The 48530-nt window shown below is 43.6% G+C and carries 38 protein-coding genes and 1 tRNA gene; 4 read left to right on the top strand and 35 right to left on the bottom strand.

Annotated features, from left to right (window positions below; genetic code table 11):
* Nucleotides 1-103: 103 nt before the first annotated feature.
* The 9 genes from MSA64_RS08885 to MSA64_RS08845 form a co-directional block, all read right to left on the bottom strand.
* Nucleotides 104-1498 carry a glycine--tRNA ligase gene (locus MSA64_RS08885; protein ID WP_287891371.1) on the bottom strand — a complete coding sequence of 465 codons (1395 nt, stop codon included), beginning with the start codon at nucleotides 1496-1498 and terminating at the stop codon, nucleotides 104-106.
* A gap of 102 nt (nucleotides 1499-1600) precedes the next feature.
* Nucleotides 1601-2224 carry a hypothetical protein gene (locus MSA64_RS08880; RefSeq protein WP_154431663.1) on the bottom strand — a complete coding sequence of 208 codons (624 nt, stop codon included), beginning with the start codon at nucleotides 2222-2224 and terminating at the stop codon, nucleotides 1601-1603.
* Between the two features lie 103 nt (nucleotides 2225-2327).
* Nucleotides 2328-3074, bottom strand: a complete 747-nt coding sequence (recO, locus tag MSA64_RS08875; RefSeq protein ID WP_287891370.1) for a DNA repair protein RecO — start codon at nucleotides 3072-3074, stop codon at nucleotides 2328-2330.
* 5 nt (nucleotides 3075-3079) lie between these two features.
* Nucleotides 3080-3985: a GTPase Era gene (gene era, locus MSA64_RS08870; RefSeq protein WP_022172570.1), complete on the bottom strand. Its 906-nt coding sequence runs from the start codon at nucleotides 3983-3985 to the stop codon at nucleotides 3080-3082.
* A gap of 10 nt (nucleotides 3986-3995) precedes the next feature.
* Nucleotides 3996-6917, bottom strand: coding sequence for an insulinase family protein (locus tag MSA64_RS08865; protein ID WP_154431666.1), 2922 nt, complete (start codon nucleotides 6915-6917; stop codon nucleotides 3996-3998).
* 26 nt (nucleotides 6918-6943) lie between these two features.
* The gene (locus MSA64_RS08860) at nucleotides 6944-7762 is read right to left on the bottom strand and encodes an SseB family protein (RefSeq protein ID WP_022172572.1); all 819 of its coding nucleotides are present in this window, start codon (nucleotides 7760-7762) and stop codon (nucleotides 6944-6946) included.
* A gap of 278 nt (nucleotides 7763-8040) precedes the next feature.
* Nucleotides 8041-11571, bottom strand: a complete 3531-nt coding sequence (gene nifJ / locus MSA64_RS08855) for a pyruvate:ferredoxin (flavodoxin) oxidoreductase (protein ID WP_154431667.1) — start codon at nucleotides 11569-11571, stop codon at nucleotides 8041-8043.
* 183 nt (nucleotides 11572-11754) lie between these two features.
* Nucleotides 11755-12867, bottom strand: a complete 1113-nt coding sequence (locus MSA64_RS08850) for a phosphotransferase enzyme family protein (RefSeq protein ID WP_118316150.1) — start codon at nucleotides 12865-12867, stop codon at nucleotides 11755-11757.
* A gap of 1 nt (nucleotide 12868) precedes the next feature.
* Nucleotides 12869-13795, bottom strand: coding sequence for a nucleotidyltransferase family protein (locus MSA64_RS08845; RefSeq protein WP_118617901.1), 927 nt, complete (start codon nucleotides 13793-13795; stop codon nucleotides 12869-12871).
* 228 nt (nucleotides 13796-14023) lie between these two features.
* Here MSA64_RS08845 and MSA64_RS08840 point away from each other — a divergent pair, with 228 nt between their 5' ends.
* The 3 genes from MSA64_RS08840 to MSA64_RS08830 all read left to right on the top strand — a co-directional run bounded on the left by MSA64_RS08840 (nucleotide 14024) and on the right by MSA64_RS08830 (nucleotide 16552).
* Complete coding sequence (locus MSA64_RS08840) at nucleotides 14024-14935, top strand: AraC family transcriptional regulator (RefSeq protein ID WP_154431668.1); 912 nt, start codon at nucleotides 14024-14026, stop codon at nucleotides 14933-14935.
* A gap of 158 nt (nucleotides 14936-15093) precedes the next feature.
* Complete coding sequence (gene nagB / locus MSA64_RS08835; protein ID WP_106493397.1) at nucleotides 15094-15819, top strand: glucosamine-6-phosphate deaminase; 726 nt, start codon at nucleotides 15094-15096, stop codon at nucleotides 15817-15819.
* An 85-nt stretch (nucleotides 15820-15904) separates the two neighbouring features.
* Nucleotides 15905-16552 carry a CatA-like O-acetyltransferase gene (locus tag MSA64_RS08830; RefSeq protein ID WP_154431670.1) on the top strand — a complete coding sequence of 216 codons (648 nt, stop codon included), beginning with the start codon at nucleotides 15905-15907 and terminating at the stop codon, nucleotides 16550-16552.
* A gap of 507 nt (nucleotides 16553-17059) precedes the next feature.
* Here MSA64_RS08830 and MSA64_RS08825 read toward each other — a convergent pair.
* From MSA64_RS08825 to MSA64_RS08730, 20 genes are all read right to left on the bottom strand, one after another.
* Nucleotides 17060-17884, bottom strand: coding sequence for a cytochrome c biogenesis CcdA family protein (locus MSA64_RS08825; protein WP_154431671.1), 825 nt, complete (start codon nucleotides 17882-17884; stop codon nucleotides 17060-17062).
* A gap of 203 nt (nucleotides 17885-18087) precedes the next feature.
* The gene (locus MSA64_RS08820; protein WP_117524315.1) at nucleotides 18088-19719 is read right to left on the bottom strand and encodes an ABC-F family ATP-binding cassette domain-containing protein; all 1632 of its coding nucleotides are present in this window, start codon (nucleotides 19717-19719) and stop codon (nucleotides 18088-18090) included.
* Between the two features lie 133 nt (nucleotides 19720-19852).
* Nucleotides 19853-20164 (bottom strand): hypothetical protein, encoded by a 312-nt coding sequence (locus MSA64_RS08815; protein WP_227338198.1) that lies wholly within the window; start codon nucleotides 20162-20164, stop codon nucleotides 19853-19855.
* A gap of 197 nt (nucleotides 20165-20361) precedes the next feature.
* Nucleotides 20362-21282 (bottom strand): homoserine O-acetyltransferase MetA, encoded by a 921-nt coding sequence (gene metA, locus MSA64_RS08810; RefSeq protein ID WP_022172582.1) that lies wholly within the window; start codon nucleotides 21280-21282, stop codon nucleotides 20362-20364.
* Nucleotides 21283-21311: 29 nt separating this feature from the next.
* Entirely contained in the window at nucleotides 21312-22904 is a 1593-nt protein-coding gene (gene cls / locus MSA64_RS08805; protein ID WP_442945320.1) for a cardiolipin synthase, read from the bottom strand.
* Between the two features lie 128 nt (nucleotides 22905-23032).
* Entirely contained in the window at nucleotides 23033-25012 is a 1980-nt protein-coding gene (gene ligA, locus MSA64_RS08800) for an NAD-dependent DNA ligase LigA (RefSeq protein ID WP_235904393.1), read from the bottom strand.
* Entirely contained in the window at nucleotides 25009-25770 is a 762-nt protein-coding gene (rluF, locus tag MSA64_RS08795; RefSeq protein ID WP_154431673.1) for a 23S rRNA pseudouridine(2604) synthase RluF, read from the bottom strand. Before rluF ends, ligA begins: the two co-directional genes overlap by 4 nt.
* Nucleotides 25771-25885: 115 nt before the next feature.
* On the bottom strand, nucleotides 25886-26803 hold the full coding sequence (locus MSA64_RS08790) for an SH3 domain-containing protein (RefSeq protein ID WP_118316146.1): 918 nt from the start codon (nucleotides 26801-26803) through the stop codon (nucleotides 25886-25888).
* 72 nt (nucleotides 26804-26875) lie between these two features.
* Nucleotides 26876-26948 (bottom strand) — tRNA-Arg (locus MSA64_RS08785).
* Nucleotides 26949-27087: 139 nt separating this feature from the next.
* Nucleotides 27088-27948 (bottom strand): DUF5688 family protein, encoded by an 861-nt coding sequence (locus MSA64_RS08780; RefSeq protein WP_154431675.1) that lies wholly within the window; start codon nucleotides 27946-27948, stop codon nucleotides 27088-27090.
* A 350-nt stretch (nucleotides 27949-28298) separates the two neighbouring features.
* On the bottom strand, nucleotides 28299-28856 hold the full coding sequence (efp, locus tag MSA64_RS08775) for an elongation factor P (protein ID WP_022172588.1): 558 nt from the start codon (nucleotides 28854-28856) through the stop codon (nucleotides 28299-28301).
* Between the two features lie 120 nt (nucleotides 28857-28976).
* Nucleotides 28977-29486, bottom strand: coding sequence for a YqeG family HAD IIIA-type phosphatase (locus MSA64_RS08770; protein WP_117524378.1), 510 nt, complete (start codon nucleotides 29484-29486; stop codon nucleotides 28977-28979).
* A gap of 21 nt (nucleotides 29487-29507) precedes the next feature.
* Nucleotides 29508-30362, bottom strand: coding sequence for a patatin-like phospholipase family protein (locus MSA64_RS08765; RefSeq protein ID WP_215637245.1), 855 nt, complete (start codon nucleotides 30360-30362; stop codon nucleotides 29508-29510).
* A gap of 27 nt (nucleotides 30363-30389) precedes the next feature.
* A complete protein-coding gene (locus MSA64_RS08760; protein ID WP_287891361.1) occupies nucleotides 30390-31751 on the bottom strand; it encodes a citrate/2-methylcitrate synthase in 1362 nt (453 codons plus the stop codon).
* Between the two features lie 275 nt (nucleotides 31752-32026).
* On the bottom strand, nucleotides 32027-32758 hold the full coding sequence (locus MSA64_RS08755) for a glycerophosphodiester phosphodiesterase (protein ID WP_154431678.1): 732 nt from the start codon (nucleotides 32756-32758) through the stop codon (nucleotides 32027-32029).
* A gap of 245 nt (nucleotides 32759-33003) precedes the next feature.
* On the bottom strand, nucleotides 33004-34536 hold the full coding sequence (locus MSA64_RS08750) for an LCP family protein (RefSeq protein ID WP_287891358.1): 1533 nt from the start codon (nucleotides 34534-34536) through the stop codon (nucleotides 33004-33006).
* 98 nt (nucleotides 34537-34634) lie between these two features.
* Nucleotides 34635-35324 (bottom strand): L-ribulose-5-phosphate 4-epimerase, encoded by a 690-nt coding sequence (locus MSA64_RS08745; protein WP_022172594.1) that lies wholly within the window; start codon nucleotides 35322-35324, stop codon nucleotides 34635-34637.
* A gap of 13 nt (nucleotides 35325-35337) precedes the next feature.
* Nucleotides 35338-36942 carry a xylulokinase gene (locus MSA64_RS08740; protein ID WP_287891356.1) on the bottom strand — a complete coding sequence of 535 codons (1605 nt, stop codon included), beginning with the start codon at nucleotides 36940-36942 and terminating at the stop codon, nucleotides 35338-35340.
* 28 nt (nucleotides 36943-36970) lie between these two features.
* Nucleotides 36971-38476: an L-arabinose isomerase gene (gene araA / locus MSA64_RS08735; protein ID WP_287891354.1), complete on the bottom strand. Its 1506-nt coding sequence runs from the start codon at nucleotides 38474-38476 to the stop codon at nucleotides 36971-36973.
* A gap of 146 nt (nucleotides 38477-38622) precedes the next feature.
* A complete protein-coding gene (locus MSA64_RS08730; protein WP_154431681.1) occupies nucleotides 38623-39690 on the bottom strand; it encodes a GntR family transcriptional regulator in 1068 nt (355 codons plus the stop codon).
* Nucleotides 39691-40045: 355 nt separating this feature from the next.
* On the opposite strand from MSA64_RS08730, the gene MSA64_RS08725 reads away from it, so the two are divergent.
* Nucleotides 40046-40540 (top strand): QueT transporter family protein, encoded by a 495-nt coding sequence (locus tag MSA64_RS08725; protein ID WP_022172598.1) that lies wholly within the window; start codon nucleotides 40046-40048, stop codon nucleotides 40538-40540.
* A gap of 174 nt (nucleotides 40541-40714) precedes the next feature.
* Here the strand turns inward: MSA64_RS08725 and MSA64_RS08720 are convergent, their stop codons facing one another.
* The 6 genes from MSA64_RS08720 to MSA64_RS08695 all read right to left on the bottom strand — a co-directional run bounded on the left by MSA64_RS08720 (nucleotide 40715) and on the right by MSA64_RS08695 (nucleotide 48290).
* Complete coding sequence (locus tag MSA64_RS08720; protein ID WP_287891352.1) at nucleotides 40715-41776, bottom strand: M24 family metallopeptidase; 1062 nt, start codon at nucleotides 41774-41776, stop codon at nucleotides 40715-40717.
* Between the two features lie 62 nt (nucleotides 41777-41838).
* Nucleotides 41839-43116, bottom strand: coding sequence for an O-acetylhomoserine aminocarboxypropyltransferase/cysteine synthase family protein (locus MSA64_RS08715; RefSeq protein ID WP_287891350.1), 1278 nt, complete (start codon nucleotides 43114-43116; stop codon nucleotides 41839-41841).
* Nucleotides 43117-43263: 147 nt separating this feature from the next.
* A complete protein-coding gene (locus MSA64_RS08710; protein ID WP_022172601.1) occupies nucleotides 43264-44028 on the bottom strand; it encodes a type III pantothenate kinase in 765 nt (254 codons plus the stop codon).
* A gap of 11 nt (nucleotides 44029-44039) precedes the next feature.
* Nucleotides 44040-45242: a bifunctional phosphopantothenoylcysteine decarboxylase/phosphopantothenate--cysteine ligase CoaBC gene (gene coaBC, locus MSA64_RS08705; protein ID WP_117524380.1), complete on the bottom strand. Its 1203-nt coding sequence runs from the start codon at nucleotides 45240-45242 to the stop codon at nucleotides 44040-44042.
* 79 nt (nucleotides 45243-45321) lie between these two features.
* Nucleotides 45322-47562 (bottom strand): DUF2298 domain-containing protein, encoded by a 2241-nt coding sequence (locus MSA64_RS08700; protein ID WP_277664172.1) that lies wholly within the window; start codon nucleotides 47560-47562, stop codon nucleotides 45322-45324.
* Nucleotides 47559-48290 (bottom strand): glycosyltransferase family 2 protein, encoded by a 732-nt coding sequence (locus MSA64_RS08695; RefSeq protein ID WP_277664171.1) that lies wholly within the window; start codon nucleotides 48288-48290, stop codon nucleotides 47559-47561. The genes MSA64_RS08700 and MSA64_RS08695 overlap by 4 nt, the downstream gene beginning before the upstream one ends.
* Between the last annotated feature and the right edge of the window lie 240 nt (nucleotides 48291-48530).

The raw sequence follows: 48530 nt of genomic DNA, 5'->3' as shown, positions 1-48530 counted from the left end.
AAAAGAGGAAGTAAGGCAAACTTTCCACAGTATTGTCTTACTTCCTCTTTTTATCACTACTCTATTTTTTTCTTTCTTTTTCCAAAATCAATCTTCTTTGACTTTAAAACTCCATCTTCTTGGCAAGATAAGCTCTCAGATCATCGATCTTCACTCTTTCCTGCTCCATAGTGTCACGATCTCTGACTGTTACCGCTCCATCTGTTTCAGAATCGAAGTCATAAGTTACACAGAACGGAGTACCGATCTCATCCTGACGACGGTATCTCTTACCGATATTTCCTCTGTCATCAAACTCACAGTTCCATTCTTTTGCCAGCATTGCATAAACTTTCTCAGCGCCCTCATTCAACTTCTTGGACAACGGCAGCACACCGACTTTTACCGGTGCCAGTGCCGGATGGAAATGCAGTACCGTACGCACATCATTTTTCTCAGCATCCAGAACTTCTTCATCGTATGCGCTGCACAGAAATGCCAGTACCATACGATCCGCACCCAGAGACGGCTCGATAACATACGGGATATATTTTTTACCCTCTTCATCATCGAAGTAAGTCAGATCCTGCCCTGATACATTCTGATGCTGTGTCAGGTCGTAATCCGTACGGTCTGCAATACCCCACAGTTCACCCCAGCCAAACGGGAACAGGAATTCCACGTCAGTTGTTGCTTTGCTGTAGAAACTCAGTTCTTCTTTTTCATGATCGCGATACCGTACTTCTTCATCTTTCAGTCCCAGTTCATGTAACCAGTTCAGGCAGAAAGATTTCCAGTAATTGAACCATTCCAGATCCGTATCCGGTTTGCAGAAGAATTCCAGTTCCATCTGTTCGAACTCTCTGGTACGGAAAGTAAAATTACCCGGTGTAATCTCATTACGGAAGGATTTACCGATCTGTCCGATACCAAACGGCAGTTTCTTTCTGGAAGTTCTCTGTACGTTTTTAAAGTTTACAAAGATACCCTGTGCTGTTTCCGGTCTCAGATATACGGTATTCTTTGCATCTTCCGTAACACCCTGGAAAGTCTTAAACATCAGGTTAAACTGACGGATATCAGTAAAGTTATGTTTTCCACAGGTCGGGCACGGTACCTGATGTTCTTCAATGAAAGCAGTCATCTTTTCCTGGCTCCATGCATCTACGCTTTCTTCCAGTGCGATTCCTTTTTCTGCACAGAAATCTTCGATGATCTTATCTGCACGGAAACGCTCGTGGCATTCTTTACAGTCCATCAACGGATCAGAGAATCCACCCAGATGACCGGAAGCTACCCATGTCTGCGGATTCATCAGGATTGCACAGTCCACACCTACATTGTAAGGATTTTCCTGGATGAACTTTTTCCACCATGCTCTTTTTACATTGTTCTTCAGTTCCACACCAAGATTACCATAATCCCAGGTGTTTGCCAGGCCGCCGTATATTTCGGAACCCGGATATACGAATCCTCTGGATTTGGCAAGTGCAACGATTTTTTCCATTGTTTTTTCCATAATTGATCTCCTTTATATTCCCTGAGACATAAATATATGTCTGGTATTAACGTATTAATTCCCACGGCAGTCGACAAGATAGCATCCTGCCGGCACAAATTTTTAATTATTATCCGTGTATATCACATAACCATATGCCTGTGTAGTCACGTGGCTTTCATCGTCTGTACCTTCATCGGCCGAAAGCCTTGCCTGACTTTTATTTACTACTTTCATATTCTTGCTGACATACTGAATCGTTCCCGGCACCAGAACCTGCATCGGCTCACGGATAATGATCACCTGCTGCTTTTCACATCCGTCAGGCATTCCTGCCCTGGAAACATCTTTTCCCTCTGCATCTGTAAAATCAGAAGCAAAAGTATATCCTTCTTTCTGTGCTTCTTTTACAGTGCCCGCAAAAAAATCTATCTGATTGAAGCCCCGATAATCGGCCACAGACTGATATTCCAGCTGTACTTTCGCTTTCTTATCTTTTACCTGCATACTTTTTACCGATACAGCCTCACTCCCTGCTTCCTTGTTATATGCTTCCACCAGTTCGTTAATCTGCGCTGCCAGCTCCTTTTCTTTATAAGTCTCGTCAGAAAAATCCTCCAATAACAATTCCTCTACCGTTCCGCTGTCATCCACCGTCACTGTAGTTTCTGTCATTTTTTCTATTCCACCACAACCGGTCAGTAGCAATACTGCTGCCAGTGCCAGTCCCAGCTTTTGTTTTTTCATGATTTTTTCCTCCGAATCACTCCTCTGACTTTCCATTACCGGATAGTCAGACCTATTATACCGTCTGGATAGTTAATTTTCAAGGTTTTTATAGTTGCGTTTTTCAGGAATCCATCACTTCAAGAATCTCCAGACTTTTAAATCGTTTATCGGTATAACGGTCTATGTAACGTTTTACCCAGCGGGTAACCTCCCGTTCCACCTCCGGTTTCAGGGTAAATGTATAGATTTTTTCCATTGGTGTTGCCACCATATATTGCAATGCATACAATGCCGATGTCGAAACCGAAATTCCGTCTTTTACCTGTTTGCGACAGTTACTGCAGATACAGCCGGAAGCCTCCAGCGACAAGAAAGTAAGGTCCTCCGTCCTTCCACAGATTCCACACTCAAAAAGCCGCGGATACTCTCCGTTGATCATCATCGCACGCATCTCGAAAATTGCACGGATCAGTCGATTGGAAATCCGCCCCCGGATCAGTGCTTTCATCGTGATATACAGAAGATTAAGCATATCCGTCTCCCGGTTTCCCTCTCTTCCGTAATAATCCGCAATCTCCAGAAAATAAAAGCCATAATATACTCCCGGCTGCTTTGCTGCCAGTTCTGTAAAATACTCCCGGATATTTGCCTGTGAAAGTGTATAAGCCGTTCTTCCCTCAAAAAGCTGAAAACTTCCAAACACAAACGGGTTCGCTATAGCAAGATAGGGGCTTGTGCTTTTTCTCGCCCCTCTGGCAAACGCAGTGATTTTCCCACGCTCACGGGTCAGGATCACCATGCGCTTATCATAATCCCCTACCGGCGTGGCAGCTAATACCATGCCGGTGACGGTAATGGACTCACTCATACAGATCAGATCTCTTTCTTATTATATCCGAAGTTTTTCATCAGAGTATCACTGTCTCTCCAGTCTTTTTTCACTTTCACCCAGATCTTCAGATTCACTCTTTCTTCGAGCATTTTTTCGATTTCAAACCGGGCATTACTTCCGATTTTTTTTAACATGGAACCCTGTTTTCCTATGATGATTCCTTTATGAGAATCTCTTTCACAGATAATTGTTGCCTCGATATCTACAATATGCTGACCCTTTCTCTCCCGCATCTTCTCGATGGTTACAGCAATACCATGAGGGATCTCCTCATCCAGCGCATGCAGTGCTTTCTCACGGATGATCTCCGCAACAATCTGTCTCTGTGGCTGATCGGTTACCGTATCTTCGTCGTAAAACATCGGACCATACGGCATATATTTAAACAGGCTGTTCACGATGTCTTTCGTATTCTGCCCACGCAGGGCAGATGCCGGAATAATTTCCGCAAAATCATACAATTTCCGGTAATTATCGATTACCTGTAAAATATCTTCTTTTTTCACTGTATCTACTTTGTTGATCACCAGAATGACCGGCAGACTTGTCTTCTGTAACTGCTCGGCAATATGCTTTTCACCGGCACCAATATAAGTAGTCGGTTCTACCAGCCACAGGATCACATCCACATCTTTCAGTGTCTGTTCTGCCACATTTACCATATATTCGCCCAGTTTGTTCTTGGCTTTGTGGATCCCCGGTGTATCCAGAAAGATGATCTGTCCGTCTTCACAGGTATACACGGTCTGGATTTTATTTCTGGTGGTCTGTGGTTTTTTGGATGTGATAGCAATCTTTTGTCCGATCAGATGGTTCATCAGAGTGGATTTTCCCACGTTCGGTCTTCCGATGATTGCCACGAATCCGGATTTAAAATTTTCCTTCATATGTTCTCCTTTATTGTACCAGAGGTTCGATCTGTTTTAAGATTTCACGGTTTTTCTCCAGTGCAGATTCACTTCCAACGACACAGATGTTCCTCTGTTTCAACACTGCTTCTACCAGATCACCCAGTGCCTGAATATCTTCCGGCTGTGCGGTAAGGATCTGATTTCTCTCCTCCTGCAGTTCTTCCTCAGTGATTCCTGCAAACCATGCCCCAAGCGACAGTTCTCCTTTGGCATATGGGTTTAACGGCACATCCAGGTCGCTGATCGTACCGATGATATATTTTGTCATTTCTCTCTCATCTGCCGTGAATGTATGCAGATATTCCGGTGTATTTTCAAATATTTTCAGTGTATTTTTCAGATGCGGGTCACGGTAAGACACCAGGAAACTGTCTCCGGATTTTCTGAAGTTGCTCATACATCCATAAGCTCCACCTTTGACACGGATATTCATCCACAGATAATCATAACTTAAAATCACTTTCAGGATACGAAGTGCTCCGGTATACTCATATCCGGCTTCTTTGAAGTTTCCACTGACTGCTACATACTGTACCTGACCTGCGGTAGAAAATCCTTCGTTTCTTTGCTGCAGATCGTAATTGATCTTTCCTGTCTGTATCGGAGTCTGATACAGCAGATGACGCAGGGTGGAAACTCTTCCTTCCACACCCTGATAACCTTTTTCATCCGTCGTCACACTGACAAACAGATTCTCCGGGCGGAAGATCAAAAGCATCAGTTTCTTCAGATTTTCTTTCAGTATCTCTTTTTTCTCTTCAAAATGTTTTTCCAGTTCTTCAACCAAACGGAAATATCCGATTCCCGCGATCCGATCCTGAAAATTGGATACCGGAGAATAATAGGACGCTGCACGCATCACCGCGGTGGAGTGTCCTGCCGCTGCCAGGGAGGATTGCAGTCGTGCTTTCTGCTGAGAAAGAATCTCATACAGACGTTTGTCATCATCCAGTCTGGAAGTAAACAGAATCTCGCGGATCATGGAAAATACAAATTCTTCTTTTTGTACCAAATATTTTGTCTTTACACCAAACATCCGTATACAGTCATCTTTCTGGTCTTTTCCCTGGAATACCTGCAGCCCGCAGCTAATTCCACCACTCTGTGCATTGATCTCATGGAAAAGTTCACCATAAGTAAAGTGGGCTGTATCCACGTATCCGAGAACAGATTTTAGGATTCCCATATAAGAAATCAGTTCATCCGGCACTTGTTTGGTATCAAATAACAGCGTCAGATACGTAATACCGTTAGTATCCAGATTATGATGCAAAACGGTATTCCCCGTTACATGGTGTGGTGTATTATGGATTTTCAGCGCTTCTTTTCCGATATCACTACGTTTCAGCATCGGAATTTTGGCTTTTGCCTCTGCGCTGTCCTCGCTGTCCTGAAATTCTTTCAGTTTTCTGGTTTTCTCCACCAGTTTTTCCAGCTGTTCCCGAGACAGAGAGGCTTTATAGGCAGCCAGCTTCTCTTCTGTCTTCTTCTCCTCCTCTGTTGTAAGTCCTTTTTTCGGCATTCCCAATACCACAGCACTGTGCGGGTTATCCAGCATGGTTTCCTGAATCAGCTGTTCAAAAAGTCCTTCACCTGCTTCCTTCTTTAATTCATCAAAGGCTTTCAGTTTTTCCAGATGAACAAATGGTTTATTATCATCGTACAGCCAGCTTTCACATACATCAATGCTATACATCAGTCCACGCGGATAGGAACCATAATCTGACTCACGGAAACGGAATTCCAAATAGTTGATACCGGCAGCAATCGCCTTCTGATCAATTCCTTCTTTTACCAGCTTTTCCAGTGTTTCCCGGATCACCTGCAGGAATTTTTCTTTATCCTTTTCTTCTGCGCTCTTAACTTCCACAGTGAAAAACGGCTGATAAATACCGTCGTTATAACCCCCATCAACATCTTTACCGATTCCGGCATCTAAAAGTGCCTGACGAAGCGGTGCTCCCGGAGCCGAAAGCAGAACATAATCCAGGACTTCAAAAGCGGTACAGCGTTTTACATCCAGTCCGTCCCCTACTACCATACTGTATGTCAGATACGTATTTTCTTTTTCGGAATCATTTTCTCCTACCGGATAAAAGATCTTATGCTCCACCGGTTTTTCAAACGGTTTCTGTTTTGCGATCTGGGAATCTACAGTAATTTTATCAAATTTGCTCAGATACTCTTTGTCCATCCATTCCAGGCGTTCTGCCATATCCATATTTCCATACAGAAAAATATAACTGTTGGATGGATGATAATATTTTCCATGGAATGCCAGGAAATTTTCATACGTAAGATCCGGGATACATTTCGGATCTCCGCCAGATTCCACGCCATATGGCGTATCCGGAAAGAGTACATTAAAAATCTCACGTTCAAGCACCTCTTCGGAAGAAGAAAATGCCCCCTTCATCTCGTTGTATACAACACCGTTGTATTTTAACGGATCGTCCACCTGCTCCAGCTGGTAGTGCCAGCCTTCCTGACGGAAAATCTCTTCCTTTTCATAAATATTCGGATAAAATACTGCATCCATATACACGTGCATCAGATTTTTGAAATCCTGGTCGTTGCAGCTTGCTACCGGATACATTGTTTTATCCGGGTACGTCATTGCATTCAGAAAAGTATTCAAAGATCCTTTCACCAGTTCTACAAAGGGGTCTTTCAATGGAAATTCCCGGGATCCGCACAAAACACTGTGTTCCAGAATATGTGCAACACCGGTACTGTCAGCCGGTGGCGTCCGGAAAATAATGTTAAATACTTTATTCTCGTCCTGATTTGCCAGAAGCATCACTCTTGCTCCGCTTTTTTTATGACGCAGCAGATATCCGTCGGCATGGACGTCTTCGATTCTTTCTTTCTGTAAAATTTCATAAGCACTGCAATCTGTAATCTGCATTCCTGCCTCCCATCTCACACATCCGGCTAGTTTTCTTCCGGTTTCTGTGTCTCTTTCTTTCCATTGTAATAACTATTCAGCAGTTCAATCTGCTGCGTTCTCAAAATCAGATTGATTCCTTCCGGATTCAGAACATAACCCTGCACATCTTTGATCATATAACGCGACAGCTGATCGAAACGCACCTGGATCAGACGGTTCTGTACTTCTTTTCCACGATAATGTTTCACCAGTTCTCCGGTATCTGAAAAGATTGGCTGATAACGTTCTCCCTTTTTATTCTGTACATAGAGCAGGCGGACATTTTCTTTGCCTTCTTCATCTTTTTCCACATCTACCGGCATCAGATAAGTGGATCTTGCAAGATTCGCTGACATCTCCTCTTCCAGATCTTTTAATGCTTCTCTGTCAGGCTCCACTCCCGGTTTTCGTAATTCCTGCAGAAAATAAGCCGCAGACAGCTGTAACTGCGGGTTCAGGATCGGTTTCCGATTTTCCGGCAAAGCATCCACATCCGGCATTCTGACAATTTTTGTCAGTTCAATCTTGTTTTCCTGATCGCCATCGCAAAATACTACTTCATTGATTCCCATGGCAAATAGATTCATGTAGAACATCGATGCATCCTTTTTCTGCACTTTTACCGGAAGAATAAGTTTCTTTTCTTCTTTATATTTTTCCGCAAATGTTTTCAATTTATCCTGATCGGTAAAAATCCATACCTGATCGTTAAAACTCTCATCATCGCAGATGGCAAAGGGCATTCGTGTCACTGCGGAATATGCTACCAGCATCTCGTCCAGATTCTGCAATTTTTTAATAATAAACACCTGATCTACTGTCATTTTTCTATCTATCCTTTCGTCTTCCTTCGACTGCTTTCATTCACGTCGTTTATCATTAAGTATAACATAAAACACTCTTAAGAACAACGAGTGAAACATGCAAAACTTGTTTCACTCGTTACGGCACCGGACAAAGTTTCATGCAGACAAGGACTTTGGTTCATAACCTGCAAAAAGGACTGCCGCATGCGCGACAGCCCTTTCATTTCATTGCATATCAAAATTGATCCGGTGAACCAATTTTGATTCATTCTCACAGAAAAATCTTAATTCAGGAATTAATCTTCTTTTCCGTACAGAGTGACCAGTTTGTTCAGATATGTGTATCTTTCTTTTGCTTCATTTTCATTCTTAGCAAACAGTCTTGCTGCTTTTTCCGGGTTAGAACGTTTCAGAGAGTTGTAACGAACTTCGCCGTCCAGGAATGCCTGATAATCTTCAGAAGCCGGTGCTTTGGAATCCAGTGTGAACTTGTTCTCTGCAGCCGGGTTGAAGCGGAAGTTATGCCAGTATCCACATTTAACTGCCAGTTCTTCTTCAGTCTGAGCTTTGCTCATACCTTTCTTGATACCATGGTTGATACATGGAGCATAAGCGATGATCAGAGATGGTCCCGGATATGCTTCTGCTTCTGCAATAGCTTTTACAGTCTGGTTGAAGTCTGCACCCATGGAGATCTGTGCTACATATACATAGCCATAGGACATAGCGATAGATGCCATATCTTTCTTCTTAGTCTCTTTACCACCTGCTGCGAACTGTGCGATTGCACCTGTAGGTGTGGATTTGGAAGACTGTCCACCTGTGTTGGAGTAAACTTCTGTATCGAATACCATGATGTTGATGTCTTTACCACTTGCCAGTACGTGGTCTACGCCACCGAAACCGATATCGTAAGCCCATCCGTCACCACCGAAGATCCACTGGGATTTTTTAGCCAGGAAGTCTTTGTTCTTAACGATTTCTTTGCATGTATCGCATTCGCATCCTTCCAGAGCAGCAACCAGTTTATCTGTTGCAGCACCGTTGGTAGCACCTACACTGAAGGTATCGATCCATTCTTTACAAGCTGCTTTTACTTCATCAGAAGCTTTTTCACTTTCCATAACAGCTTCTACTTTTGTTTTCAGACCATCACGGATTGCTTTCTGAGCTAACAGCATACCATAACCAAACTCTGCGTTATCTTCGAACAGAGAGTTGGACCATGCAGGACCCTGGCCTTTTGCATTTACTGTATATGGTGTGGATGGTGAGGAGTTACCCCAGATAGAAGAACATCCTGTTGCGTTAGCGATGTACATTCTGTCACCAAACAGCTGGGTGATCAGTTTTGCGTAAGGTGTCTCTCCACAACCTGCACAAGCTCCGGAGAACTCAAGCAGTGGCTGTTTGAACTGAGATCCTTTTACTGTATTTTCTTTGAATTTTGCGATAACATCTTCTTTCTCCGGCAGAGTTACTGCATAATCGAAGAATTTCTGAGATGCAACATTTGCTTCCATGTTTTCCATAGCCAGTGCTTTTGCACCTTTCTTGCCTGGGCAAACGTTAGCACAGGAACCACATCCGGTACAATCCAGAGCGGAAACTGCGATAGCAAATTTGTATTCTTTCATACCTGTCATATCCAAAACAGCTGGTGCCTCAGCAGCTTCAGCTTCTGTCATGGCAACCGGACGGATTGCTGCATGTGGACATACATATGCACAGCGGTTACACTGGATACAGTTTTCCGGATTCCATACAGGTACATTAACAGCGATACCACGTTTTTCATATGCAGATGTTCCGGATGGAGTTGTTCCGTCTACATACTCTGTAAATGCAGATACAGGCAGGCTGTTTCCTTCCTGAGCGGATACTTTTGCCTGAATGTTGTTAACGAAATCAATAGCATCCTGTCTTCCGCTTGTTGCATGAGTCATAGTCAATCCTTCGTCAGCTGCATCTTTCCAGCTTTCCGGAACAGTTACTTCTACAACCTGTTTTGCACCTTCATCGATAGCTGCCCAGTTTTTAGCAACTACGTCATCACCCTTACGTCCGTAAGTAGCTTTTGCTGCTGCTTTCATCAGTTCGATTGCCTGAGCTTCCGGAATGATGTCAGCCAGTTTGAAGAATGCAGACTGCAGAATTGTGTTGATACGGGTTGGTCCCATACCTGTCTCGATACCGATCTTAACACCATCAATGATGTAGAATTTGATGTTGTGGTTAGCGATAAATGCTTTTACCTGTCCCGGCAGATGTTTTTCCAGACCTTCCATATCCCATGGGCAGTTCAGCAGGAATGTACCACCGTCTACCAGTTCCTGTACCATGTTGTATTTTCTTACATAGGACGGATTGTGGCAGGCAACAAAGTTAGCTTTGTGGATCAGGTATGTAGATTTGATCGGTTTTTTACCAAAACGCAGGTGAGACATTGTAACACCACCGGATTTTTTGGAATCATAATCAAAGTATGCCTGAGCGTACATATCAGTATTGTCACCAATGATCTTGATGGAGTTCTTGTTAGCACCTACAGTACCGTCTGCACCCAGACCCCAGAACTTACAGTTGATAGTTCCTTCCGGTGTGGTAACCAGAGGAGCGCCTGTTTCCAGAGACAGATTGGTAACATCATCTACGATACCGATTGTGAATTTCTGTTTTGTTGTATTTTCATATACAGCAACGATCTGTGCCGGTGTTGTATCTTTGGAACCTAATCCGTAACGTCCGGTAAAGATAGGTGTATCATTGAATTTTGTTCCTTTCAGTGCTGCAACAACGTCCAGGTACAGAGGCTCGCCCAGTGCTCCCGGCTCTTTTGTTCTGTCCAGAACAGAGATCTGTTTTACAGTTTCCGGAATAGCATCAACCAGAGCCTGTGCGCAGAATGGTCTGTACAGACGAACTTTTACAACACCAACTTTGTGTCCTGCTGCCAGCAGATAATCGATAGTTTCTTCGATGGTATCATTTACAGATCCCATAGCGATGATAACATGTTCTGCATCAGCTGCACCATAGTAGTTGAACAGTTTGTAGTCTGTTCCGATCTTTTCGTTTACTTTGTCCATGTATTCCTGTACGATAGCCGGCAGAGCATCGTAGTACGGGTTACATGCTTCTCTTGCCTGGAAGAAGATATCCGGGTTCTGTGCAGAACCTCTCTGACATGGATGATTTGGATTCAGTGCATGTTTACGGAATGCATCGATAGCATCCATATCTGCCATATCCTTCAGATCTTCATAATCCCATGTTTCGATTTTCTGGATCTCGTGAGATGTACGGAATCCATCGAAGAAGTTGATGAACGGAACTTTTCCTTTAATTGCTGCCAGATGAGCAACCGGAGTCAGATCCATAACTTCCTGTACGGAAGATTCACACAACATTGCAACACCAGTCTGACGACAGGCGTAAACATCGGAATGATCACCAAAGATAGATAATGCATGGCTAGCCAGAGCACGTGCGGATACGTTGAATACACCTGGCAACTGCTCACCGGCAATTTTGTACAGATTCGGGATCATCAGCAGAAGACCCTGAGAAGCAGTATAGGTTGTTGTCAGAGCACCTGCTGCCAGAGAACCGTGAACTGCACCGGCTGCACCAGCTTCAGACTGCATCTCTGTAACCTGAACTTCCTGTCCGAACATATTTTTTCTTCCCTGAGTTGCCCATTCATCAGTAGCTTCTGCCATAACAGATGAAGGTGTAATCGGGTAAATGGCTGCCACATCGGAAAATGCGTAGGAAGCATGTGCTGCAGCATGATTACCATCCATGGTTTTCATTTTTCTTGCCATTTCAAATTCCTCCTTATTTGAATAAAAAATAAAGTTGTTTTTACATAATTTCAACCTTATTTTTATTATATCACTCTTTGTTGAGCCTGTCCATTTTTTACAAAAAAATCATGAAATGTTCTTATAAAAAAACATTTCATGATTTTTCTCTTCTTTTTTATTCGGCAAAATGTATAAAATCGTTTAGTTTCTTACGATCCGTGCCATGATATCCCATTTTTCTTCCATATCTTTAACCAGTTTTAACTGGGTTCTGGTACGATCCAGGTTCTGTTCCGGATAATGGATTTTGAAATAGGTATCTCCCTGCAGATAATCCGTCAGGAAACGCATCCCGCACTCAAAGGTCATGATTTTTGCGCCCATCGGAAGTGCTTCCACTTCTTTGTCAGTCAGGCTGCCACGACATCCTTCCATAAAGCCATTAAAGTACGCTTCGAAAAGAGTCATATCACAGGATACTTTGTTCAGATCTTTTTCATCCTCCGCTGCTGTACTTGCACCAAAGCGAATCGCATCACCAAAATCATGGGCTGCAAATCCAGGCATTACAGTATCAAGGTCGATGACGCAGATGGCATTGCCGCTTGCTTTATCAAACAGCACGTTGTTTAATTTGGTATCATTATGGGTAACCCGCAGCGGAATCTCCCCTGCTGCCAACAGATCTCCGAAGTAGTGACAGTCTTTTTCTCTTTCTTTGATAAAGCTGATCTCTGCTTCCACTTCTTTTACTCTTCCCATTACATCTTTCTGTACCGCCTGTTCGAATTTTGCATAACGATCAACTGTGTTATGAAAATCCGGTATCGTCTCATGAAGCTTTTCCGCCGGGAAATCGGATAAGAGGTACTGGAAATTACCGAAGGCATAACCACTCTTTTTCATTGCTTCCGGTGTATCTGCCTTATCAAAGCTCAGGGAATCTGTAATAAACGGATACACTCTCCATCCATCACCATTTTCCTCTGTCAGATAGGCTTTTCCCTCTTTGGTAGGGATAACCTGCAATGTTTCCCGGTTCGGATCGCCACCCTGCTCTTTGATCTTTTCTGTCAGAAAACTGGTAACCTGTAAAATATTGTCCATCAGCTCTTTCTGATTTTTAAAAATATCTTTATTCATTCTCTGCAGAATATACAGTTTCTCCTTACCGTCTTCCTTTACTTCAAGGCGGAACGTATCGTTGATATGTCCGCTTCCATAGGGTTCCACGCTGACTACTTCTATATGATTTCCCAGTTCGAATTTTCCGGTCACATCCAGAAGTTCTTCTTTTGTTATCTGCTCCACGATCTTATTCCTCCCACAGTTTTTCCGGATATTTTCCTTCTGCTTTCAGTTTGCAGATAGCATTTACAACAACCGGCTTATCTTCTTTGTATGTTACGCCATACCATTTGTCCAGAGATTTCAGGACTTTTACATCAGCCTTGTCTTCTGCAAGCAGCTCGCTTACAACAGACGGAAGAAAATACTCTCCCTTTAACGGGTTTGTTTTCATTGCTTCATCCAGAAATGCCGGGAAGCGTTCTTTCAGTTCTTTTAAAAGGCTTGCACTGAATCCCCACATATTCATGGAAACGGTGCTTCCTTCCGGAATCACGGTCCAAGTCGCGCCATCGTCTTCGGTATACGCAGTTGTACCATCAGGTCTTTTTTCGATATGGGTTCGTTCCTGAATACCCATCAGATAACCGTCTGCATCCGTCTCGCATACACCACGGGCTACATGACCATTCTCGGTCAGTGTATTTTCCAGAATATATCCTACCATCAGATAGTGATATTTTTCATCGTCCTCATGGGTGGTCAGGAAATCATATATCATCTGAAATGCATGACTTCCGTAGTAATCATCCGCATTGATAACTGCAAACGGTGCATCCAGAGTTCCCAGACAGCTCAGCACTGCATGACCGGTTCCCCATGGTTTTACTCTGCCTTCCGGTACACGGTAGCCTTCCGGAAGATTGGTCAGTTCCTGGAATACATAAGAAACTTTCATGATTTTACTGATTCGATTTCCTATGGTTTCTTTAAAATCTTTTTCATTTTCTTTTTTAATAATGAAAATAACTTCTTCAAATCCTGCTTTCTTTGCATCATACAGAGAGAAATCCATAATGATATGGCCTTCCGGATCGACCGGATCGATCTGTTTTAATCCTCCATAACGACTTCCCATACCTGCTGCCATAATTACCAATACCGGTTTTTTCATGTTATCTTCCTCTTTTCTTTCATTATGATTTTTAGTAACTTTTCAGTAGCCACTGTTTCATTTCTTTCATGTTATCTGTTTCCTATAGATTACCATGTTTTCTCTTTTATTGATTTGCACAAAATTTGCTTTTATTTGCACAAAACTTGCTTTTATACAGTTTTTATTTTATACTTCTTTTCATAAAATACATATCTGATACTTTTTTCCCGAAAGGAGTGCTTGACTATGACCTACCAGCCGTTTCTCTTAACCGAAGAACTGCACATTACACAGATTATCACCATTCACTATTTTGAATATACCAACACGTATCACTTTCACGGAGAATCCCATGATTTCTGGGAGTTATTATGCGTAGACAAGGGGGAAGTTACTGTTACTGCCGGCGAAAAAAAACTGACCTTACAACAGGGACAGATCATCTTTCATGAACCCAATGAATTCCATAATGTACAGGCAAACGGGAAAATTGCTCCAAACCTCGTAGTCATTTCTTTTTCCTGTGATTCTTCCTGTATGAAGCAGTTTCGTAATCTCATCACCACCATCAGTGAAACCGAAAAGACCTTTCTTGCCCAGATTATCCGCGAAGCTCGACACTGTATCGCAACACCACTGGATAATCCGTTTACCAAGAAAATGGAACGGCGAACCGATTCTCCTTTTGCATCAGAGCAGATGATCCAGCTTTACCTTGAACTGCTTCTTCTATCGATGCTTCGTCGCTTAAATCGAAAAGAGAAACCGGATCCTTCCGAAAAATCCACCAAAAAAGAAAACGATACCATTCTCTATCAGCGAATCCTGCTATATATGAAGGATCATCTACACAGCCAGCTGACCCTGGATCAGATCTGTCAGGCGAATCTGGTTGGAAAGTCTCAGTTGCAAAAACTTTTCCAGAAAGAACAGCACTGCGGCGTGATCCATTATTTTTCTTATCTGAAAATCGAGGAAGCCAAACAGATGATCCGCCAGGAACAGTCAAATTTTACAGAGATCTCGGATGCTCTCGGCTATACTTCCATCCATTATTTTTCCAGGCAGTTTAAAACCTTTACCGGAATGTCTCCATCAGAATATGCACTTTCTATCAAAGCATTATCGGAGGAAGACGCCGCGAACGCCCTGCACTGATTTGTGGCGGTGTTGCTGTCCACTCCGTGCTCAGTAACTACTTTCTGTTTTTTCTTTTCCCTTGCTTTTTTGCGGTAAATGGGATAACGTATTTTTAGATGCAGCTGCATTATTTGAACAGCGCTTTTTAATATGTAAGATCTCTAAGGAGGGTTTTTATGAGAATCATTGTAACAAAAGATTATAACGACATGAGCAGAAAAGCTGCCAATATTATTTCCGCACAGATCATTACTAAACCGGACTGCGTTCTGGGTCTTGCTACCGGTTCTTCACCGGTCGGTGCTTATAAGACACTGGTAGACTGGTACAAAAAAGGGGATCTGGATTTTTCTGAAGTTACTACCGTCAATTTAGACGAATACCGCGGACTGACACATAGCAACGATCAGAGCTATTATTACTTTATGAATGATAATCTGTTCTCTCACGTAAATATCGACCCGGCTCACACTCATATTCCAGATGGTACTGAACCGGATGCGCAGAAAGCCTGCGATGACTTTGAAGCAATCGTAAAGAACTGTGGCGGCACCGATCTGCAGCTTCTGGGTCTTGGTCATAACGGGCATATCGGCTTTAATGAGCCTGCAGAAGATTTCCCTAAATTCACTCACTGTGTGGATCTGACCGAGAGTACCATCCAGGCAAATGCCCGTTTCTTCGACAAACCGGAAGATGTTCCTACACAGGCTTATACTATGGGAATCGGCACCATTATGCGTGCAAAACGGATTCTGTTGATTGCCAGTGGAAAAGACAAAGCAGCCATTGTAAAAGAAGCTCTCTTCGGACCGGTTCGTCCTCAGGTACCGGCTTCCATCCTTCAGCTTCACCCGGACGTAACCGTTGTTCTGGATGAAGAGGCGGCTTCCTGCCTGTAATTCTATTGTATCTTAAAAAGGAACAGTATGAGAACTGTTCCTTTTTTTCAAATCATTTTCTGTTTTTAAAGGAGGTATTACTTCTATGTTTATTCCAATTGATTATGAACAATGGGATCGGAAAGAAATCTACGATGCCTTTCACGGATATTTGTACTGTATGACTGTAGAACTGGATATCACGGAGTTTCTCAAAAAAATTCACGAAAATCACTGGAAATTCTATCCATCCATGTGCTACTGCATCGCCAAAACCGTAAATGGACATCAGGATTATCGCTATGCCAAAATCAACGGCCAGGTAGGTTACTTCGATCAGGTCAACCCGCATTACACTCTGCTTCGCACAAATTCCAACCATCTCTTCACCCATCAGTGGACTGATTATAGCGAGGATTTTGCTGCATTCCATAAACAATTTCTGGAAGATAAAGCCCTTGGGGAAGCCTGCGAAACTCTGTACTATCCAAAAGAAGATGACCTGAACAACGTACATATTTCCATTATGCCCAACACCACTTATACGGCACTGAGTTACTCCAAACCAGATTCTTTCACCCACTACAACACTCCTACCGTCAGTTACGTCCCCTTCGTCATGATTGGAAAATATCATGAAGTTGACGGCCGGGTAAAAATCCCGATCACTACCGAATTCCACCACGCCGTCAACGACGGCTACCACGCAGAACAATTCTTCCACCTGCTGGAAGACTGCTGCAGAGAATTCTGATGAACAAAACATTCTGTAAACTCTATTTTGCATGGGCAACGAACCAAAACCATGCTTGCACAACACTTTAATATCTGCCGAGAAAACGAGATAAAATCCATGAAACAGACCTTATCTTGTTTACTTTAGACTAAAAGTGCTGTACAAATATGATACTATACAGAACTCCCGGTAATCGAAGTCAAATTTGAGTCTGTCTCCTAATACCACCGGGAGTTCTATAGCTTATTCCATATCTGTACAATTTTCTTCACTTACTTATCTTTTCCTGCCGTCACTAACCACCAGAAAGCCCACGCTTGCCCGGTAAGGACAGACAGCCTTATGCTGGCGCCCTTAGCCAAGATGAGATCCAGTCCTTAGAAGAACTTGACAGTGAGCGGCTCTCCGCGAACTGGCACATAGTTCTTCTTAGGACTTAGCTCAGCTTGGCGTTGCCAGCGGTTGTCTGCCCTTACCTGGCAAGCGTGGGCTTTCGTCCGTTGCATGACGAGTAGTTTTTCGTTCCTACCCTTCATGCACCATTGCCAAATAAATCATAGCCACCCCGATCAGCAAAATCAAAACTCCCATCACTGTCCGCAAAGTCTTACTGATCTTTTCATACTTCGGATCATACATCCATCTCTCCACAACACTGTAACTCGTTCCCGCCGTAACCAGTAAAACACTGTGCCCAATCGCAAACATTACCATCAGGAAAATCCCCCAGACCGTCTTCCCGGCCTGAGCCGCCATCGCAAGCAACGCGATCATCACCGGTGTAGAACAATGAGAAGCCACCGCTCCACTCACCATTCCCGCAAGCAGCGCACCAAGATACCCTTTTTTTGTTACTTTTGGACCGCAGTGGCATTGTCCGTCCCCCTCCTGACAATCCACCGGATGATGATGTTCTTCTTCATGGTGATGGTGATGATCATGGCATTCACAGCCATGTTCCCTGTGGCCTTCTCCTGTTCCGTGATCATGTGGATGATTCGGTAAAATTCTTATCACACCCCAGATCTGCAATGCCATCAGTACCATGATTGCCCCAAGGATACCGTACCACCAGGCTCCTATCTCATGAAGATAATGTCCCAGCACAGATGCCAGTGAACCAAAGATCAAAAACGTCAGTGCAAGACCGCCCGCCATGGTCAGGGACAGGCGAAATGCCTTTTTTGTATCATTTTTTGCTGATCCGCCAATATAGGCAATGACCATCGGAACACTGGATAACGAGCATGGGGTAAAAGAAGTCACAAGACCTCCCAGCAGTGCCAGAACCGGTGCCAGCCAAATATACTGCTGAATTAAATTTGCTAATGTATTTAAACAATGTGTCATAATTACTCCTCTTTTCTTTTGATTTTCATGTATCTGTGCATTCCCTTTCCGTCAGGATACCAGAGTACGGAACCATTACGTTTGAACATATGAACGTTTCTTCATTTCCCCGAAAACGCAGACAAGGAGCCTGCCCGACTTCACGGGCAGTGCTCCTTGTCTCATAAAGCTGTTTCGATAAATAAAACCGCTCTTATTATTATTTAATTATCTTCTTCCTGCATCAGATAAACCTGACGTTTTCTTGCCATCTCATCACTTGCCAGATATTCATCATAGGTTGTAATTTTATCGATCATAGATCCGTTTGGCATGATTTCCATAATACGGTTTGCTGTTGTCTGCACGAACTGATGATCATGGGATGCAAATAACAGAACTCCCGGAAACTTGATCAGCCCGTTGTTCAATGCAGTGATGGATTCCATATCCAGGTGGTTGGTCGGTTCATCCAGAATCAGGATGTTCGCACCGGAAATCATCATCTTAGATAATAGGCAGCGTACTTTCTCACCTCCGGAAAGTACTTTCACTTTCTTCACACCATCCTCACCGGCAAATAGCATTCTTCCAAGAAATCCACGTACATAAGTGGCATCCTTGATCTCAGAATACTGCGTCAGCCAGTCTGCGATCGTCAGATCATTATCAAAATCTTTTGTATTGTCCTTCGGGAAATATGCCTGGGAAGTTGTTACACCCCATTTGTAATTACCGGAATCCGGTTCCATCTCACCCATCAGGATCTTGAACAAAACAGTTTTTGCCTGCTCATTGCCACCAACCAATGCAACTTTGTCTTCTCTTCCCAGTGTAAAGGAAATATTGTCCAGAATCTTCACGCCGTCAATGGTCTTAGAAAGATTTTCCACCATCAACACCTCATTACCGATCTCACGGTTCGGACGGAAATCAATATATGGATATTTTCTGCTGGAAGGCCGGATCTCATCCAGCTGAATCTTTTCCAGGGCTTTCTTACGGGAAGTCGCCTGTTTTGATTTGGAAGCATTTGCACTGAACCGGGAGATGAACTCCTGCAGTTCTTTGATCTTTTCTTCTTTCTTCTTGTTTGCTTCCTTCATCTGTTTTACCAGCAACTGACTGGACTCAAACCAGAAATCGTAGTTACCTGCATACAGCTGAATCTTACCATAATCAATATCAGCAGTATGAGTACACACTTTATTCAGGAAATAACGGTCGTGGGACACCACAATAACCGTGTTTTCAAAGTTAATCAAAAACTCTTCAAGCCATGCGATCGCATCCAGGTCCAAATGGTTTGTCGGCTCATCAAGCAACAGGATATCCGGATTACCGAACAGCGCCTGTGCAAGCAGAACTTTCACTTTTTCAGAACCATTCAGGTCTGCCATCTGTGCATAATGCAGCTCGGTCGGAATTCCAAGACCATTTAACAGCTGCTCGGCATCGGATTCTGCATTCCAACCATCCATCTCTGCAAATTCTGCTTCCAGTTCACTGGCACGGATACCATCTTCTTCGGTAAAGTCTTCTTTTGCATAAATTTGTTCTTTTTCTTTCATAATTTCATACAGACGGGCATTTCCCATAATTACGGTATCCAGCACCTGATACGCATCATATTTGAAATGATCCTGCTGCAGGAAAGAAAGTCTCTGTCCTGGTGTGATAGTGATATCACCATTCGTAGTTTCTAACTGTCCGGAGAGAATCTTCAGAAAGGTAGACTTTCCGGCACCATTGGCACCAATCAGTCCATAACAGTTTCCTTCAGTGAATTTAATATTTACATCTTCAAATAAAGCTTTTTTTCCAATTCGCAATGTTACATTATTTGCTGCAATCATATTCGTTTCCTTTCCTCTATGAAAGTTTCTGGTTGCTCATATACGAAGCCGGAGATCTTTACAGACCACCGGCTTTCCATATAATCCTATACTATTTTACAGGAAATCTCCAGATTTGCAAGAGGAAATTTCATCAAATGTGTTTTTTCTCTTGTTTTCGTTCTTCTTCCATTCCGTAATCAAACATCTTCATCGAAAGATGTTTTCCGATCAGCAGCAAATTGGAAATAACTGTCTCAATATCACTGTCTTCCTGTACTCCGAGACGATTACATAATGACACTTTTGCCTGATACACTTCTTCGTAAAGTTCACTGCAGTAAGACCCTTTGGCGAATTCATCTACTACCTGGTCTTTCCACAGATCTTTTACTTCATCCAGGACCAGACTTCCGTTCATCAGGTCGAAAATCAGATTTTTCTTTTCTTCACTTTCGTATCTCACATACGCATCCTTTCCTGTACGCCATCTTTGTCACGTACATATTTTTATTTTTTGTAACATCCACACATTGTTTTTTAACGTGCTCTGTGCTTCATGCTTTTATTATAGATGGCGGATATTTTTTTAGCAACGTACTTTCTTTGAAAACCCAAAGATTCGTTCCTGATTTTCTGACAGGTTTCGACAGATTTTTCTCTTTAGAACGGCGTTCCTTCAAGATCATATGGCGTACACTGATATACATAGTAATTTAACCAGTTGGTATACAGATTATTTGCATGTGCTCTCCACAGAAGTCTCGGGCGAAGCTCCGGATCATTCCCCGGGTAATAATTAGCCGGAATTTCAATTTCCAGTCCTTTACCTTTATCTCTCTTATATTCTCCGTCCAGTGTCACCCGGTCATATTCCGGATGTCCCATAACAAAAATCTGACGTCCACCCATTGCCATACATAGAAAAACTCCTGCTTCTCTGGATTCTGCCAGTACGGTCAGCGCTTTACAATTGTGAATATCTTCTGCTGAAACTTCTGTATGACGGGAATGGGGTGCCAGAAACAGATCATCAAAACCACGCACCAGGGGAATCTTTCTGTTCTGCACTTCATGCCAGAACAGACCGAACATTTTCTTTGACAGCTGACGTTTTTTCAGTCCGTAGTGGTAATACAGTCCCGCCTGCGCGCCCCAGCAAAGATGAATAGTGGATGTCACATGACTTTTGCTCCACTCCATGATCTCTGTCAGTTCTTCCCAATAATCCACTTCTTCAAACTCCATCTGTTCTACCGGTGCTCCGGTAATGATCATACCGTCAAATTTCTGTTCTTTCACCTGTTCAAAGCTTATATAAAACTTATTCAAATGGCTTCGGGAAGTATTCTTTGCTTCATGACTCGCCACTGCCATAAAGGTCACATCAATCTGCAACGGTGTGTTGGACAGAGAGCGGAGCAGCTGAAGTTCTGTCTCTTCCTTTAATGGCATCAGATTCAGAATCAGGATCTGAATCGGACGAATATCCTGGTGCATCGCACGGGTATCATCCATGACAAATATATTTTCCTGTTCCAGAATCTCTTTTACCGGTAAATCGCTTTGTATCTTAATCGGCATTGTTACACATCTCCTGTCTACTTTTTAATTTACATCAACGGGGCAATCAGTCGAAGTACTCTTCCCGTCAATTTCGTAATAAATTTCTCATTTTTCCAGTCTTCCATGCTGATTTCCCGACAGTCTTTCAACGTCTCCTGAAAATCTGCCTCCACATCTGCAATCTGTGGTACCTGGTACAAATATACTGCACATTCAAAATGCAGAAACAGACTCCGGTAATCCAGATTGATAGTTCCCACTACCCCTTTACAGTCATCTGAAGTGAAAGATTTTGCATGGACAAAACCAGGTTTATACTGATAAATCTTCACACCTGCCCGCAAAAGTTCAGGATAGTAAGTCTTTGCCAGTGCAAACGCATACGCTTTATCCGGAATCCCCGGCATAATAATCTTTACATCCACACCACGTTTTGCCGCATATGTAAGTGCCGTGAGCATCTCATGATCCAGAATCAGATATGGCGTCATAATATGCACATAATCTTTTGCACTGTTCAGAATATCCATATAGACAAGCTCGCCCACATTCTCATGATCCAGCGGACTGTCACCGTAAGGAATCACATAGCCTTCCCCTTCCGTCATGCCATAACAATAAGATGCATCCAGATATTTTTCATAATCCTCCTGCGGTTCATCTACGTTCCATATTTCCAGAAACATCAGAGTAAAGTTTCTTACCGCCTCTCCCTGAACCATAATCGCAGTATCTTTCCAGGTTCCAAACCTTTCCAGTTCTCCGATATATTCGTCTGCAAGATTAACACCACCGGTAAAAGCTGTCTTTCCATCAATCACTACAATTTTTCTGTGGTCACGGTTATTCTGCACCGTAGATAGTGCCGGTTTGATGGGATTGAATATCTTACATCTGATTCCGTATTCCTCCAGTTTTTTCGGATAATTATACGGGAGCAGTGAAATACTACAGGTACCGTCATACATAAACCGGACTTCCACGCCCTCCTGTACCTTCTTTTTCAAAATCTCCAGCACAGTGTTCCACATTTTTCCTTCCGCAACAATGAAGTACTCCATGAAAATGAATTTCTCCGCTTTATTCAGTTCTTCAATTAATGCTTCGAATTTGTCTTTCCCCCATGGGTAATATGTCGTATGATAATTTTTATACGTCGGAAAACCACCTTTTTCTGTCACATATCTGGATAAATTGGCAACCCGTTTATCTATCTTTTCCAGTTCTTCAAAAACATCAGGATCTTGCAAAACATATTTTCGCATCTGCTGTTCCACATTTTGAAGACGATGATTCAGCCACACTGTTTCCGCCTGAAATTCCACAAACAGATACAGCAGCATACCGAAAACCGGAAAGAATGTAATCGGAACCATCCACGCCAGCTTAAACGCCGGATTTCCCGGTCGATTGATAATCAGTATCGCTGTCAGCGCGGAGAGCAGGACAAACAGCCAGTAAGCATAAATTATATGCTGTTGCAGTCTGCTGAACACAATAAAAAGAATCCCCAGCTGCAAAAGCAGTAACAGAAGGATGATTCCGGTTCGCCCAAACAGAATCCGGCCAATGCCACTCTTTCCTTTTTTTACTATTGTCTTTCCCGTTTTCGATTCCCGAATTCTCTGAATTTTTCCCATTATATGCACCTGATTCTTTCTGTTCCACCATGGTATCTTCTGTCTTTTTTTCATATTTTCTTTCGTTCTTTTCTCCATTGTTACTGTACATTCTACTCAATCTGCCTCTGAAAGTCAATGCAGCGAACTTATACTCCCTCTTCTATCATCTTGAGAAACATCTCTTCCGAAATGATTGGAATTCCCAGTTCTTTTGCTTTTCGATTTTTTGAAGAGGCCGACCGGGTATCATTATTGATCAGATATGAAGTCTTCGAAGTCACGCTTCCCGTTACTTTTCCGCCCCTCTTCTCAATCTCCTCTTTCACTTCTTTTCGATTGGCAAAATGTTCCACACTTCCGGTGATCACAAAATTCATGTTCTCAAAAATCTGCGTTTCTAGCTGCTTTGGTGCCGATTCGATTTCGAGATGCGACAGCAGATGATCTAGTTTTTCCTGTGTTCCTTCTTTTTTAAAGTAGTTCACAAAACTCTTTGCTATAACAGGGCCAATACCGTCAATCGCCGCCAGTTCTTCTTCCGATGCATAACGAATCTTTTCCATATCATAATTCAGTTCTTTGCAGATCATCTTTGCATTGGCAAGACCGATATTGGGAATACCCAGTGCATATAGCACCCTTGGAAGTTCTGTCTTTTTCGCCCGTTTCAGACTTTCTATCAGATTTTCATATGATTTTTCTCCAAATCCCTCCATCCGGATGATCTCATCTTTATGTTTGCCGATTTCAAAAATATCCCCAAAATTCTTGATAAAACCTCTGGCAATGAATTTCTCCAGTGTTGCCTCCGACAGGCCATCGATATTCATCGCATCCCGACTGACAAATAATGTAAACCCTTTAATTGCCTTTGCCGGACATTCCGGATTCCTGCAATATAAGGCTTCCACATCATTCACCTTTTCGATCACAGTTTTTCCTCCGCATGCCGGGCAGGTGGAAGGAATATCTTTTACACCGCTTTTCGTGAGATTTTCGCCAATCTGTGGAATGATCATATTGGCTTTGTAAACTCTGATCCGGTCACCAATGCCAAGTTCCAGTTTTCGCATAATGCTGATATTATGCACACTTGCCCGACTCACTGTAGATCCTTCCAGCTCCACCGGCGTGAAAATTGCCACCGGATTGATCAGACCGGTTCTAGACGGGCTCCATTCGATTTGCTCAAGTGTAGTCTCCACCATCTCATCTGCCCATTTAAACGCAAAAGCATTCCGTGGAAATTTGGCTGTTCTTCCCAGGGACTCACCATAGGCAATATCATCATACAGCGCCACCAGTCCATCCGATGGAAAATCGTTTTGTTCAATCCGTGTTGCAAAATATTCCATCGCATCATCCAGTTCAGCTCCTGTCACCACACGATACTCCACCACTTCAAACCCCTGATCTTTCAACCATTCCATCTGTTTTTGTCTGGAATTTTCAAAATCTACTCCATCTGCTTTTACCAGCGAAAATGCATAAAAACGTACATGCCGTTTTGCTGTGATCTCATTGTTTAACTGGCGTACCGAACCGCTGCATAAATTTCTTGGATTCTTATATTTTGCATCCACATCCTCAATTTGACTGTTGATTTTTTCAAACTCAGAATATGTTATAATTGCCTCTCCGCGAAGAGTCAGTTCTCCCTGATATGGAATCTTTAACGGAATATTATCAAATACCCGTACATTATTGGTGATCACCTCACCAACTACTCCATTCCCACGTGTTACTGCTTTTTGCAATTTTCCCTGATAATAAGTGAGAACCACCGTCAGGCCATCCATTTTCCAGGAGAGCAATGTTTTGTGATCCCCTATGAATCCTCGTAACACTTCCCTGTCTTTTGTTTTATCCAGAGAAAGCATCGGACTTTCATGTGCCTCTTTCGGCAGTTCATCCACCGCCTCATATCCCACTGTAGTCGTAGCACTTCCTGCCAGGACCATCTGTGTCTCTTCTTCCAGTTTTACCAGTTCATCATACAGTGCATCATATTCCAGATTGCTCATGATTTCCCTGTCCTCAGCATAATATGCGCGGGATGCTTCTTTCAGTATTCCCGACAGTTCTTTCATCCGTCGGATCGCCTGTTGTCTTTTTTCTGCGTTCATATGCCACCTCTTCTTTCTCTCTGTTTTTCATTTCGTTCTTTCACGGACAAAGAACTGGAATCAGACAACAGGGCATCCAGTTCTTTTCGTTCTTCTCCCTCGATGTTCCTCCAGGTTCCTTCCTTTAAACTTCCCAGTCGAATATTCATGATCCTGACTCTTTGCAGAGTCATCACCCGATATCCCAGTGTCTCACACATCCGCCGAATCTGCCGATTTAATCCCTGTGTCAAAATGATCCGGAAACTTTTTTCTCCTGTTTTTTCCACTTTACAGGGACGGGTCACTGTATCAAGAATCGCCACTCCGCGACTCATTTTTCTGCAGAATTCCTCCGTTACCGGTTTATTTACCGATACCAGATATTCTTTTTCATGATAATTGCCGGCACGCATGATCTTGTTAACCAGTTCTCCGTCATTCGTCAGCAGTAACAGCCCGGTAGAATCTTTATCCAGTCTTCCCACCGGATAGATTCGTTTCGGATACTTCATGTAATCCACAATATTATTTCTTTCTCTCTTCTCCGCAGTACAGACAATCCCCGCAGGTTTATTCATCGCCAGAAGAACTTTTTTCTCTTCTTTTTTAATCGGTTTTCCATCCAGGCATACCTCGCTGTCCGGTGCAACTTTCATTCCCATTCCGGCAATTTCTCCGTTCACTGTTATTCTTTTTTCTTCTATCCAGCGATCTGCCTGTCTCCTGGAACAGATTCCTGCATCACTCAAATATTTATTCAGCCGAATACTTTCCATTCTTTTACTCCTCCGGTGTTCGGGTTCTTTTTCCCTGTAAAGCAAAAGGCTGTTACTTTAACCTTTTCAGAATAGCTTCTGAAATCGATCAAGGCAACAGTCCTTTTTCTCCTGTCTACTGGAACATATCGCCCCTTACATAGCCAGTTTGTCCTTCAAATTCAATTTTAATCCAATCTCCATCCTCACCGGTCTTGGTCACAGTCTGTCCACCCACCAGTTTGCCGATGGATTCTGCATCCTGCGATGGTTCTTTTCTGATATTGCAATTGGATTTTACGGTAATCTGCGCCCCTTCTGCTGCTTCCATGGCCGCAGATCCTTCCACTCCAAGCTCTGACAGATATTTTGACAAAGCTTCATCAGAAGCCAGTTTTTCATCATAAGATGCCTGTGTACTGTTCAGCAGTTCCTGTACCTTGGCATCTTCAAGCTGTTCACTGATATATGCAAGCTGTTCCTCGTTCGGATCTGCCACAATATACAAACTTCCATCTTCTTTTGTATCCACATATAGATAACTGATTCCTGGCAGAAGTGTATCATAACCCACATACTTATGATCATAAGCTGCAAATACCACATAACTGGTATCTGTCATGCCTTTTTTTGTATATACCTGTACGTTACTGTATCCTTCAATATACTGAGAATTCGTGATCGCACTTTCATCTGACGGATCCAGTTCATCCACCAGTTCTTTTAAACTCTGCACGTCTTTGCCTGTCAGTGCTGCATAATATTTTTCTATCAGTGCATTGACCTGCGGATAGGCATTCAGTTCCAGCTCTCCTGCTGCCGGTGTTGTTTCCGGTTCCGCGGTTGTTGCCGGTGTTTCTTCTGCTTCCTGCGTCGGAGTCGGTGTTTCCGTCTCCTGCTGTGTCTCCTGTTTCGGTTCGGTTGTTTTCTGATTTCCAAATTTTGAGGAAATAAAACGAACACCGAAAAATAAAATCAATACCACTGCCAGAATGCCAAATCCCAACATGAAATATCTAAGATTATCTGACAGCCATTCTCTGAAATCATCCATATCGTATGCCTCCTTATGATTGGGTACGATCCTGATTTTTCTTCCGTTCTTCTGGAAAAATGTAAAAAGAAACGCATCTGGAGGGATTCGAACCCCCGACACATGGTACCGGAAACCATTGCTCTATCCCCTGAGCTACAGATGCGTATCCGTGAGACTTTTACCTTACTCACATTTATAAATAATAACACATCTGTTCTCGTTTGTAAAGAGTCTTGTTCGCTAAAACTGTTACTGTTCACTCCGTTCCCAGTAACCTAAAACTTATCCGTCATCTGCTGCTTTCACAAATGAACTCTTTTATCTTCCGCACTGTAAAAATACGCCTGATCCGACAGAACCTCCTTCGGATCGACCTGACTTTCATTGATTTCCGTTACAATTTCTGTCAGTGCTTCCTGATACATTCCTTCCTCCTCCGGGATCAGAATACATTCATGAATACTGCTTGGCAACACATAGAATCGCTCTCCCAGAAGTTCTTCAGCCTGTTTTAACACGCCCGGATATAAGAATGTTCCTGCTCCCAGTGACCGTTCTTTATTAGTCAAAACATACATTTGCTTTTCTTTTCCCTGTACCAGACCCAGCAGACCCTTCATATTAATAAATTCTGCCGGCAGTTTTAGATATGTATATCGTTTTGCATTTTCGATCAGTTCTTCCTGCGTAATTTTCCATGCGTTCAGATGAGCATACTCTATCAGAATGGTTGCCTGCATTGTCTCATCTTTCTGGATCCGATAATAAAATACCATCGCCAGATCCAGGATTCGCTTATGCGGGACTTTTTTTAACAGTTCCCGGTTTCTCTCGTAATTAATCAGTTTAAAACAGATGTTTTCTTTGATTTCCTGATAATTTTGAAAAAAATCCGTTTCCACATCCATCTGAGGTTTGCAATGTTCAAATTGCCACATCACTTTCCGAACCAGCTGTTCTAGCGGAACTCCTTTTTCCCAGTAAGAAAAATAATCTTCCATATAAAAGATCGAAGCAACCCGGGCATTCTCACTTTTTAATACAAGACCTTCCATAACGACCCCGTTATTTTTGTTGATTTTTTCGGTGGTAATACTCACCCCCTCTTCCATAACTTCTTTCATTCGTTCTAAAAATTCACATCGAAATTCCTGATAATTCAAATTGTTCTCCTTTGATTTTTATGAATTTCAGATGTTCATATGGGGAAAATGTGACGAAACATCACTGAAATAGAAATGTAAATTACTTTTATATCATACATGTTTTCTCTTAAAAATGCAAGCAATTTCTTGTATCTGTCTGCATTGTTACCATCAACAATTATTGTTCACCGGTAATATCCTGTGATGTGTTTTTTGTGAGCAAAGGCCACAGAAACCCCGAGACATACCGCATACTCTAAACTGATCCACTGCCAATTGCTGCTATGCAATGCTTCAAAAACAAAGCCCCGGAAAATCCTGTATTTTCCGGGGCTTTACGATCTGTTATCAATTTCGACTGTTAAATCTTATACTCTGGACAGATATTCACCTGTTCTGGTATCGATTTTGATTTTATCTCCCTGATTTACAAACAGAGGTACGTTTACCTGTGCGCCTGTTTCAACAGTTGCAGGTTTTGTAGCACCCTGAGCGGTATCACCTTTGAATCCAGGTTCTGTTTCAGTGATCTCCAGTTCTACAAACAGAGGCGGCTCGATAGCGAATACACTTCCGTTATAAGAACATACTTTAACAGTTTCGTTCTCTTTTACAAATTTCAGAGAATCGCCAACAGTATCTTTATCAACTGCCATCTGATCATAAGTTTCCATATTCATAAAGTTGAACAGATCCCCATCTGCATACAGATACTGCATATCTACTCTGTCGATACGAGCCTGTGGGAATTTTTCAGTAGGTCTGAAAGTTTTTTCTACCACACCACCGTTGATGACATTTTTTAATTTTGTTCTTACAAAAGCTGCACCTTTACCAGGTTTTACATGCTGAAACTCGAGAATCTGAACAACGTTTCCATCGATTTCCAATGTTACACCGTTTCTGAAATCTCCTGCTGAAATCATATGATATTCCTCCTTATAACTCACAATACCCGGTGATTTCCGGGTATCTGCCTTCTTAATATATTTGAGCTTGGCTACTCATATTCTATAATAACTACAGGGATTTTTCAACTAATTTTTTCAAATACGACCAGATTTCCTGTTTTTCTGATAAAAATGCAAAACAATTTTCTCCAGATACCGTTTCAGTATAATCTGAATCTCTTCTTTCGGATGGATCGGTTTCACAAGGATGTTCGCCATTCCTGTCCTCTTTGCCCCATACACATCAGTAAACAGCTGATCACCGATAAACACAGTATCAGACAAATCCGTGCCCATCAGTTCCATCGCTTTCAGATAATTTTTGCGGGAAGGCTTATGTGCATCCTCGATATAATGCACCTGCACATCTCTGTTGAACATCTGCACACGCTCCAGCTGATTGTTCGACAACAGACAGCAGGAAAAACCAAGCTCTTTCAGATGCGCAAACAACGCTTTCGCCCGCTCATCTGCCGGTTCTCCATGAGGTACCAGAGTATTGTCGATATCAAAGATAAGGCCACGGTATCCTTTTTTATACAGTTCATCAAAATCAATCTGATAGGTGGAATCCACCCAGGTATCCGGATAAAATGTTTCAAACAGCATCTTTTGTTCTCCCTCTAATCAACGGTTTAAAAACCATTTCATTTCCTCAAATTTCTCTTCCATCAGATCATAACCATGCTGATAAAAGTTCTCCAGCTTCTGTGTATCCCGCTCCAGACGGGCTACCGGCTCGATCTCCGGTCTGAGAACAAATACTTTTCCTTCTTTTTCCCATTTGTCAATATAATACAACGTCTTGTTATAGACTTTTGCACGCTGTTCGAGTACTTCGACCAGTTTCGGATATTTCTTTCCGTAAGCGAGTTCAAACAGACGGTCCTGTTTTCCGCTGGAATGTTTCCGATAGCCTTTATTTCTGGTCAGAATGATTACATTTCTCTGATGTCCTGTCTTCAGGGAATGGATGATGGGGATGGAATCGGCCACTCCACCATCCACATACGGAATGCCGTCCACAAATACTGTTTTCGTCGCCAGCGGCATACTGCACGACGCTCTGCAGATATCCATCATCCGTTTTGCACTGGAGTGTTCGCTCAGATATTCCGCTTTTCCTGTAATGCAGTTGGTCACCACCATCTCGCACTGCATGTCCGAATTCAGGAAAGTATCAAAATCAAACGGAAAGATTTCATTCGGATATTTTTCAAAAATCAGATCCATATCCAGCAATGTTCCCGTCTTCAGTGTATTTTTTATTGTTACATAACGCTTCTTCTTATCCGTAATAATGGTACAGTTCTTTGTACGCAGTGGCTGCCTTGACACATAATCCACCGCATTGCACGCACCTGCGGAAGTTCCAACCACATACGGAATATAAAAATCCTGTTCCATCAGATAGTCCAGTGCTCCGCTGGTAAAAACACCCCTGTTTGCTCCACCTTCCAGTACCAGACCTGCTCGTTTCATGTTTGTAACGCTTCCTTTCTTCTTTGTTTACCGTTCTTCCAGAGGACGGTAAATTTCTTCTTCTTTTACTGTTTTATAAGCCGGACGAATAATCTTATCCATATTGATCAGTTCTTCCATCCGGGGTGCACTCCAGCCGACGATACGTGCAATGGCAAACATTGGTGTGAACAGCTCGGTCGGAAGATCCAGCATGCTGTACACAAATCCGCTGTAGAAATCCACATTGGCACTTACGCCCTTATAAATATGACACTCTTCTCCAATAATCTTCGGTGCCAGCTGTTCTACCATACTGTAAAGTGCAAAGTCTTTGTCTTTGCCCTTTTCATGGGCCAATTTCTGTACAAACCCTTTGAAGATTTCTGCTCTCGGATCGGAAATGGAATATACAGCGTGCCCCATTCCATAGATCAGGCCTTTTTTATCAAAAGCTTCTTTATGAAGCAGCGCGCGAAGGTAAGCTCCTACTTCTTCCTCATCCGTCCAGTCTTTCACCTGTTTTTTCATGTCTTTGAACATCTGGACTACTTTGATATTGGCACCACCGTGCTTCGGTCCTTTCAGGGAACCCAGGGCGGCTGCTACTGCCGAATACGTGTCTGTTCCTGAAGAAGTCACCACATGAGTGGTAAATGTTGAGTTATTACCACCACCATGCTCCATATGCAGCACCAGTGCAAGATCCAGAATCGTTGCCTCTAACTGCGTATACTGCATATCCGGACGAAGCATCAGCAAAATATTTTCTGCAACAGAAAGTTTCGGATCCGGATTATGGATATACAGACTTTTTCCTTTGATATAATGATTGTATGCCTGATAACTGTATACCGACAGCATCGGAAAAACACTGATAAGATTCAGACACTGACGTAGGACATTCGGCAGAGAAGTATCATCCGCATTATGATCATAGGCATATAACGTCAGCACACTTCTGGATAACGTATTCATCATATCCTTGGTCGGTGCTTTCATGATAACATCGCGGACAAAGTTCTTAGGCAGAGATCGCTGGCCCGCCAGCAGGACCTTAAAGTCTGCCAGTTCTTTTTCGTTGGGTAGCTTTCCGAATAACAGCAGATAAGTAACTTCTTCAAATCCAAAACGCTGTTCTCTTAAAAATCCCTGCGTCAGTTCATGGATATCATACCCGCGATAGTATAATCTTCCTTCACAGGGAACTGTTTTCCCATCCACCACATCTGTGGAACAAATGGACGAAATCTGTGTCAGACCTGCCAGCACACCTTTTCCGTTGACATCACGCAGCCCACGTTTTACATCGTATTTTCCATACAGAGACGGATCCATCTTACTGTTTTCCACACATACCTGTGTTAAGCTTTCCATCTCCGGTGTTACTTTTAATTTAAATCCCGCCATATTCTTTCCTCCTGTCCTTTTATTCGTAACTGTCAGACTTTTTAATAATTACGTTGCTTATTTTTCATATTATCTGATTTTTCTTTTATTACTCTGCTTTTTTCATGTCTGTTTTGCTGTTTTCTGTAGAGAGTATCAGTTATGACTATTATACAGACGAATGCTTTTCACCGCAATAATTGAATTCTTAAAAAAATATGAAACTTTTATGCCTTTTTTAGAACAGGACATTAGTTTTTTTACTATTCAACAGCCGTTGTGAAAGATACGGACAGTTACGATTTTTTATTTTCAAGTCCCAGTTCTTTGGCCCGATCCGGGAAATTTGTGAAAATACCATCGACGTTCCAGTTGTTTAACTGTTCCATGAGTTCTTTTTTGTTGACAGTCCACACATTGACACCAATCCCATGCGCATGACAATCCCGCACCATCTCTTCTGTCAGAAAGTTCTTATCCGGATGATAATATTCCACACCATTTTCTTCTGTGAAAAATCCCATATTATCCATCCGTGCTTCCATCAGATATCCCATCGGAACTTCCGGCAGCATTTTCTTGCATTTGTTGATGGATACCAGATTAAAGGAAGAAAAAATCACGCGGTCTTCCATCTGGAATTCCCGCACCATATCGATTACTTTTTCTTCCAGGTGTTCGTAGTAATACACACTGTTTTTCAGTTCAATATTGGTAACCAGTCCCGTATCCTTTACCCAGGTCAGATACTCCCGCAGCGTTGGAATCCGCTGAAAGTCATATTTTCCTTCAAACTTTCCGTAGCAGTCAACAAGACACAATTCCTGATACGTATAATCACGAATATTTCCTGTTCCACTGGTCGTTCGGTCAATGGTCTCATCATGCATGATCACGATCTCATCGTCTTTCGTCAGCTGTACATCCAACTCGATGCCATAACAGCCAACTTCTTCCGCTTTTTTAAATGCCAGCATAGTATTTTCCGGATATTTTCCGCTGAATCCTCGATGTGCAAATACCTTCATTATTAGCCCTTCTTTCCTGTATCCCTGAAAATTCGGTATCTGATATTTCAGAAATACATTTCTTCACTTCCCTTAGTATGACAGATTGTTGTCTGATTTTCAACTACAAACCAGACAAAACATACCACACCGGATTTTGCTGTTGTCGCAGAAGCCAGGATCTTATACACCCACGGATTTTAACTCATTTCCCACAAAAAGAGCAGAAAACTTTATGTGCTCCATAAAATTTTCTGCTCTTTTTATTATTGGATTCCCTTGCTCACTTTAGGTTTCTGCCATTGATAATCACCGTCGACCAGTTTGCTATCCTCTTCCTCCGGTGCCTGTGGAACCCGCAGGACAAAGACCGGATCAGTATACGGATTCTTCAGTTTTTTTTCATTCATCGTTCCGCCTGTACTCTCCGCAGTACCTGTATTATCCGCTATCACAGCAGCTTTTTTCCCACTGTTATTCTGCAGGCTTTCCTCTACCTGCCCATCTGCATCATTTCCACGGATAATCTGTGCGGACGAATCTCCTGTTCCGATTTCTGCTTCCATGGTAATCTGACCGGAATCGCCTGTTGCTTCTGTATTCTGTGTATCTGTTTCACTTCCGGTTGTGGTATCTGCTGTTTCTGTCTCCTGCGTCGGTGTCACCACATTTCCTTCCTCATCCAGTACATCCGCACCATAAATCGTCTCTTTCAATTTTCGTACGGTAGGCTCCCAGTCCGGAACGAGATCCCCGTTGTAGCCATGATACATACCATCATAAGGAATGCGATCGGAAATAATTTTATACTTCATCAATGTCGGCGCTTTTGCCAGTAAACCCCAGAATTCACTTTCCGGTACGTTATGTGTCAGTAACGGAAGCAGACGGGTTGCCAAACGATCCAGATCTTCAAAGCTCATAGTCTTTACTTTATCAAGGAGTTTTAACAGTACCTCTCTCTGACGTTCTGTGCGCTGATAATCGGAATTACCTACTTTTCGGATACGTGCATAAGCCACCGCCTGCATACCATTACATTCATAGGTTCCCTCACCCGGAATCAGATATTTTTTAGATTTTAATCCCAGTATCCTGCACTGCTGTTTGATACTTTTGTTTGCATTTTCTGCTTCTTTTGGGGTAAAAGTAATTTCAATAGTACCGATTTCATCGATAATATCAATCATCGAACCAAAATCCACCGTGACATATCGGTCTACATCAATCTTGTAATTCTCTTCTACGGTCTTGGTAAGCAATGGTCCTCCACCATTGGGATACGTGGCATTCAACTTACGGTATCCGATTCCCGGAATCATTACATGGGTATCACGCATCAGGGAAATCATGGAAATCTGTTCCAGACGATAGTTAACAGAGATCAGAATCATAGAGTCTGAGTTCCCAATCCAGCCTTTATCTGTCGTATCCAGACCAACCAGCATAATATTGTATACATTTCCATCCGTAGTGATTGGCTCCGCAGATGCATATTGTGCCATGTTCTGCTGTGCCTCCAGCAATTCCGGATCCACTTCTTCCTCTACCGTCGTTTCTTCCTCTGTTTCTTTCTCCTGTTGCTCTTCTTTCTGTTTTTCAATCAATGCCTGAACTTCATCATCCGTCATATAGTTGGTTTTTGTATAATATCGATGTCCCATATAATATACAACTCCGGCAATGATCACAATCAGCGCCAAAAAAATCCCGGCAACAATCGCACCTTTCTTCTTTTTGGACATTTTCGGCTTTTTTTCCCGCGTTGCCTCTTCCTGCTCTTTATCGTCTGCTGACACGCCCGACAGCCTCCTTTTTATTGATTTGCTTATTACTGGTAAATGATACCATTTGCATTATTTTTTGTCAATTACTGGCGATGTCTGCTGTCTCTTTTTCATTTCTGTCCGTAATATGCATTTGCTCCGTGTTTCCGGTAATAATGTTTATCCTGCAATTCCTGCGGTGCCGGTTTCACCTGCGGATTGATCATCTCACAGCGTGCCGCCATCTTTGCAACTTCTTCGAGTACGACCGCATTATGAACCGCTTCGTGTCCGTCTTTTCCCCAGGTGAATGGTCCATGATTTTTGCACAGAACTGCAGGTACTGCTTCATAATCTTTATCTTTGAAGTAATCTACGATCAGAAGTCCTGTATTTTTCTCATACGCCGTATCGATCTCTTCTTTTGTCAGGCAACGCACGCACGGGATTTCTCCGTACATGTAATCTGCATGGGTGGTTCCGTAACACGGGATTCCTCTTCCTGCCTGTGCCCAGCTGGTTGCCCATGGAGAGTGCGTATGTACCACACCGCCGATCTTTGGAAATGCACGGTACAATTCCAGATGAGTAGGTGTATCAGAGGATGGATTGTATCTTCCCTCAATCTTATTTCCCTCGAGATCCATGATCACCATATCATCCGGTGTCAGTTTGTCATAGTCAACACCACTGGGTTTGATGGCAAAATATCCGGTTTCCCGGTCAATCTGGCTGACATTTCCCCAGGTAAAGGTTACCAGATTGTATTTTGGAAGCAGCATATTGGCTTCATATACCGCTTTTTTTAATTCTTCTAACATAGTTTCCTCCTGCCTAGTGCAGATGTACTACTGCTGCACGCTCAATCTCCAGTCCCTCTTTATATCTGTTCATAAAAGCTTCAAATCCTTCCACATCTTTCGGATCCGGTGCAATCTGTACACTTTCTTCTTTTGCAAATACCTGTTCTTCCAGATAAGAAGCAAGGCTCTCGCCTTCTGTTTTATTTTTACGGTAAGCAGCCAGAAGAGCGATTCCCCAGGCACCGCCTTCTCCTGCTGTTTCCATCACGGATACCGGCGCATTGACCGCTGCCGCCATCACCTTCTGTCCCACACCTTTTGTCTTGAAGAACCCACCGTGCCCAAGAAGCTTATCTACAACCACACCTTCTTCTTTTAACAGGATATCCATACCCAGTTTCAGCGCACCCACACTTGTAAACAGGTGGCTTCGCATAAAGTTCGCCAGGGTAAATTTGCTGTCCGGTGTACGCGCAAATAACGGACGTCCCTCTTCAAAGTGTGTAATATGTTCTCCGGAAAAATAGCAGTATGGAAGCAGTCCGCCGCAGTCTGCATCTCCCTCTAAGGCTTTGTTATATAAAGTACCGTACAGTGTATTAGTATCTACTTTCACGCCGAAACTTTCCAGATTCTCCCGGAACAGGTTCACCCATGCGTTCAGATCTGAGGTACAGTTCTGAGAATGTACCATAGCTACCGGCATACCGTCCGGTGTTGTCACCATATCAATTTCTCCGTATACCTTTGACAGTGGTTTTTCCAGAACGATCATGGCAAATACAGAAGTACCTGCGGATACGTTACCGGTGCGTACGGCTACGCTGTTAGTCGCTGCCATACCGGTTCCTGCGTCACCTTCCGGCGGGCACACCAGACTGCCCGGCTGCAAGTTACCGCTTACATCCAGAAGTTTTGCACCTTCTTCGGTCAGCGTACCTGCGTCTTCTCCTGCAGACAGAACCTGTGGCAGGATCTCTCGCAGTTTCCATGGATATCCTTTTTCTTTTATCAGTTCATCGAACTGTTCTACCATCTTCTGGTTATAATCTACGGTTTCCGAATCGATCGGGAACATACCGGAAGCGTCGCCGACACCCAGAACTTTCTTCCCGGTCAGTTTCCAGTGGATATAACCGGCCAGTGTAGTGAAAAATGTGATATCTTTTACATGTTCTTCACCGTTTAAGATGGCCTGATACAGATGTGCGATGCTCCATCTCTGTGGAATCTGCTGACCAAATAGCGGGGTCAGTACATCGGTCGCCTGCTCGGTGATATTATTTCTCCAGGTACGGAACGGTACCAGAAGATTGTCCTCTTCGTCAAATGGCATATAGCCGTGCATCATGGCACTGAATCCCATGGATCCGATCTTTGTCAGGATCTCTCCGTACTGTTCTTTTACATCTTTTGCCAGTTCCTGATAACTGGTCTGCAATCCTTTCCAGATATCTTCCAGGCTGTAGGTCCAGATGCCGTCTACCAGCTGGTTTTCCCACTCATAGCTTCCGGAAGCGATCGGTGCATGCTCTTTGCCTACCAGAACCGCTTTGATTCTGGTGGAACCGAATTCGATTCCCAGGCTGGTTTCCCCAGCCCGGATCTCTTTTATAATCTGATTTTTATCTGTCATTTTTTTCTCCATCCTGTTATTGGAACGATTATTTGTTCAGTTTATAATACATAGAATTCCATTTCAGTTCGTTCTTGAAATTTCTGATCTGCGTATCTTTATCAATGTAAACTGCTTCGATACCCATCGCTTCTGCCCAGTCGCCCATCTGTTCTGCGGTGATATCGTAGGAGAATGCGGTATGGTGTGCTCCTCCTGCAAGAATCCATGCTTCTGCACCTGTGGCAAGATCTGGCTGTGGAGTCCAGAATGCGGTTGCTACCGGCAGTTTCGGCATCTCTTTTTCTGTCTTCTTGCAATCTACATCGTTGATGATCAGACGGAAACGATCGCCAAGATCAATCAGAGATGTTGCAATAGCCGGACCGGTTTTCGAGGTAAATACCAGTCTTGCAGGATCTTCTCTGTCACCCATAGACAACGGATTCACTTTGATGGAAATCGGACCGTCTGCGATGGTTGGGCATACTTCCAACATATGTGCTTCCAGAATACCTTCTTTTCCCGGAACCAGATTGTATGTATAGTCTTCCATAAAGGAAGTTCCCTTTGCGTCTTTTTTACCTGTAGTCATGATCTTCATCAGACGTACCATGGCTGCGGTCTTCCAGTCACCTTCACCACCGAATCCATAACCTTTTTCCATCAGTCGCTGGATGGCCAGACCCGGCAGCTGCTGCAGTGCGCCAAGATCACCGAAATGAGTAACAATCGCCTGATAATTCTTCTCTTCCAGGAATCTCTCAAAACCGATCTCGATCTGTGCCTGTACGGCTACATGTTTTTTGAATTCTTCCGGATCGCGTCCCTCTAACAGAATCTGGTATTTACTGTAATATTCTTCTACCAGCGCATCCACATCACCTTTTCCAACTGCCTGTACAGCTTCTGCGATTTCATTAACCGGATAAGCGTCTATTTCCCAGCCGAATCTGATCTGCGCTTCTACTTTATCGCCCTCGGTAACCGCTACATTTCTCATATTATCCGCAATACGCATCACACGGATATGGCTGCTTTCCATGACACCGACTGCAGTGCGCATCCAGGAAGCGATCTTTTCCTGCACTTCTTTCGCTGCCCAGTGTCCGACAACAACTTTACGGACAATTCCCATACGGGATACGATATGTCCATATTCACGGTCGCCATGAGCAGACTGATTTTCATTCATAAAGTCCATATCAATCGTATCGTATGGAATTTCTTCATTGAACTGCGTATGCAGATGCAACAGTGGTTTCCGGTATTCCTGCAATCCAAGAATCCAGGATTTTGCCGGGGAGAACGTATGCATCCAGGTGATCACACCCGCACATTCTTCATCTGCATTTGCATCATTAAACGTTTTACGGATGACTTCATTTGTGATCAGGGTTGGTTTCCATACCACTTCATATGGGAGAATCCCGGATTTGTTCAGTTCGTTTACAATGATTTTTGAATGTTCTGCTACTTTCTGCAGACACTCATCTCCATACAGATCCTGTGAGCCGGTTGCAAACCAGAACTTATATTTTTTTGCTGTTTTCATGTGAAAAATTCCTCCTTATTTTGCTCGTTTTTATTTTTTTATCAAACAGGTTTTTTGTTCGATTTTTATCTGTTACTGATGTTTTCTATTTCCTTTTTCCGAAAAACTCCGGATGCCTGCTGCCAGCGTTTTCTATTATTCTCCTCTCACCGGCGTTCCATACAAGACTTTCGGATCACCAGCTCCGGTTCAATCAGGCGAAGTACTCTGGATTCTTCGGGTGGTATCCCATGAAGCAGTTCCAGCAGAAGTTCTGCTGCCATCTCACCAAGTTTTTCCTGTGGATGAGACACCGTCGTCAATTCCACCGGACCGGTTCTTGCGATCACCGAATCATCGTAGCCTGTCACGGACAGATCCTCCGGTACTTTTTTCCCGATCCGTTCCAGCATCCGGATCACTTCCACCGCAATCTGGTCGTTGTAGCAGACCACTGCATCAATCGGAAGTTCCGCCTCCAGCATCATCTGTACCATCACCGCTGGTTTTACCTTTCGGTCTTCGGTATGAAACCACACCACCAGTTCCGGCTGATAAGACATTCCTGCTTCCTGCAGTGCTTTGACATATCCTTTGTGACGTTCTGCCCCCTGGCTGTCATCTGCTTTGAAAACACCGGCGATCTGTCGATGTCCTGTATCGATCAGATATTTTGTCAGCAGGTACGCACCTTTCGCATCATCCAGGAGAATCGTCGGTTTATTTTTCATCTGCAGGTAGCTTCCCTGGATAAAGACATACGGGATGCCCATACGGTCAAGCTGCTCATACAGAGGCATATTTCTGCACAAAATCTGGCTTTTGCTCGGTTCGATGATCAGTCCGTCCACATCCTTGGTCAGGATGTCTTCGAGGCACTGTGCTTCTTTCTGCCGGCTGTTTCCGGTATTTTTCAGCATGATACTGTATCCCTGTTCTGTCAGTACCCGATCCATCCCCTGGATCAGACGTGGAAAAATGTAATCGGAAATATAAGTCGTAACCACTGCAATATTTTTCGAATTCTTCCGGTGTGCCATCCTGTCGGAACAGAAAGTTCCTTTGCCATGTTTTGTTGTAATATATCCGTCTGTTACCAGAATCGCCAGTGCTTTTCGCACTGTATGGCGGCTGATCTCATATTCCTGCGCCAGTTCATTTTCCGACGGCAGCTTCGCACCGGGTCGGATCTCACCGGAAAGAATCTTACTTTTCAATTCTTCCATCAGGGACATATATTTTTTCCCTTTCTCCGTAATACACACCTCCTGCCTGTATTCTTTCCTCTATCTTATAACTTGTATGCACAACTTTACAAGTTGTATTTCTCAATTTTATTTTTTTATAAAATCCTCTTGCTTTTTGTCAGCTGATATGCTATATTCTGACCTGTCGCAAAGCCCATAAAAACAAGGTCTTACAGGGCTGACCGCCGATTTCCGGCGTAGGTCATATACTTTCAGTATATGCCTCCACGGCATTCGCCAGATATCCATGTACCCATGTCTGTCTGACTCAAAAGCCGCGTGAAAATGAATCGAGTGTTCGTGACCTTCCACTCGTAAAACAAAACTAAAGGAGAAACTGAATATGAAAAAACAAAGTAACACATTGTTCCTCGCACAATCTGCGATGATCGCAGCAATCTATGTGGTTCTGACCGTGATTCTGGCACCGTTTTCCTATGGAGAGGTACAGGTGCGTGTCTCAGAGGCACTGACCATCCTTCCGGTATTTACGCCTGCAGCTATCCCCGGTCTGTTCGTGGGATGCCTGATCAGTAATATTCTTGGCGGATGTATCCTTCCGGATATTATCTTCGGCAGTATCGCCACCTTACTGGGCGCCTGCTTCACCTATCTGCTCCGCAACCGGAACAAATTTCTGGCTCCACTGCCACCGATCATTTCCAATATCCTGATCGTTCCCTTTGTTCTGCACTACGGCTATCAGGTACCGCTTCCGATTCCGTTCCTGATGGGTACGGTCGGTATCGGAGAAGTGATTTCCTGTGGAATCCTGGGCATGATTGTGTATACAATTCTTGATAAACACAGAGTTGCTATTTTCCGCACAGCTGCATAATTATTTAAACGTTTTCGCGGCAATCGCCAAGGTCTCGTGCAAGCAGGACTTTGGTTCGTTGCTCGCATAAAAAAGAGAAGAGGTATCTGTTTTCACAGATATCTCTTCCTTTTTATGCATATATTCTTATTATCTGACTACTGATCTTCTGCTTTCCTGTGACCAGGCTGGGCTTTACAGTTCAATCAGTTCCTTCGGAGAACCCGCCAGGTTTCTGCAACCTGTTTCGGTAACCAGTACCATATCTTCAATACGAACGCCGCCGAATCCCGGTACATAGATACCCGGTTCCACAGTTTCGATCATACCTGCCTGCAGCACGGTTTCATCAGACGGAGCAAGTCCTGGTTTCTCATGAATAAACAGACCCACACTGTGACCAAGACTGTGACCAAAACAGTCACCGTAACCAGCTTTTGTAATGATATCTCTGGCGGCCTTATCCACTTCCTTACCTGTTTTTCCGGCTTTTACAGCAGCAAGGCCAGCCAGTTGTGCTTCCAGAACCACGTTGTAGATCTCTTTCTGTTTATCATTGGCTTTTCCGATTACTACAGTTCTTGTCATATCAGAGCAGTATCCCTCATACTTGCACCCGAAATCCATCGTTACAAAGTCTCCGGCTTCCAGTTTCTTTCTGCCCGGAATCGCATGTGGCATAGAGGAGTTCAGTCCGGAAGCAATAATGGTATTAAATCCGAGATCTTCTGCTCCTGCTTTTTTCATCTGATATTCCAGTTCTGCTGCCACTTCCAGTTCACTGACTCCCGGTTTCAGAAAATCCAGGATCCTGGAAAATGCAACATCACCGATATGCTCTGCCTGTGCCAGATATTCGATTTCTTCTGCAGTTTTGATTCTGCGAAGTACATCCACTTTTCCCCCCATCGGCACCCACTCTTTAACCGGAAGTGCTTTTTTCATCTTGTCGAACTGGCTGCAAAGCAGCGACTGATCTTCGTATCCGATTGCCAGTGTGCCTTCTTCTTTTTCCAGACATTCTGCAAAAATCTGCTCTCTGGTATGTCCGCGATGTTCCTGAACAATGGTAAAATCACTTTCTTTTTCTGCCTGTTCCGTATAACGGGAATCTGTAATCAGGACCTGCTGGGTGGCAGATATGTACAGTGCACCCTCTCCTCCGCGGAAACCACTGATGTGTCTCATGTTATAGGGATCAGTGATGATCATTCCCACCAGTCCTTCTTTTTTAATAAGCTCCTGTGCTTTACTCATGATGCCTTTCTCCTTTTCTGTCCCCGGTCATCTTCCCTGTACCGGAGTATCCTGATTTTATTTTACACCGCTTCGAGTGCCTGCGCAAGGTCTGCAATCAAATCATCCACATCTTCAATACCAACTGAGAGACGGATCAGATCCGGAAGGACACCTGCCTCAATCAGCTGTTCTTCATTCAGCTGTCTGTGGGTATGGCTTGCCGGATGCAGAACACAGGTACGGGCATCTGCCACATGAGTTACAATTGCGATCAGTTTCAGTGCATTGGTGAATCGCATTGCACCTTCTTTCCCTCCTTTAGGACCGAAACAAAGTACACCACAGACACCATTTGGCATATATTTTTCTGCCAGCTGATGGTATTTGCTGCTTTCCAGCCCTGCATATTCCACCCATGCCACTTTTTCATGATTTTCCAGAAATTTCGCGATCTTTAATGCATTCTCACAGTGTCGCGGTACTCTCAGGTGCAATGTTTCCAGGCCTACATTGGTCAGAAATGCATTCATCGGAGACTGGCAGGAACCCATATCTCGCATCAGCTGTGCTACCGCTTTCTGAATATAAGCTTTTTTCCCGAATTTCTGTGTGTAAATAACACCATGATACGATTCATCCGGTGTGGTCAGACCCGGAAATTTTTCTTTGTGAGCTTCCCAGTCAAAGTTTCCACTGTCCACGATACAGCCACCCAGTGCCATGGCATGTCCATCCATATATTTTGTCGTGGAATGCGTGACGATATCCACACCAAATTGAAATGGCTGGCAGTTGATCGGTGTTGCAAAGGTATTATCACAGATCATCGGTACTCCATGGCTGTGTGCCAGATTCACGAATTTTTCAATATCAAGTACAACACCTGCCGGGTTGGAAATTGTCTCGGCAAATACTGCTTTTGTATTCGGTTTAAAGTATTTTTCCAGTTCTTCTTCCGGCAGATCCTGATCCACCAGATCTACTTCCACTCCGAAACGATGCAGGGTAACGGCTAACAAATTAGAAGTTCCGCCATAGATTTTTGCCGCACAGATGATATGATCTCCTGCCTCACAGATATTAGTCACCGCAAGCATCGTAGCTGCCTGACCGGAAGAAGTAAGCATAGCTGCCACGCCCCCCTCAAGATCACAGATTTTCTGTGCTACAATATCGCAGGTCGGATTCTGCAAACGGGAATAAAAGTAACCTTCTTTCTCCAGATCAAACAGTTTTCCCATCTCTTCGCTTGTCTCATAGCGGAACGTAGTGCTCTGATAAATCGGCAGTACTCTCGGTTCTCCGTTCTTGGGCTGCCATCCTCCCTGGACACAAATAGTATCTTTTTTCAGTTTCATATAATAATTCCTCTTTTCCTTAGGGTTTTATGGTTTTATTGTAGACGATAAAAAGGGGAAATGCAACCATTTCCCCTTTTTCTTTCTATCCTTTGCTTGAATTATTTTACTGTTCAATGATAATATCCCGCACTGAATTATATAATTTCAGCTGTTTTTCTTATACACCCAAAGAAGTCCCTTTAACAGCAGATCATCATCCAGGATCACGTCTTCTTTGCAATATGGAACAATACTCTTTGCCAGACCTCCGGTAGCGATCACAGTTGCTTTTTCACCCAGTTCTTCTTCCATCCGAAGGATCACACCATCGATCAGTGCCGCATTGCTGTAGACGATGCCGCTCTTCATACATTCAATGGTATTTTTCCCGATCACCCGTTTCGGTGCTTCCAGATCGATGCCAGAAAGCTGCGCAGCTCTCGCCGTCAGTGCATCCAGAGAAGTCCGCACACCGGGAAGAATCATGCCGCCGATATAGTTTTTCTTTCTGTCGACTACACAAACCGTCGTCGCAGTTCCCATATCAAAGATGATCATCGGTGGTTTGTATTCTCTGATAGCTCCCACCGCATCTGCAATTAGATCACTTCCCACCTGCGCCGGGTTGTCCATCAGAATATTCATGCCGGTTTTAATTCCGGGGCCAAGCACCATGACTTCTTTTTTCAGTATTTTTTCAGCTGCCAGTTTTACGATCTGTGTAATCTGTGGTACAACAGAACACACGATACCACCCTCAAGTTCTTTCGGAGACATCTTGAAAATATCCAGTACATTTTTGATCACAATGGCATATTCCAGTTCTGTCTTACTTCTGTCTGTGGAAACCCGCTCGATAAAATAGGTTTTCTGTTCATCGATACATCCCACTACGATGTTGGTATTTCCGATATCAATAGCTAATATCATAATTCTCTCCCTTATAACTGTTTCTCTGTCTGTTCCAGAATCTTATTCATAATCTCCACTGCCGTTTCTTCCTTGCTTAACAACGGAAGCTGTGTTTCATCGTCTGCGGTGATCAGTGTTACAATATTAGTATCTCCGGCAAATCCGGCACCTTCCACTTTCACATTATTTGCCACGATCATATCCAGATTCTTTTTCTTCAATTTCTTTCTGGAATTTTCCAGCATATGTTCCGTCTCCATGGAAAATCCGCACAGAAACTGATTCGCCCTCTTATGTTCACCCAGATATTTCAGAATATCATCTGTCCGTTCCATCTCAATAGAGAGTTCTTCGTCCGTTTTCTTCACTTTCTGCTCACTGATCGTTTTCGGACGATAATCTGCCACAGCCGCCGCCTTGATCACGATATCCTGCCGGTCAGATCTGCCGGTCACCGCTTCATACATCTCTCTCGCTGTTGTAACCGGCACCACATCCACAAAGAGTGGTGGTTTTATGGCAGTTTTTCCACTGACCAGTGTCACCTCCGCACCTCGCATGCTGCAGACTTTTGCAATCGCATACCCCATTTTTCCGCTGGAGTGATTCGTCAGATACCGCACCGGATCGATCGGTTCCTGGGTCGGTCCTGCCGTCACAAGGATTTTTTTGCCTTTCAGATCTTTTTCATAAGCCACTTCCTGTAAAATGTATTCGAGCAGGGTCTCAGGCTCAGGCATCTTTCCTTGGCCCACGTCTTTACATGCCAGAAGTCCGACTGCCGGCTGAATCACTTCATATCCATAGTGTTCCAGCTTTTTCAGATTATCCTGCACGATTGGATTTTCAAACATCTGTGTATTCATCGCAGGAGAAATGATTTTTTTGCATTTACATGCCATCACTGTTGTTGTCAGCATATCATCTGCAATTCCATTCGCAATTTTTCCGATCACATTGGCAGAAGCCGGTGCTACCAGAACCACGTCCGCCCGCTTTGCCAGCGCCACATGTTCTACCGAATACTGAAAATTCCGGTCGAACGTATCCACCAGACACTTATTTCCTGTTAAGGTCTCGAAGGTGATGGGATTGATAAAATTCGTGGCATTTTGTGTCATCAGCACCTGCACATCAGCGTGAAGTTTGCCAAGGGCACTCGCCAGAGAAGCGATCTTATATGCTGCAATACTTCCGCTTACCGCCAGAACCACTGTTTTTCCTTTCAACATAGGTTGTCCGTCCTTTCTTCTCATCCGCTGGTCCTCCCTGTCAGGTGTACCGCGTATTTTGCATCCTTTTTATTATAGCCTACTGCCCCGAAAATGCAACCTGTAGCACATAAGTCTGGCTTTGTTCGTCGGAAAATACAATATTTCCCAGCGACTGCAGCATGGATTCGTTCAGTGCCGCATATTTTTCCCGTTCTCTCGCACCCACAAAAATATACCTGACCTGATATTTTTTCAGCAGTTTTTTTACTTCTTCCTGGTTCGTCGAGGTATAGATAGCCTCTACCTCCTGTGCACGCTCATTCAGCGCCCCGGTATCGCCTCGCCACAGCCATTCATGGACATACCAGCCAAGCACTGTGGGAAGTCCCGTCATCGCGGACACCCGTTCATAGTCACTGTAACTGTCTCCATTTGCCTCAAGAACCACCGGATCGCCGGTAACATGTTCATTGAGCCAGCGGATCGCCGCAGCGTCTTCCGGAAAAGTTGTCTCAAGATATGCGGTGGCATCCAGTCCCTGATACTGCGCCGGGTTCCATACCTGACCAAACCATGCATGCACAGCAGTTACCGTATAAAAACAACAGCCCACAAAACAGGCAAACACCACGCTGGTCAGAATTTTCCGTATCACATGCCTCTTCTCCATCCACAGACGGATCAGTGCATACCCAAATAAGATTCCAAACATCGCAAATGCCTGATAGGTCAATTTGAACATTGTGTTGGATCTGGCGTATTCTTTTTCATAGATATCTCTCACATAAACGATCTCCGGGATCACGATCAGCCCCAGAGCCGAGATCCCCAGCAACACACCGAAAGCATCCGCTTTTTTCGCACCTTCCCGTTTCACGCACCAGAAAAAAAGCACTGTCCCGATGGCCGGAAGTCCCCAGATCAGCCAGTACTGATATGGTCTGGAATGGTTCTGTGCAAGTGCCACTTCACTGACCATGCTCTGAAACTGCAAAGTAAACGGCAGTGCAGCTATGTTTGCCAGTAAGAATACCCATACCGCATGAAGCAGGCTGATCCCCATCGTCATTCTCATACGATGCGGTTTTTCCAGTTCTTTATAGTTCTGGCAGTTGCACCAGATCACTCCCATGCCACCCATCACATAGTAGATGACAAAATCCCAGTAATTCGTCCAGTGAAACATACCGATCAGAAAAGCAAACACCAGCACGTAGGGATCTGTCAGAGCTGCCGCTACCTGGTTTTTATAAAAATTCCTGTTTCCTGTCACCTCCGCCTGCAGCGCATTTTTTCCGCTGTAATGTTGCATCATCGCATAAACCAGACTGATCAGTGCCACCACAAACATCAGATTGACCACATGGGCATGTAAGTCACCCAAAACAAAGGAGTAGGAAGGGAATTCATGAATCGTTTTATCATTTCCCGCCGGATAATAGCCGATATAACGGGTGGAATTCGGAAACCAGTAAGTATAATCCCCTTTTGGCAGATGAAAGATCTCCCGGATCCACGGAAGAAGTTTTCCGATCACCACATAATGCATATTTCCGGCAAGAGATACCCCTGCCCCCGCAAGGGCACCGCCAAGCAGTGCCGGTTTTTCTCTTTTCCAGCTGTCAAGTACCATCTGGCGTACCAGAGCAAACGGAACGGAAAAACAAAACCCTGCCACCAGTGTCCGCATCAGATTGTACGTCTGTGCCACCTGCGTATTGGTCAGTTTCGTTAAAAATACAGCAAAATACTGTCCGCCATAATAATAGTTGATTTTTGCTCCCGCATACCACAGATCCTTCGCCGGAAGTGTGGTACTGCGCATCATCGCCATCATAAACCCATAGTCCATGAACTTTTCTGTTCCGTACGCTGCCGGGCGAAATCCCGCCACATAAGTCCATAGAAGAAAGAATAAGATAAATACCAGTTCATCATCCAGCACTGTCTGGTACCATTCTGTTGTAAATTTCCAGGACGTTTTGTCCTTTATCTTTTGTTTCTTTAACGCAATCCAGACACCCCAGCAGACAGCTGCCAGTACACCTGTGCTTACAAGACAGCCCACATGCGTAAACGGTACAATTCCCGTACTTGCTCCCAGCCACATCAAAAATCCCGCACCGGCAATACCGAATATCTTTGCCACCAGATATCCTCTGTCACGGAATCCGGAAAAAAGATACTGGCAAAGCGGAAAACTGCACCATCCAAGCACCAGTATGGTCAGCCACCAGACAGCAAATACTTTTCCGTCCTCTTTTAACAGAACCTGTGCACTCATAAAAAGCACCGTCAGTACAACAGCTTTCCATATTCCCTTTCTTTTCTCATTCACTGTTTCGCACCTCCCCACTTCCGGAAGTCTTTTAGTGTTGTTTTACCGATTTTTACAATTTTTTTCATATTGATGGAATTGACTCCACCCTGTCGCGGACGGAATGTAATTGGATAATACATTACCCGCCGTCCTTCTTTTGTATATCGCACCGTCATCAGTACATTTGCCAGAAAATACTGTGGTGGAATCTCTTTTAAAACTTCTTCCAGTTCTGCAGCCCGCATCAGCCGGAACGGTGTATTGGCATCTTCCACCCAGCAGTGAAATGTCACAAGGATCACCAGTCGAAGAACCCGTGTCACAAAGATCCGCTGCCAGCCGTCCTGTCTTTTTTTTCTGCTTCCAATCAAAAGCCCACACTTTTTCCTGTCTTTCCACAGCTTCCAGAATTCTTCCGGCAGAGTCTGTCCATCAGAATCTGTCTGAAAAATATAATCTGCCCCTTCCGCAATCGCACAGCGGTAGCCATATAAAATAGTGGCACCGTGTCCCTGGTTTTCTTTTTTTACCGTGCGAAGCTGCGGATATTTTCCCTGCAGATGATCCAGTTCCTCCTGCGTCCGATCTGTACTTCCGTCATTGATGACAAACAATCGACTGTCCTCTCCTGTTATTTCCACGATGGGATGCCACTGTGCTACTACATTTTCTATGTTTTCTTCCTCGTTATATGCCGGAATCACGATGATCAGCCGATCCTGATTTTGTTCTGTTATTTCACTCATGATTTCTTTCTCCCCTTTTCTTTCCCCACATATTTCCCTTTGATCTTTTTCCGTAACTCTTCAGTAGCCATTATCCCGCGAGGTGTTTTGGCATAAATATGCCAAAATCCCGAGACATACAAGCAAAAATGCCATCACCGAAGGTGATTTTAAATGCATTTTTGCTCGTAACTGTAAAGTTACTGAACAGTTACCTTTTGCCATTATAATCGAACTTACCCACAACGTAAAGTCGACCAG

It is taken from the genome of Oliverpabstia sp. (assembly GCF_022785585.1).
GTDB classification, from domain to species: Bacteria; Bacillota; Clostridia; order Lachnospirales; family Lachnospiraceae; genus Oliverpabstia; species Oliverpabstia intestinalis.
This window is presented reverse-complemented; position numbering and strand designations above follow the sequence as displayed.

Coding starts and splice junctions, on each gene's coding strand:
- MSA64_RS08755 (WP_154431678.1), bottom strand. CDS start 32,758: ATGAAGGTATTTGCACATCGAGGATTCAGCGGAAAATATCCGGAAAAT.
- MSA64_RS08730 (WP_154431681.1), bottom strand. CDS start 39,690: ATGTCCCTGATGGAAGAATTGAAAAGTAAGATTCTTTCCGGTGAGATC.
- metA (WP_022172582.1), bottom strand. CDS start 21,282: ATGCCGATTAAGATACAAAGCGATTTACCGGTAAAAGAGATTCTGGAA.
- MSA64_RS08885 (WP_287891371.1), bottom strand. CDS start 1,498: ATGGAAAAAACAATGGAAAAAATCGTTGCACTTGCCAAATCCAGAGGA.
- MSA64_RS08710 (WP_022172601.1), bottom strand. CDS start 44,028: ATGATATTAGCTATTGATATCGGAAATACCAACATCGTAGTGGGATGT.
- MSA64_RS08715 (WP_287891350.1), bottom strand. CDS start 43,116: ATGAAACTGAAAAAAGATACTATTTGTGTCCAGGGAGGATGGCAGCCC.
- MSA64_RS08740 (WP_287891356.1), bottom strand. CDS start 36,942: ATGACAGATAAAAATCAGATTATAAAAGAGATCCGGGCTGGGGAAACC.
- nagB (WP_106493397.1), top strand. CDS start 15,094: ATGAGAATCATTGTAACAAAAGATTATAACGACATGAGCAGAAAAGCT.
- recO (WP_287891370.1), bottom strand. CDS start 3,074: ATGAGTGAGTCCATTACCGTCACCGGCATGGTATTAGCTGCCACGCCG.
- ligA (WP_235904393.1), bottom strand. CDS start 25,012: ATGAACGCAGAAAAAAGACAACAGGCGATCCGACGGATGAAAGAACTG.
- MSA64_RS08825 (WP_154431671.1), bottom strand. CDS start 17,884: ATGACACATTGTTTAAATACATTAGCAAATTTAATTCAGCAGTATATT.
- MSA64_RS08745 (WP_022172594.1), bottom strand. CDS start 35,324: ATGTTAGAAGAATTAAAAAAAGCGGTATATGAAGCCAATATGCTGCTT.
- coaBC (WP_117524380.1), bottom strand. CDS start 45,242: ATGTTGAAAGGAAAAACAGTGGTTCTGGCGGTAAGCGGAAGTATTGCA.
- MSA64_RS08860 (WP_022172572.1), bottom strand. CDS start 7,762: ATGACAGTAGATCAGGTGTTTATTATTAAAAAATTGCAGAATCTGGAC.
- MSA64_RS08840 (WP_154431668.1), top strand. CDS start 14,024: ATGACCTACCAGCCGTTTCTCTTAACCGAAGAACTGCACATTACACAG.
- MSA64_RS08845 (WP_118617901.1), bottom strand. CDS start 13,795: ATGAAAAAACCGGTATTGGTAATTATGGCAGCAGGTATGGGAAGTCGT.
- cls (WP_442945320.1), bottom strand. CDS start 22,904: ATGGGAAAAATTCAGAGAATTCGGGAATCGAAAACGGGAAAGACAATA.
- araA (WP_287891354.1), bottom strand. CDS start 38,476: ATGAAAACAGCAAAAAAATATAAGTTCTGGTTTGCAACCGGCTCACAG.
- nifJ (WP_154431667.1), bottom strand. CDS start 11,571: ATGGCAAGAAAAATGAAAACCATGGATGGTAATCATGCTGCAGCACAT.
- efp (WP_022172588.1), bottom strand. CDS start 28,856: ATGATTTCAGCAGGAGATTTCAGAAACGGTGTAACATTGGAAATCGAT.
- MSA64_RS08880 (WP_154431663.1), bottom strand. CDS start 2,224: ATGAAAAAACAAAAGCTGGGACTGGCACTGGCAGCAGTATTGCTACTG.
- MSA64_RS08765 (WP_215637245.1), bottom strand. CDS start 30,362: ATGAAACGAGCAGGTCTGGTACTGGAAGGTGGAGCAAACAGGGGTGTT.
- rluF (WP_154431673.1), bottom strand. CDS start 25,770: ATGGAAAGTATTCGGCTGAATAAATATTTGAGTGATGCAGGAATCTGT.
- MSA64_RS08725 (WP_022172598.1), top strand. CDS start 40,046: ATGAAAAAACAAAGTAACACATTGTTCCTCGCACAATCTGCGATGATC.
- MSA64_RS08820 (WP_117524315.1), bottom strand. CDS start 19,719: ATGATTGCAGCAAATAATGTAACATTGCGAATTGGAAAAAAAGCTTTA.
- MSA64_RS08865 (WP_154431666.1), bottom strand. CDS start 6,917: ATGCAGATTACAGATTGCAGTGCTTATGAAATTTTACAGAAAGAAAGA.
- MSA64_RS08790 (WP_118316146.1), bottom strand. CDS start 26,803: ATGGATGATTTCAGAGAATGGCTGTCAGATAATCTTAGATATTTCATG.
- MSA64_RS08695 (WP_277664171.1), bottom strand. CDS start 48,290: ATGAGTGAAATAACAGAACAAAATCAGGATCGGCTGATCATCGTGATT.
- era (WP_022172570.1), bottom strand. CDS start 3,985: ATGAAGGAAAATTTTAAATCCGGATTCGTGGCAATCATCGGAAGACCG.
- MSA64_RS08720 (WP_287891352.1), bottom strand. CDS start 41,776: ATGAGTAAAGCACAGGAGCTTATTAAAAAAGAAGGACTGGTGGGAATG.
- MSA64_RS08830 (WP_154431670.1), top strand. CDS start 15,905: ATGTTTATTCCAATTGATTATGAACAATGGGATCGGAAAGAAATCTAC.
- MSA64_RS08760 (WP_287891361.1), bottom strand. CDS start 31,751: ATGGCGGGATTTAAATTAAAAGTAACACCGGAGATGGAAAGCTTAACA.